Annotated in this window: 49 protein-coding genes and 4 tRNA genes (2 of these 53 cut by a window edge); 36 read left to right on the top strand and 17 right to left on the bottom strand. The window is 57.3% G+C overall.

All coding sequences use genetic code 11. The features are described from left to right. Positions 1-341: the 3' portion of a TonB family protein gene (locus tag ACYVHC_RS08535; RefSeq protein ID WP_460613273.1), read on the top strand. 1,069 nt of this gene lie to the left of the window's left edge; 341 of the gene's 1,410 nt are visible here — the last part of the coding sequence; its start codon lies off the left edge, out of view; its stop codon occupies positions 339-341. Between the two features lie 175 nt (positions 342-516). Here the strand turns inward: ACYVHC_RS08535 and ACYVHC_RS08540 are convergent, their stop codons facing one another. Beyond that, on the bottom strand, positions 517-807 hold the full coding sequence (locus ACYVHC_RS08540; RefSeq protein ID WP_460613274.1) for a hypothetical protein: 291 nt from the start codon (positions 805-807) through the stop codon (positions 517-519). A 187-nt stretch (positions 808-994) separates the two neighbouring features. Here ACYVHC_RS08540 and fumC point away from each other — a divergent pair, with 187 nt between their 5' ends. From fumC to ACYVHC_RS08570, 6 genes are all read left to right on the top strand, one after another. Beyond that, positions 995-2,401 carry a class II fumarate hydratase gene (gene fumC / locus ACYVHC_RS08545; protein WP_460613275.1) on the top strand — a complete coding sequence of 469 codons (1,407 nt, stop codon included), beginning with the start codon at positions 995-997 and terminating at the stop codon, positions 2,399-2,401. Between the two features lie 98 nt (positions 2,402-2,499). Beyond that, complete coding sequence (locus ACYVHC_RS08550) at positions 2,500-3,096, top strand: GNAT family N-acetyltransferase (protein ID WP_460613276.1); 597 nt, start codon at positions 2,500-2,502, stop codon at positions 3,094-3,096. Next, positions 3,089-3,493 carry a diacylglycerol kinase family protein gene (locus ACYVHC_RS08555; RefSeq protein WP_460613277.1) on the top strand — a complete coding sequence of 135 codons (405 nt, stop codon included), beginning with the start codon at positions 3,089-3,091 and terminating at the stop codon, positions 3,491-3,493. The genes ACYVHC_RS08550 and ACYVHC_RS08555 overlap by 8 nt, the downstream gene beginning before the upstream one ends. A gap of 110 nt (positions 3,494-3,603) precedes the next feature. Beyond that, positions 3,604-4,074, top strand: a complete 471-nt coding sequence (locus ACYVHC_RS08560; protein WP_460613278.1) for a DUF6970 domain-containing protein — start codon at positions 3,604-3,606, stop codon at positions 4,072-4,074. Positions 4,075-4,162: 88 nt separating this feature from the next. Continuing rightward, on the top strand, positions 4,163-4,666 hold the full coding sequence (locus ACYVHC_RS08565) for a DinB family protein (RefSeq protein ID WP_460613279.1): 504 nt from the start codon (positions 4,163-4,165) through the stop codon (positions 4,664-4,666). A 102-nt stretch (positions 4,667-4,768) separates the two neighbouring features. Then, a complete protein-coding gene (locus ACYVHC_RS08570) occupies positions 4,769-5,392 on the top strand; it encodes a thioredoxin family protein (RefSeq protein ID WP_460613280.1) in 624 nt (207 codons plus the stop codon). 77 nt (positions 5,393-5,469) lie between these two features. Here ACYVHC_RS08570 and ACYVHC_RS08575 read toward each other — a convergent pair whose 3' ends face one another. Further along, the gene (locus ACYVHC_RS08575; RefSeq protein WP_460613281.1) at positions 5,470-5,946 is read right to left on the bottom strand and encodes a DUF4293 domain-containing protein; all 477 of its coding nucleotides are present in this window, start codon (positions 5,944-5,946) and stop codon (positions 5,470-5,472) included. A 91-nt stretch (positions 5,947-6,037) separates the two neighbouring features. Between ACYVHC_RS08575 and ACYVHC_RS08580 the strand changes: the two genes are divergently transcribed. From ACYVHC_RS08580 to ACYVHC_RS08600, 5 genes are all read left to right on the top strand, one after another. Continuing rightward, the gene (locus tag ACYVHC_RS08580; RefSeq protein WP_460613282.1) at positions 6,038-7,237 is read left to right on the top strand and encodes a thiolase family protein; all 1,200 of its coding nucleotides are present in this window, start codon (positions 6,038-6,040) and stop codon (positions 7,235-7,237) included. Positions 7,238-7,299: 62 nt separating this feature from the next. Continuing rightward, complete coding sequence (locus ACYVHC_RS08585) at positions 7,300-7,845, top strand: GNAT family N-acetyltransferase (protein ID WP_460613283.1); 546 nt, start codon at positions 7,300-7,302, stop codon at positions 7,843-7,845. 87 nt (positions 7,846-7,932) lie between these two features. Continuing rightward, on the top strand, positions 7,933-8,724 hold the full coding sequence (gene truA, locus ACYVHC_RS08590; protein WP_460613284.1) for a tRNA pseudouridine(38-40) synthase TruA: 792 nt from the start codon (positions 7,933-7,935) through the stop codon (positions 8,722-8,724). A 129-nt stretch (positions 8,725-8,853) separates the two neighbouring features. Further along, complete coding sequence (locus ACYVHC_RS08595; RefSeq protein ID WP_460613285.1) at positions 8,854-10,626, top strand: ABC transporter ATP-binding protein; 1,773 nt, start codon at positions 8,854-8,856, stop codon at positions 10,624-10,626. A gap of 74 nt (positions 10,627-10,700) precedes the next feature. Then, positions 10,701-11,225, top strand: coding sequence for a hypothetical protein (locus ACYVHC_RS08600; protein WP_460613286.1), 525 nt, complete (start codon positions 10,701-10,703; stop codon positions 11,223-11,225). Positions 11,226-11,314: 89 nt separating this feature from the next. Here the strand turns inward: ACYVHC_RS08600 and ACYVHC_RS08605 are convergent, their stop codons facing one another. Next, entirely contained in the window at positions 11,315-12,013 is a 699-nt protein-coding gene (locus ACYVHC_RS08605; protein WP_460613287.1) for a hypothetical protein, read from the bottom strand. A gap of 391 nt (positions 12,014-12,404) precedes the next feature. On the opposite strand from ACYVHC_RS08605, the gene ACYVHC_RS08610 reads away from it, so the two are divergent. After that, positions 12,405-13,559 carry a zinc-dependent alcohol dehydrogenase gene (locus ACYVHC_RS08610; RefSeq protein WP_460613288.1) on the top strand — a complete coding sequence of 385 codons (1,155 nt, stop codon included), beginning with the start codon at positions 12,405-12,407 and terminating at the stop codon, positions 13,557-13,559. Positions 13,560-13,571: 12 nt separating this feature from the next. Beyond that, positions 13,572-14,087: a hypothetical protein gene (locus tag ACYVHC_RS08615; protein ID WP_460613289.1), complete on the top strand. Its 516-nt coding sequence runs from the start codon at positions 13,572-13,574 to the stop codon at positions 14,085-14,087. A gap of 225 nt (positions 14,088-14,312) precedes the next feature. Here the strand turns inward: ACYVHC_RS08615 and ACYVHC_RS08620 are convergent. After that, positions 14,313-14,386, bottom strand: a tRNA-Pro gene (locus ACYVHC_RS08620). Positions 14,387-14,495: 109 nt separating this feature from the next. Next, positions 14,496-14,569 (bottom strand) — tRNA-Pro (locus tag ACYVHC_RS08625). 284 nt (positions 14,570-14,853) lie between these two features. Between ACYVHC_RS08625 and ACYVHC_RS08630 the strand changes: the two genes are divergently transcribed. Continuing rightward, entirely contained in the window at positions 14,854-15,273 is a 420-nt protein-coding gene (locus ACYVHC_RS08630) for a T9SS type A sorting domain-containing protein (protein WP_460613290.1), read from the top strand. A 99-nt stretch (positions 15,274-15,372) separates the two neighbouring features. Beyond that, positions 15,373-16,506: an NAD(P)/FAD-dependent oxidoreductase gene (locus tag ACYVHC_RS08635; protein WP_460613291.1), complete on the top strand. Its 1,134-nt coding sequence runs from the start codon at positions 15,373-15,375 to the stop codon at positions 16,504-16,506. Between the two features lie 131 nt (positions 16,507-16,637). Here the strand turns inward: ACYVHC_RS08635 and ACYVHC_RS08640 are convergent, their stop codons facing one another. Then, positions 16,638-18,422, bottom strand: coding sequence for an ABC transporter ATP-binding protein (locus ACYVHC_RS08640; protein WP_460613292.1), 1,785 nt, complete (start codon positions 18,420-18,422; stop codon positions 16,638-16,640). Between the two features lie 459 nt (positions 18,423-18,881). Here ACYVHC_RS08640 and ACYVHC_RS08645 point away from each other — a divergent pair, with 459 nt between their 5' ends. The 8 genes from ACYVHC_RS08645 (at position 18,882) to coaE (ending at position 25,825) form a co-directional block, all read left to right on the top strand. Continuing rightward, on the top strand, positions 18,882-19,973 hold the full coding sequence (locus ACYVHC_RS08645) for a Glu/Leu/Phe/Val dehydrogenase dimerization domain-containing protein (protein ID WP_460613293.1): 1,092 nt from the start codon (positions 18,882-18,884) through the stop codon (positions 19,971-19,973). Between the two features lie 117 nt (positions 19,974-20,090). After that, a complete protein-coding gene (gene nusB, locus ACYVHC_RS08650; RefSeq protein WP_460613294.1) occupies positions 20,091-21,275 on the top strand; it encodes a transcription antitermination protein NusB in 1,185 nt (394 codons plus the stop codon). Between the two features lie 131 nt (positions 21,276-21,406). Then, positions 21,407-21,718 (top strand): YtxH domain-containing protein, encoded by a 312-nt coding sequence (locus ACYVHC_RS08655; protein WP_125436073.1) that lies wholly within the window; start codon positions 21,407-21,409, stop codon positions 21,716-21,718. A 260-nt stretch (positions 21,719-21,978) separates the two neighbouring features. Continuing rightward, positions 21,979-22,983 carry an isocitrate/isopropylmalate dehydrogenase family protein gene (locus ACYVHC_RS08660; protein ID WP_460613295.1) on the top strand — a complete coding sequence of 335 codons (1,005 nt, stop codon included), beginning with the start codon at positions 21,979-21,981 and terminating at the stop codon, positions 22,981-22,983. A 174-nt stretch (positions 22,984-23,157) separates the two neighbouring features. Further along, positions 23,158-23,682, top strand: coding sequence for a DUF1573 domain-containing protein (locus ACYVHC_RS08665; protein WP_460613296.1), 525 nt, complete (start codon positions 23,158-23,160; stop codon positions 23,680-23,682). A 110-nt stretch (positions 23,683-23,792) separates the two neighbouring features. Then, on the top strand, positions 23,793-24,110 hold the full coding sequence (gene yajC, locus ACYVHC_RS08670) for a preprotein translocase subunit YajC (RefSeq protein ID WP_460613297.1): 318 nt from the start codon (positions 23,793-23,795) through the stop codon (positions 24,108-24,110). Positions 24,111-24,253: 143 nt separating this feature from the next. After that, a complete protein-coding gene (locus ACYVHC_RS08675; protein WP_460613298.1) occupies positions 24,254-25,222 on the top strand; it encodes a YbbR-like domain-containing protein in 969 nt (322 codons plus the stop codon). Between the two features lie 9 nt (positions 25,223-25,231). Then, positions 25,232-25,825 carry a dephospho-CoA kinase gene (gene coaE, locus ACYVHC_RS08680; protein WP_460613299.1) on the top strand — a complete coding sequence of 198 codons (594 nt, stop codon included), beginning with the start codon at positions 25,232-25,234 and terminating at the stop codon, positions 25,823-25,825. Positions 25,826-25,840: 15 nt separating this feature from the next. Here the strand turns inward: coaE and ACYVHC_RS08685 are convergent, their stop codons facing one another. Both ACYVHC_RS08685 and ACYVHC_RS08690 read right to left on the bottom strand, forming a co-directional pair. Continuing rightward, positions 25,841-27,013 (bottom strand): GNAT family N-acetyltransferase, encoded by a 1,173-nt coding sequence (locus tag ACYVHC_RS08685; protein WP_460613300.1) that lies wholly within the window; start codon positions 27,011-27,013, stop codon positions 25,841-25,843. A gap of 51 nt (positions 27,014-27,064) precedes the next feature. Then, entirely contained in the window at positions 27,065-28,693 is a 1,629-nt protein-coding gene (locus ACYVHC_RS08690) for a hypothetical protein (protein WP_460613301.1), read from the bottom strand. Positions 28,694-28,901: 208 nt separating this feature from the next. Here ACYVHC_RS08690 and ACYVHC_RS08695 point away from each other — a divergent pair, with 208 nt between their 5' ends. Continuing rightward, entirely contained in the window at positions 28,902-30,197 is a 1,296-nt protein-coding gene (locus tag ACYVHC_RS08695) for a hypothetical protein (protein WP_460613302.1), read from the top strand. Between the two features lie 299 nt (positions 30,198-30,496). On the opposite strand, the gene ACYVHC_RS08700 is transcribed toward ACYVHC_RS08695, so the two are convergent. Together ACYVHC_RS08700 and ACYVHC_RS08705 are read right to left on the bottom strand one after the other, a co-directional pair. Then, positions 30,497-30,571, bottom strand: a tRNA-Val gene (locus tag ACYVHC_RS08700). Positions 30,572-30,595: 24 nt separating this feature from the next. Further along, a tRNA-Val gene (locus tag ACYVHC_RS08705) sits at positions 30,596-30,670 on the bottom strand. Between the two features lie 151 nt (positions 30,671-30,821). Here ACYVHC_RS08705 and ACYVHC_RS08710 point away from each other — a divergent pair. Then, a complete protein-coding gene (locus tag ACYVHC_RS08710) occupies positions 30,822-33,338 on the top strand; it encodes a hypothetical protein (RefSeq protein WP_460613303.1) in 2,517 nt (838 codons plus the stop codon). Positions 33,339-33,520: 182 nt separating this feature from the next. Next, on the top strand, positions 33,521-34,423 hold the full coding sequence (locus ACYVHC_RS08715; RefSeq protein WP_460613304.1) for a TerB family tellurite resistance protein: 903 nt from the start codon (positions 33,521-33,523) through the stop codon (positions 34,421-34,423). An 83-nt stretch (positions 34,424-34,506) separates the two neighbouring features. Here ACYVHC_RS08715 and ACYVHC_RS08720 read toward each other — a convergent pair whose 3' ends face one another. Together ACYVHC_RS08720 and ACYVHC_RS08725 are read right to left on the bottom strand one after the other, a co-directional pair. Further along, complete coding sequence (locus tag ACYVHC_RS08720; protein WP_460613305.1) at positions 34,507-35,670, bottom strand: mechanosensitive ion channel family protein; 1,164 nt, start codon at positions 35,668-35,670, stop codon at positions 34,507-34,509. A gap of 113 nt (positions 35,671-35,783) precedes the next feature. Further along, positions 35,784-37,013: a Glu/Leu/Phe/Val dehydrogenase dimerization domain-containing protein gene (locus ACYVHC_RS08725; protein ID WP_460613306.1), complete on the bottom strand. Its 1,230-nt coding sequence runs from the start codon at positions 37,011-37,013 to the stop codon at positions 35,784-35,786. A 343-nt stretch (positions 37,014-37,356) separates the two neighbouring features. Here ACYVHC_RS08725 and ACYVHC_RS08730 point away from each other — a divergent pair, with 343 nt between their 5' ends. Further along, complete coding sequence (locus tag ACYVHC_RS08730; RefSeq protein WP_044003755.1) at positions 37,357-37,665, top strand: ArsR/SmtB family transcription factor; 309 nt, start codon at positions 37,357-37,359, stop codon at positions 37,663-37,665. 131 nt (positions 37,666-37,796) lie between these two features. Here ACYVHC_RS08730 and hemA read toward each other — a convergent pair whose 3' ends face one another. Further along, complete coding sequence (gene hemA / locus ACYVHC_RS08735) at positions 37,797-39,068, bottom strand: glutamyl-tRNA reductase (RefSeq protein ID WP_460613307.1); 1,272 nt, start codon at positions 39,066-39,068, stop codon at positions 37,797-37,799. A 274-nt stretch (positions 39,069-39,342) separates the two neighbouring features. Between hemA and ACYVHC_RS08740 the strand changes: the two genes are divergently transcribed. Beyond that, positions 39,343-40,530: a sensor histidine kinase gene (locus tag ACYVHC_RS08740; protein WP_460613308.1), complete on the top strand. Its 1,188-nt coding sequence runs from the start codon at positions 39,343-39,345 to the stop codon at positions 40,528-40,530. A 3-nt stretch (positions 40,531-40,533) separates the two neighbouring features. Here ACYVHC_RS08740 and ACYVHC_RS08745 read toward each other — a convergent pair whose 3' ends face one another. Next, the gene (locus tag ACYVHC_RS08745; protein ID WP_460613309.1) at positions 40,534-41,649 is read right to left on the bottom strand and encodes a lipocalin-like domain-containing protein; all 1,116 of its coding nucleotides are present in this window, start codon (positions 41,647-41,649) and stop codon (positions 40,534-40,536) included. Between the two features lie 45 nt (positions 41,650-41,694). Continuing rightward, a complete protein-coding gene (locus ACYVHC_RS08750; protein ID WP_460613310.1) occupies positions 41,695-42,423 on the bottom strand; it encodes a carboxypeptidase-like regulatory domain-containing protein in 729 nt (242 codons plus the stop codon). A 393-nt stretch (positions 42,424-42,816) separates the two neighbouring features. Here ACYVHC_RS08750 and ACYVHC_RS08755 point away from each other — a divergent pair, with 393 nt between their 5' ends. From ACYVHC_RS08755 to ACYVHC_RS08765, 3 genes are all read left to right on the top strand, one after another. Further along, complete coding sequence (locus tag ACYVHC_RS08755; RefSeq protein WP_460613311.1) at positions 42,817-44,592, top strand: amino acid permease; 1,776 nt, start codon at positions 42,817-42,819, stop codon at positions 44,590-44,592. Positions 44,593-44,702: 110 nt separating this feature from the next. Then, positions 44,703-49,475 (top strand): DUF3320 domain-containing protein, encoded by a 4,773-nt coding sequence (locus ACYVHC_RS08760; protein ID WP_460613312.1) that lies wholly within the window; start codon positions 44,703-44,705, stop codon positions 49,473-49,475. A 202-nt stretch (positions 49,476-49,677) separates the two neighbouring features. Next, positions 49,678-50,664, top strand: a complete 987-nt coding sequence (locus ACYVHC_RS08765; RefSeq protein WP_460613313.1) for a lipid A-modifier LpxR family protein — start codon at positions 49,678-49,680, stop codon at positions 50,662-50,664. A gap of 14 nt (positions 50,665-50,678) precedes the next feature. Here the strand turns inward: ACYVHC_RS08765 and ACYVHC_RS08770 are convergent, their stop codons facing one another. Both ACYVHC_RS08770 and dusB read right to left on the bottom strand, forming a co-directional pair. Next, on the bottom strand, positions 50,679-51,638 hold the full coding sequence (locus tag ACYVHC_RS08770; protein ID WP_460613314.1) for a DMT family transporter: 960 nt from the start codon (positions 51,636-51,638) through the stop codon (positions 50,679-50,681). A 171-nt stretch (positions 51,639-51,809) separates the two neighbouring features. Continuing rightward, a complete protein-coding gene (gene dusB / locus ACYVHC_RS08775) occupies positions 51,810-52,799 on the bottom strand; it encodes a tRNA dihydrouridine synthase (RefSeq protein ID WP_460613315.1) in 990 nt (329 codons plus the stop codon). Positions 52,800-52,969: 170 nt separating this feature from the next. On the opposite strand from dusB, the gene ACYVHC_RS08780 reads away from it, so the two are divergent. The 4 genes from ACYVHC_RS08780 to ACYVHC_RS08795 all read left to right on the top strand — a co-directional run. Beyond that, positions 52,970-54,016 carry a CPBP family intramembrane glutamic endopeptidase gene (locus tag ACYVHC_RS08780; RefSeq protein ID WP_460613316.1) on the top strand — a complete coding sequence of 349 codons (1,047 nt, stop codon included), beginning with the start codon at positions 52,970-52,972 and terminating at the stop codon, positions 54,014-54,016. Between the two features lie 61 nt (positions 54,017-54,077). Continuing rightward, complete coding sequence (locus tag ACYVHC_RS08785; protein ID WP_460613317.1) at positions 54,078-55,013, top strand: phosphatidate cytidylyltransferase; 936 nt, start codon at positions 54,078-54,080, stop codon at positions 55,011-55,013. 323 nt (positions 55,014-55,336) lie between these two features. Next, positions 55,337-56,626, top strand: a complete 1,290-nt coding sequence (locus ACYVHC_RS08790) for a Glu/Leu/Phe/Val family dehydrogenase (RefSeq protein ID WP_460613318.1) — start codon at positions 55,337-55,339, stop codon at positions 56,624-56,626. 257 nt (positions 56,627-56,883) lie between these two features. Continuing rightward, a protein-coding gene (locus ACYVHC_RS08795) for a phosphatidylserine decarboxylase (RefSeq protein ID WP_460613319.1) crosses the window boundary here: on the top strand, positions 56,884-57,468 show its 5' portion. It continues 96 nt past the right edge of the window; 585 of the gene's 681 nt are visible here — the first part of the coding sequence; it begins with the start codon at positions 56,884-56,886; its stop codon lies off the right edge, out of view.

Consider the following 57,468-nt stretch of genomic DNA (forward strand, 5'->3'; position numbering starts at 1 on the left):
TAGTGGTAGTGCGGCGCGATGCGCCGCCCATGCCGGCGCCGGTGGGTGCCATGCCGGCCGGGGGCTATGCCGGCCTGAAAAAGTACCTGCGCGACAGCCTAGACTACCCCGATAAAGCCCTCGAAGCCCGCCAGGAAGGCAATGTAAAGTTGCGCTTTGTGGTGGGGGTAGATGGCAAACTCAGCGACATCAAGGTGGTAAAAAAGCTCTCCGAGGAGTGTGATGCCGAGGCTATTCGGCTGTTGCAGGAAGGTCCGGCCTGGTTCCCGGCCATCCAGAACGGCCGCCGCACGGCCCGCACCGTGGAAATTACGGTGCCCTTTAAAATAGAAGACCGGTAGCGTTGCGCCATGTAAGCAGGCCCTTTTGCTATAGTACTATCCCTTGTAACAACACAAACCCCTGTTGGCCACGTGGTCAACAGGGGTTTTTCGGCTTAACTACTAATTGGTTAGCAGTCGAACGAGGATGCTATTCTACGACTGTGTTGTCGTAGCGCATATTCATTGATGAGGTTTAGCCGCTGTAGCCGCCGCCACTTTCGGGCTCGGTAGCGCTACCGCCGGGCTCTACCTCGCGGGGCAGGTCGGGCTCGGTTTTTACTTCTACGTGGCTGTAGTCGGGGGCGCCGTTGCCGGCTACCGGCACGGGCGTTTCGTTCGCAGTAGGGCTGGTATGGTGGGCCGAGGGAGGCGTAGGAGCCGTGTTTTCCTGGGCGGGCGGGGTCACAGCGGAAGGCTGGGCGGTGGTGGGCTGATCAGGCTGGACGGACAGCGCATCGGACTCGTCTTCGAACGTCTTTTTCATAGAAAGGAAATAGCTGATGAGGTGCTTGGAGCTATCCTATACGCAACCAACGGGCCTAGGGCCGAGCTACCACCTCGCAGAATTTTGGGGTAGCCGTGGCGGGCCGTAGCCTGTTGCGTACTTTTGCGCCGTGCCGGCTAGCGGCGCGCTTTCTTGTACCCTTATTCTCTTCTCACCCACTAGAAGCATGACTCAGTTCCGCACCGAGAAAGATACCATGGGCACCGTGCAGGTTCCCGCCGACGCCTACTACGGCGCCCAAACCCAGCGCAGCATCGATAACTTCCAGATTGCCCAGGACATCAACCGGATGCCCAAGGAAATCATCCGCGCCTTCGCGTATCTCAAGAAAGCCGCCGCTCTCACCAACCGCGACGCTGGTATTCTGCCCGCCGAAAAGGCCGACCTGATTGGCCGCGTGTGCGATGAAATCCTGGAAGGCAAGCTCGATAAGGAGTTTCCGCTGGTGGTATGGCAAACGGGCTCGGGCACCCAAAGCAACATGAACGTGAACGAGGTGGTAGCCTACCGCGGCCACGTACTGCAGGGCGGTCAGCTTTCGGATGAGAAAAAAGTATTGGCCCCGAACGACGACGTAAACAAGAGCCAAAGCTCGAACGACACGTTCCCGACGGCCATGCACATTGCGGCCTACAAGATTCTGGTAGAAACCACTATTCCCGGCATCGAGAAGCTGCGCGATACGCTTAAGGCCAAGAGCGAGCAGTTCATGCACATCGTGAAAATCGGCCGTACCCACCTCATGGACGCCACGCCGCTCACGGTAGGGCAGGAGTTCAGCGGCTACGTGTCGCAGCTCGACCACGGCCTGCGCGCCATCAAGAACACGCTGGCGCATCTTTCGGAACTGGCCCTAGGGGGCACCGCCGTCGGAACCGGCATCAACACGCCCGCTGGCTACTCGGAGAACGTAGCCAAGCACATTGCCGACTTGACGGGCCTTCCGTTCATCACGGCTGAAAACAAGTTTGAAGCCCTGGCTGCCCACGATGCTATTGTGGAAGCTCATGGCGCGTTGAAGACGGTGGCCGCTTCGCTGATGAAAATAGGCAACGATATTCGCTTGCTGGCCTCGGGGCCGCGCGCGGGTATCGGCGAGCTGCATATTCCGGATAACGAGCCCGGCTCCAGCATCATGCCCGGCAAAGTAAACCCCACCCAGTGCGAGGCCATGACCATGGTAGCGGCGCAGGTGATGGGCAATGATGTAGCCATCAACATCGGCGGTATGAACGGCCACTTCGAGCTGAACGTGTTCAAGCCCGTGATGATCTACAACTTCCTGCACTCGGCCCGCCTCATCGGCGACGTGTGCGTGAGCTTCAACGATAAGTGCGCCGTGGGCATCGAGCCCCTGGAAGCCAACATCAAGAAGCACGTGGATAGCAGCCTGATGCTGGTAACGGCCCTGAATCCGCACATCGGCTACTACAAAGCCGCTGAAATTGCTCAGACCGCCCATAAAAACGGCTCAACGCTGAAGGAAACCGCGCTGCAGCTCGGCTATCTTACCGAGGAGCAGTTCAACGAGTGGTTGAAGCCCGAAGACATGGTAGGCGAAATCAAGAAGTAAGCCTCCCATCATTTTTTCAAAAGCCGCCGCTCCCTTCCGGGGCGGCGGCTTTTGCTTTTTTCGGCATCTTTACGCGGCATTCCCCCGTCTCGCTCCCGATGAATTTCTCTCGCTGCATTACCCTCGAAAACAGCCGCGTACGCCTGCGGCCTTTGGAGCTTACCGACTTCGATGACCTGAAGGAGGTAGCGTTTGATCCGGCCATTTGGCAGTATATGCTGACCCCCGCGCCCCAAAACAGCGTGGAGCTGGCGGCCTGGCTGACGGAGAGTGTGCGCGAGCGGGAAGCCGGCCGGCGCTACCCTTTTGCCATCATTGACCGGGCTAGTGGCCGGGTGGTGGGCAGCACCAGCTATGGCAACCTGGCGCTAAGTGACTGTCGGCTGGAAATTGGCTGGACGTGGCTGGGGCGTGCCTACCAGCGCACCGGCCTGAACCGCGCCGCCAAGCATCTGCTGCTAAAGTATGCTTTCGGTGAGCTAGGCTGCGAGCGGGTAGAGCTCAAAACCGACGCCCGCAACTGGCAGAGCCGCGACGCCATGCGCCGGATGGGAGCCACCGAAGAAGGCACGCTGCGCAGCCACATGAAAACCCAGGGCGGCCTGCGGCGCGACACCGTGTACTTCAGCATTCTGAAGCCTGAGTGGGACCAGCTACGCCACTCCGTATTTCAGCAGTTCGACGCCCGTGGCTGAGCCGACACCCCCGCCGCGCCGGTTTCCGGCCCTGGTGCAAAAGCGCGCCGCCAGTTTTGGCTACGCCTTTCGGGGCGTGTGGGCCGCACTGCGCACCGAGGTGCACCTGTGGTTTCATGCCGTTGCCTCGGTAGTAGCAGTTATGTTAGGCTTCTATGTAGGCCTAGCACGCTGGGAGTGGGTGGCAGTGGCCTTGTGCATTGGGGCGGTGTGGTGCGCTGAGCTGATAAATACGGCCATTGAAGCCGTCGTAAACCTGGTTTCGCCAGACCATCACCCGCTGGCCGGGCGCGCCAAAGATGTGGCGGCCGGAGCCGTGCTGGTTATGGCCCTGGCCGCGCTGGCCGTTGGATTGTTGATTTTTGGACCTCGCCTTTGGGTATTGGTTGCGCATTAGCGGGCTGCTACCTCAACTACTGGCTAGCGCCTGCGTAACCAAGCTTTGTGTGCATATTTGCCGCCCCTGCTGCCCTAGGTGCCAGGGCCGCCTCAACCCCCGCTTCGTTCATGCGCTTCTCCCTGTTCTTTCTCACCGCTTCTTTGGCCGCCCTGCTTACTGCCCCTGCCTGCCAGCGCAACGTGGCCGTAACTACCCCCACCGATGCGCCTCAAACTGGTATGGCCGGCAGCGTTTCCACACCTGCTCCTACCAGCGCCAACACCATTGAGCCCTCACCAGGCTCCGATGCGGCCTTCGATACGGCCAAGCGCCCCAAGTGGCTGGAAGACCGGATTCAGAAGCACATGAATGATAAGAAGCAGAATCCGCCCATTCATATCTACAGCTACCAGTTCGATGGGGCTACGGTGTATTATGAGACCAGCCCGTGCTGCGACCAGTACACCAACCTGTACGCCGCCGATGGCAAAATCCTCTGTCACCCCGATGGCGGACTAACCGGCCGCGGCGACGGTAACTGCCCCGATTTCGTGAAAAAGCGCACCACCGAACGGCTGGTGTGGCAAGACCCTCGCTAGGCACAAGTGAGCGGTAAACCTTTGGTATACCGCTGGCTGCTTACTTGTCTTCTGCACTCAACATCTACCTACTTCTCACTTCTATCGCATGATCAACACCATTGAAAAGCTGGGCGCTTACTCCGTATGGGCCAATGAAACCCTGTTGCGCCACCTCGATGGCCTAGTAGCCGAAGGTGCTACCATCCCGAGCGGAGCACTGCGCATCTTTAGCCACGTGCTCAATGCGCAGGCTATTTGGCTGGGTCGCATGACCAACACGCCCAGCCCCGTGAAAGTGTGGCAGGAGCATGATTTGGCTACCCTGCACCACTGGCATGAGCAAACCTCCGAGCGTTTTCACCAGTACGGTATTTCCGCCGATGACGCAGAGATGCAGCGCCTCATCACCTACACCAACTCCATTGGAGAGGGCTACACCAGCCAAATTTCAGACATCCTGACCCACGTACCGGTGCACGGCAACTACCACCGCGCCCAGGTAGCCAAAGAGCTGCGCGCTGCTGGCCTGGAACCCATCAACACCGATTTTATCACCTACTGCCGCGAGCTTTCGGCTAAGGCTGAGGCGGCCGATGTGCCGAGCTTGTAACACTAGGGCCACCTAGTGGGTTAAACCCTTTCGGGTGGTGATGCACCACCCGAAAGGGTTTTTTGTTGTTAGTTCTCCGCCGTATTCGTCTTCCCTTTTCTGATGACTTCCTCTGCTTCACTTCCGCCCGTGCTCAGCCCTGAGCGCCTGGCTGGTGCTCATACCTACGCCACGTATCGTCAGCTCATTGATGACTTGCAGGCCCAGGGCAAAACCACCGGCGAAACCCAGTCGGACATGCTTACCAACTACACCCGCCTGAACGTGCAGCGGATGGAACGGATTGACAAAAAGGTAGAGCTGCTGCCCGAAGTGCAGGCGGCCCTCGGCAACCTAGAGCATAAGTACGAGTGGCTTATTTTGACGGAAGGCTGGTGCGGCGACGCAGCCCAGATAGTGCCCATTCTGGAGAAAATGGCTCAGGCCAGCCACGGCCGCATCAGCACCCACTACCTGCTCCGTGACGAAAACCTGGACCTGATGGACCAATACCTCACGGCGGGCGGCCGCTCCATTCCCAAGCTTGTGGTATTGCACGCCGATACGCTCACGGAGGCCGCGCAGTGGGGCCCGCGGCCCGCGCCAGCGCAAGATCTGTTTCTTGAAATGAAAGCCCAGGGCACCAGCTTCGAGGAGTTTGCTGAGCACCTGCACGGCTGGTACGCCAAAGACAAAACCGCAAGCACCCAACAAGAGTTGTTGCCTATTCTGCGCGGCCTCGCCTAGGGCCGTGTTCCGGCTAAACCTCAACAAAAAAGCTCCGACCAGAAGTGGCCGGAGCTTTTTTGTTGGGAAATGAAAGACTAGCGCAGGCGGTCCATGCTCCGTACCAACTGCTCGTCGCGCCGGATAAAGCGGTTGGCCAGCAGGTTCAGCAGCAGCGCCAGGGTAGGCAGATAAAAACCGGCTTCGAACTGGCCGGGCATCTTGATATTGAGCAGCATCTCGCCGCGGCTTGAGTAATAAAAGCCCGCACCCAGAGTAGCCACAATCAACAGGAAGTTCACGAGGCCTAGCTTCAGCTGCGTGAAACGGTTGCGGTACTGGAAAATCTCGAATAGGGCTACCGCCGCCGAGGTGGCGGCCAGTGCGGCAATGGGCCACGTGCTCATTGGGGCCGACATGCCCGGATCGGCCTTTTCATAGTTCAGCTGGGTGGCCGTCAGGAGCAGGGTTTGCTGGCTAACTGGGTCGGTTTTGCTCCAGAGAGGCAGAAACAAGACACTTAGCATGGCCAGGGCCAGCAACAGCAGGAATACGCTTTGGATTCTTTGTATCATCTTTGTGTTTTGATAGTTCGGCAGACGAAGAACGGCCTATGTGGGCCGGCAAAAGTAGCCAACTACGACCGGAATAACCGCATTACATCCAATGCCTACTGCATACATCGTGGACGCTGTCCGCACTCCTATTGGTAAATTTGGCGGCGCCCTCAGCAGCATCCGCCCCGACGATATGGCCGCTCACGTGCTGCGCGAGCTGCTCCGCCGCAATCCTTCCGTTGATAAAACGGCTATTGAAGACGTAATTATTGGCGCTGCTAACCAGGCCGGCGAAGACAACCGCAACGTTGCCCGCATGGCCGCGCTGCTGGCCGGACTGCCCATTACCGTTCCGGGTGTAACCGTAAACCGCCTGTGCGCCTCGGGGCTGCAAAGCATTATGGATGCCTCGCGAGCGATTATGGCCGGTGAGGGGGACATCTATCTGGCCGGTGGGGCCGAAAGCATGACGCGCGCGCCCTTCGTGATGGCCAAATCGGCCACTGCCTTTGCCCGCGACTTCATGGCCCACGATACCACGTTGGGCTGGCGCTTCGTGAACCCCAAGCTGAGCAAAATGCACCACCCGTACGCCATGGGCGAAACAGCGGAGAACGTGGCCCGGAAGTACGGCATCACGCGTGCAGAGCAGGATGAATTTGCCTTTCATTCGCAGCGTAAATACCAGCGCGCCTTCGAAAAAGGCCGTTTCCGCCGTGAAATTGCTCCCGTATTCATCTCCCAGCCCAAAGGCGATGCAGCCACCTTCGATCAGGATGAACCGCCGCGCATTTCCAGCCTCGAAAAGCTGGCTACCCTTAAGCCGGCCTTTCAGGCCGATGGCAGTGTAACGGCCGGTAACTCAGCGGGCATCAACGATGGCGCTGCTGCCGTACTGGTGGTCAGCGAAGAAGCTCTGAAACGCTATAACCTAAAGCCGCTGGCCCGGGTAGTAGCCTCGGCCGTGGCAGGGGTTGATCCGGCGTATATGGGCTTGGGCCCGGTGCCTGCTACCCAGAAAGTGCTGAAGCGTGCCGGCCTGACCCTCAACGACATCAGCCTGATTGAACTCAACGAAGCCTTTGCTGCCCAAAGCATTGCCTGCATCCGCGACCTGGATCTGAACCCGGAGCTGATCAACGTGAATGGGGGTTCTATTGCCATTGGTCATCCGCTGGGGGCTAGTGGCTCGCGCATTACCGCTACCCTGCTGCACGAGATGAACCGCCGCGAAGGCGTGCGCTACGGCCTGGCTACCATGTGTGTGGGCGTAGGGCAAGGCGCAGCCGTGATTTACGAGAAGCTCTAAGCTGGAAACCCAATGCCCGGTGTGTTGAACGCGCAACGTGCTGGTGCATATGGAGTAGCCTTATGCCTGATTCGCTCCTGACACCTACCCTTGCATTGCCCGTAGCTGGTGCACGGCTGCGGCCCTGGCGCTTTTCTGATGCCAGGGCCCTAGCAACGCACGCCAACAACCAGCACATTGCCCAGCACCTGCGCGACACTTTTCCGCACCCGTACACGGTGCAGAATGCGGAGTTTTTCCTGAGCCTCGTAGCCGATGATACCCGCGACCTGCACCTGGCCATTGAGCTGGAAGGGGAAGCAGTAGGCAGCATTGGGGTGCATTTCAAGACGGATGTGCGCCGCCGCTCTGCCGAAATTGGCTACTGGCTGGCACAGGAGCAGTGGGGCAAAGGCTTGGCCACAGCCGCCGTGAAGGTGCTGAGCAGCTACGTGCTGGCTCACTTTGACATCTGCCGCCTGTATGCCGTGGTATTTGCCTCCAATCCGGCCTCCGGAAGAGTGCTGGAAAAGGCGGGGTATGAGCTGGAAGCCCGCCTGCGCCGTAGCGTGGTAAAAGACGGTCACACGTTGGACTCGTTGCTGTATGCGCTGGTAGTAGAAAGCTAGTGGCGTGTCTTGCAGTCTATTCGCTACCCCTGCCATCGGTTCAAACCCAACGGAGGGCTAGTCTCTTCTTTCAATCTATTTCGCTTCATGCGCTACTTTCTTCATATGGCTTACGACGGCACGCAGTACCACGGCTGGCAGATTCAGCCGCGCGCCATCTCGGTGCAGCAGGAGCTCGACCGGTGCCTGTCGCAGGTGCTGCGGCAGCCCGTGTACTGCCTCGGCAGTGGCCGCACCGACTCCGGCGTGCACGCCAGCCACCAGGTAGCGCACTTTGACGCCGAATTGCCCGAGGGACTGGACCTGGCCACCCTGCTCTACCGTCTCAACCGTGCCCTCCCGCGCGACATCCGGGGCCAGGTGCTACACCCCGTGCCCGATAAGGCGCATGCCCGCTACGACGCCACGGCCCGCACCTACGAGTACCACGTGCGCCTCACCCCCGACCCCTTCGCGCCTAACTTTAGCTTGTACCTCGACCGTGCCCCGGATCTGGCGGCCATGAATGAGGCCGCCGCTCTGCTGCTGGGTACCCACGATTTTACCAGCTTCTCGAAAGTAAAGGGCAGCGAAAAACACTACCTCTGCACTTGCTTCGAAGCCGGCTGGCACGCCGTGCCCGGCGGGCTGGTGTTTCGCATTCGGGCTAACCGCTTTGTGCGCGGTATGGTGCGGCTAGTAGTGGGTACTTTGCTGACAGTAGGCCGTGGTAAAATGAGCCCTCAGGAGTTCGGAGAAGTATTCCGCAGCCTGAACCGGGTGCATGCGAGTGGCGCTGCTTTAGCCAATGGCCTGTTTTTGTGCCGGGTAGAATATCCGGCTGCGCTGCTCGAAGGTGTGACCTTACCAACGGGTTTGCCGTACTTTTCCGGAAAGTAAGGAGGTGAGAGCCGGAAAGAGGGCTGCTTTTTCCTAGGTGCTGTAGAGGCTCCAACCCTCCTGGTTACTTATTCGCTTCTCGCCTGTTACCTCCTACCTTCACCACCCGCCCCCGACTACCCTACCCGAATGGAGCAACCTACTACCGCCACTAAGAGCGGCAACATCTTCGATTGGCAGGTGCTGAGCCGGCTGATGACGTATGTGCGGCCTTACCAGCGCGTCTTTTACTTCCTGATTTTCCTGACCATTGCCACGGCTGTGCTCGGGACGCTGCGCCCCTTCCTGATTCAGCAGATGGTAGACGTAACCATTGAGCAGGGCGACTGGGCCGGCCTGAACCGCATGTTTGGGCTGCTGCTGGTGCTGCTGGTGGGGCACGCCATTGTGAGCTACCTCCAGACCTATTTCGGCGGCTGGCTAGGCCAGTACATCGTCCGCGACATCCGGGTGGACCTCTACAAGCACATTCTGGACCTACGCCTGAAGTTCTTCGATAAAACGCCCATTGGGGTGCTCGTGACGCGCAATATTTCAGATGTAGAAACCCTTTCCGACGTGTTCAGCGAAGGCCTAGCCGCCATGATTGGCGACATTCTGCAGCTGGTCTTCATCGTCTCGTTCATGTTTTACATCGACTGGCGCCTGACCCTAGTGAGCCTTTCCGTAATTCCGCTGCTGCTGTTCAGCACCTATGTTTTCAAGGAAAAGGTGAAGAAGTCGTTCCAGGAAGTGCGCACGGCGGTGGCCAACCTCAACTCCTTTGTGCAGGAGCACCTGACGGGCATGAACGTGGTGCAGATCTTCAATAACGAAGAGCGCGAGCTACGCAAGTTCAAGGCCATCAACCAGGAGCATACCCGCGCTAACATCCGCTCGGTGCTGTATTACAGCATTTACTTTCCGGTGGCCGAGGTACTGGCCGCCGCCGGTGTGGGGCTGCTGGTGTGGTATGCTGCCCAGGGTCAGATTGAGGGCACCATTTCGAAGGGAGCCCTCATTGCCTTCATCATGTACAACGCGCTGTTCTTCCGCCCCATCCGCCAAATAGCCGACCGCTTCAACACCTTACAGTTGGGCCTAGTGAGCACGGAGCGCCTGCTGAAGCTCCTTGATAGTAAGGAGTTGATAGCCGACAATGGCACGTACATTCCTACCGACCTGCGCGGCGACGTAGATTTCGAACACGTGTGGTTTGCCTACAACGACGAAGAATGGGTGCTGCGCGACGTGAATTTCTCGGTGAAAGCCGGCCAGACCTACGCGTTTGTGGGGGCCACGGGCGCCGGCAAAACCAGCATTATCAACCTGCTCAGCCGCTTCTACGAAATCAATAAAGGCACTATCCGCATCGATGGCCACGACCTGCGCGAGTACGACCTGAAGGACTTGCGCCGCCACATAGGGGTAGTACTGCAGGATGTGTTTCTGTTTGCGGGTACCATTCGCGACAACATCACCCTCGGCAAAACCGACATTACCGACGCCCAGATTTGGGAAGCCGCCGATCTGGTAGGTGCTCGCCGCTTTATTGAGCGCCTGCCCGGTGCCCTCGATTACCAGGTGATGGAGCGCGGCGCTACCCTTTCGGTAGGCCAGCGCCAGCTCATTAGCTTCGTGCGGGCCATGGTGTACCAGCCCCGCATTATTATCCTGGATGAGGCTACTTCCTCCGTTGACAGTGAAACCGAAGAGCTGATTCAGCAAGCCATTGAAAAGCTGATGCAGGGCCGCACTTCGCTCGTAATTGCCCACCGCCTGAGCACCATCCAGAAAGCCGACCAGATTATCGTGCTCGATAAGGGCGAAATCAAGGAGTCGGGCACGCACGAAGAGCTGCTGCGCCATCAGGGTTTCTATGCCAACCTGTATCAAATGCAGTACAAAGACGTGCTTTCGTAAGAAATGAGGTGCCGCGTTGCGCGGCGGTTTACCTTTGCGGCAGGCCTAGTATTTCCCGCCTTTTTACTACCTCCATGAATAAGATTCTTCTGGCGCTGGCCTTGCTCCTCGGAGTGGGTTTCTCGGTAGCCTACTGGAAAATGGGTGGCTTCAGTGCCGCCACCATCATGCCCGAAACGACCACCCAGCCCTACTACTTGGCGGGGCGCTACTACGAGGGTCCGGCTAACGATGAAGCCTTCGGCGACCTGACCCGGCAGGCCTACGAGCTGCGCAAAAGCGGCCAACTGCGCGGCGACTTCGGCAACATCTTCTACAACAGTCCCGAGACGTCCCGCGACGCGGCCCGCGTGTTCGTGGGCGTAGTAGTGGCCGATACCACCTCGCAAAAGCTACCAGCTAACTATCAGTACCGCGTGTTCGCGGCCGGCCAAAAGGTGCTGCGCGCCCACATTGATGCCAGCTACCTAGTAGCGCCTGACAAGCTATACTCCGGCATAAAGGAGTACGCCGCCGCAAATAAGCTTACCCTCCAGGACGTGTACTTAGAGCGGTTCCCGGACAAGGGTGAGCCAGAAGTACTAGCCGTGCTTAAGTAGCAAACTGGAATACAAAAGCCGGTCCGGATAACAGCTATCCGTGCCGGCTTTTGTCTGTAGTTTATACTAGGATTGTGGTTCTACTGAACTTATCGACCAATATAATAGGAGGCCCCGAGCGCCAGATTGTTCAAGCTAAAAGTAGCCCCGAAACCCGAGTAGGTTTCTTTGCGGTCAGACTGATAGTATAGCGGATCCTTGCTTTCAGAGGTAGTACGACTGTAGCCTATATTCCCGAAAGCCAATTCTAGGCCCAGCTTCGCGGTGGGGAAGAAAACCAAGGCTGGTGTAATATTGGTGAATATAGAGTGGCCTGAGTTCTTCATAGGAGGCCGGTTGGCAGCGCTAGATTCCGATTTCCCTTGATTATAGGAAAAGCCAGCCGACAGCTGGCCATAAAGGCCGAACGTTTCCGTTGGTAGGTAGTAATAGCGCAGAAAAGGAGCCGCAATGATAGAATAACCTTTGTTTACTTGCTCGTACAAATCAGGCGCAGGCCCTTCGTAATAAGGATACGTATGTTTGCTGAAGCTAAAGCCTGCGGCATTCCCCACGGCTAGATTGTCTGCCAGGAAAACGCCAGCGTTAGGATTAATAGAAAAGCTATAGCCCTTGTTTTCCAAGTCTTGACGGCTGCTTGGGTACCGCGAATCATAGGAGGAAGATGTGCTGCTGCCGAAACTGAGGCTTCCTCCAACAAGCTTGGTTCCGGCAGCTATCTGTGCTTGGACCTGATATGTAGTGCCTAAGGCGCTAAGGGATAATAAGCTAAACAGTAGCTTCTTCATGTGATGGAATAAAGTGAGGTAGATTAGAAATTTGAACTTACCCATCAACGAGCCTCCGTAAGCCTTATTACATTATCGTTATATAAGCGAGGGTATATGTTTCAGGCAACTGAAGGACGGCTTGTCTAGTTACGGCTACCTGAATAGGCTACAGGAGTTACTAAGGAGCTACCGAGCAAAGGCTAGTTATTTATACGTAGTAATCCTAATTTTTCTCGTTATAAGTACGTAAATCCGTTTCGATGCGGGGCGTTATAGAAACCTTAGCAGTAGGGAGAAGTACAGAGGTAGCAGTGAGTTTGTCTAGTTACTAGGGACGAAAACGTTCTGAACTACCGGGCTAACGCGCTTCTAACTACGTGTCCCACCTGAACCTTAACGCCGGATTCTTATGCTAGCAATGGATTACCGGGGCCCTAAAAGGGTCCGTGCCACTGAAAAACCAATGCCCGAAATCAAGCATCCGCAGGATGCTATTGTCCGGGTAACCCGCTCCTGCATCTGCGGCTCCGACCTGCACCTATACAACGGCAACGTGCCCGATACGCGCGTAGGCTCCACCTTCGGGCACGAGTTTACGGGCATTGTGGAGGAAGTTGGTCCTGAGGTAACGAAAATTAAAGTAGGCGACCATGTATTGGTACCTTTCAATATTGCCTGTGGCGAATGCCACTTCTGCAAGCAGGGTATGTTTGGTAACTGCCACGAGGGCAATACTATGGCTTCGGGGGTAGGCTCCATCTTCGGTTATTCACACACTGCGGGTGGATATAATGGCGGACAAGCCGAATATGCCCGTGTGCCGTATGCCAACGTAGGCCCGACAGTAATACCCGAGGGGATGGACCCCGATGATGCCGTGCTGCTTACGGACGTGGTGCCAACCGGCTACCAGGCCGCCGAAATGGCTGGCATTCAGCCCGGTGACACGGTAGTAGTATTTGGCGCTGGTCCGGTTGGGATTATGGCGGCCCGCTGCTGCTGGCTATTTGGTGCCGGCCGGGTTATCATCATTGATAAAGAAGATTACCGCCTCGAATTCGCAAAAAACTACGCCAACTGCGAGGCTTACAACTTCGAGAAAGACATGGATGACCCAGTGGTTTTCATCAAGAAAATCACGGATTACATGGGGGCCGACTGTATAATTGACGCCGTAGGAGCCGAGGCAGCGGGTAACGCCATGCAAACCATCACGGGCCGCAAGCTGCTGTTGCAGGCGGGCTCGGCCACGGCGCTGCACTGGGCGGTTAACTCAGTAAAAAAAGGCGGTGTTATCTCTATTGTAGGCGTGTACGGCCCAACGGATAACCTCGTGCCAATTGGTAACGTGCTAAACAAAGGCCTCACCATCCGGGCCAACCAGGCCTCGGTGAAGCGGCTCTTGCCGCGGCTCATTGAGCACGTGCAAAATGGAGTAATCAAACCCAAAGAGCTCATAACGCACCGTATCCCACTGGAGGAAATTGCCGACGGCTACCGGATGTTCTCCGCTAAGCTCGACAATTGCATCAAACCGCTGCTGGTTTTCCCTAACTCCAAATAACGCCGACTTACGATGGAAAATACTGTGAAAGATCCGCAGAAGCTGCCTGGTTGGGGTATTGATGCGGACCCTAAGAACGACCCCACTTACCCCATGCGTACGCGCATGAACGTAGAGCAGGACCCTGATAGCAAACACCGTCCCGCCTCGTTGCAGCCCGTTGACATAGAAATACTGAAATCTATCGAGCGGCCGAATGTATCAGCGGTATTCGGCGAAGCCTCCCCTCCAAGTGGGCTTAGTGGTATGATTCGGCGTATGGCTTTCAAGTACAGCGAGTCGCATTACGGGCACTGGCTACCCTTGATTCTGGCAGATAGAATAAATGTGGTTGAAGGTGTGTTGGAGGATTTTGCGCACGGCAAAGTGCCTAACATCTTCGCCGAGAAAGGCTACAAAGTAGAGTGGCAGCATAACCGGACCAATTTCATAGCCAAAATGGCCACCATTGCTGCCGTTACCGCCGGCGCGATATTGTTGCTCTCCCGCGACAGCAAAGGCCACAAACCCAATAGAAGATATTCATAAGCAGCATAAGCTAGCACCTGAATCAACGGCGACTCGGACTCATGTCTGGGTCGCCGTTTTGCGTAATTAGGAAAGGTTGCTAAGGCCTTCTGACTAGCATGCTACTGATGTGAATTAGCTGGGGTTTGTGGCGTTGCTAGACCTAGTACTGAAACTAACTGCCAAAACATAAAAAAGCCCGCTGAACAAATGCTCAGCGGGCTTTTTAGGAAGAGAACACGAGTGTCGGGGTGGCAGGATTCGAACCTGCGGCCTCCTGCTCCCAAAGCAGGCGCGATACCGGGCTACGCTACACCCCGATGCGTTGTGGGCATGCTACCACACTGCGGACACTTTCTTCTAGTGCATTTGCCGAAAAAAGCCTCCGGGTGGGGTTCCCAGAGGCTTTTCGAACAAAAAATTCTTCGGTCGGAGTGGCAGGATTCGAACCTACGACCTCCAGCACCCCATGCTGGCGCGATACCAGGCTACGCTACACCCCGATGAATTATGGCACAAATGTACACATGCTGGCTGCTACCACGCAAGCTTTTGAAAGGTAATTTTCTGGTTAAAAACGGTTGAGACGGCTCCGGGGCCTAGTAGCAGGCTAGCTACCTGCACGTTGCTGAGAATTAAAAAGAGAGCAGCCTCAATAAAAATGTAGCTGGCGCGTTTCTTGCTCCAAAGGATTTTACTCAATAATACAAGTCGACGAAACCGGGGTGGGGGTAGAGTTACGTACCTTTATAGTCCCGTATCGTTCACTTCTAGCTTCAGAACGCGTATGAAAACTTCTACTCTTCTTGGATGCTTGGTCGCGCTGCTCTCATGGGTGCAATCGGCTCAGGCTCAAATCAAACCAGCGCCAAAGCCTGCCCCTGCGGCAGTAGCGGCTGTGGCCACGGCCACGCCTCCAGCTCTTATAACCGATAAGATGGCGGACCCCACGCCGAATAAAGATGCTCTTAAGGTGCGGGCCGAAGCCAACCCCCTTACCAAGCGTCTGACGGTGCGTTCCGACGCTACTGGCCCGACCCGGGTTGAAATTAATGCCACAGATGGCCGCCCGGTCATTACCCGCGACCTGATGTCGGGTGCGGATGCGGTGGTGCTTGATATCAGCAGCCTACCAGCCGGTTCTTACCTCGTGCAATGCTCATCTGGTGAGCGCCGCGGCGTGAAACGCGTAATGGTTGGCCAATAAGCTACCTACTCGCTAGGTAACTTTTTCTTCTAGAAAGCCTCGTACGTTGTAAGATGTGCGGGGCTTTCTGTTTTTTGTGCGGCCTAATCACTGCTCCTTATGTCTCAACTATCCTATTGGGAACACCAAGCCTTCCTGCGCGCTGCGGATGTAGTAGTGGTTGGAGGTGGCATTGTGGGCCTAACGGCGGCGCTATATACCCGGCGGTTGCGGCCTGCGGCAAGGGTAGTGGTGCTGGAGCGCGACGTACTGCCCAATGGCGCCAGCACCAAAAATGCCGGGTTTGCGTGCTTCGGTAGTATCTCGGAGCTGCTGGAGCAGGAAAAACGCGGCGGCACGGTGGCCCTGCAGCAAGTGGTGCAGTCCCGCTGGGAAGGATTACTTCGGCTACGCGAACTGCTCGGTGATGAGCAACTGCACTACCAACCGGTGGGAGGCTACGAACTGTTCCGGCCGGAGGAAGCGGAACTAGCCACTACCTGCCTGCAGCACCTGGAGTATTACAATCAGTTACTAGCCCCCATCATCGGGCAAACTACCATTTTCCGTAACGCCACGGCTCGGATTCCGGCTCTGGGCTTGGCTGGTGTAAACCTGATGCTGGAAAATAGCGCGGAAGGCGCCCTGGATACTGGCCAGATGATGCTGGGGCTGCTCCGGTTGGCCTGGCAGGAAGGGGTAGTAGTGCTGCATGGGTGCCCAGTGCATGCGCTGGAACCCGGCAATACCGCGGTGCAGGTGCGCACAGCGCTCGGCAACCTGGAGGCGGAGCAAGTGCTGCTGGCAACCAACGCCTTCAGCCGACAGTTCTTTCCGGAACTGGACCTAGTGCCCGGCCGTGGGCAAGTGCTGGTAACGAAGCCGTTGCCCGGCCTGAACCTGCCCGGTACCTTCCATTACGATAAAGGCTACTACTACTTCCGGCAAGTTGGCAGTCGGCTGCTGTTGGGCGGTGGGCGCAACCTCGACTTCGCGGCCGAAGAAACCACCGAGCCTGGCTTAACGCCGTTGGTACAGGAGCGACTGGAACAGCTCCTCCACGAGGTAATTCTGCCCGGGCAGCGTCCCCGCATCGACTTCCGCTGGAGCGGCGTGATGGGATTTGGTACTGAGTTGGAGCCGATTATCAAACCGCTGGTCCCGGGCATTTTTGGGGCGCTGCGCTGCAACGGCATGGGCGTGGCTATGGGCGCGGGCAGTGGTTGGAAAGCAGCTCAACTGATGGTGAGCTAAACGCCATCTGGTTCATCGCCTAGGGTTTGAAACAAGAATTACTACCCCTTGAAACGCAATAAACCCTTGGCTGCAGTAGTAGCGCCAAGGGTTTGCGAGTGCTAGGTCAGGTTTGTTGTGAAAGCTCAGAGTTATGCTTCCTCACTTTGCAACTGCCGCTCATAGAGGGCCCGGTACAGGCCGTTCTCGTCACGCATCAGGTCCTCGTGGGTGCCGTGCTGCACAATCTGCCCATCGTCGAGCACCAAGATTTCATCCGCTAGCTTCACCGACGATACCCGGTGCGAGATAATGAGGCTGGTCCGGTTGTGCATGATGCGCTGCAGCGCCCCCAGAATAGCATTTTCAGTGTTGGTGTCTACGGCCGATAGGGCATCGTCCAGAATCAGGATTTTGGGCTCTTTCACCAGTGCTCGGGCAATGCTCACGCGCTGCTTCTGGCCGCCCGAAAGCGTGATGCCCCGCTCGCCAACTTTGGTATCAAAGCCTTCCGGAAAGCGCAAGATGTTCTCGTACACGTTGGCATCCTTGGCCGCCTGAATCATGCGTTCCTCCGTGGGTGCATCAATACCAAAGTTGATGTTGTTGCGAATGGAATCAGAGAACAGAAAAACATCCTGGGGTACGTATCCAATCTGCCCGCGCAGGGCCCGCAAAGATAGGTCGCGCACATCCACACCATCAATCCGGATGCTACCCTCCGTTACATCGTAAAGCCTCGATAGCAAAGCGGCCACGGTGCTTTTGCCCGAGCCCGTATTGCCAATAACAGCTAGCGTCTGGCCCTGCCGGATGCGGAACGATACGTCGCGTAGCGCCTGAATACCGGTATCAGGGTAGGTGAAGGTAACGTGGTCGAATACAATGTCGCCCTGAATGTCCAGCTCCAGATTTTGGCGCGACACGATGTCGGTTTGCTGGTGCATGAACTCGTTGATGCGAGCCTGCGAGGCCTCAGCGCGCTGCACCAGGGAACTAGTCCAGCCCAAGGCCGTTACAGGCCAGGTCAGCAAGTTCACGTAAATCAGAAACTCGGCAATGCTACCCGTTGTGATGGTGCCGCGCAGTACTTCCTGCCCGCCCAGCCACACCGTAACGATGGTGCTCAGGCCAATCAGAAACAAAATCAGCGGAAAGAACAGCGAGTTCACGAAGTTGAGGCTCAGTGACTTCTGCTTATAGTGCTCCGAGGCTTCTGCAAACTGCCGGTGCGAGTCCTCCTCGCGCACAAACGACTTCAGCACCCGAATGCCCGAAAATGCTTCCTGCACAAACGTGGTCATGCTGGCCAGGGAGCGTTGAATCTCGTCGGACTTCTTCTCAATCAGGTTGTTAACATAGAAAATGCTCACACTCAGGACAGGTAGCGGCAGCAGCGTGTACAACGTCAGCTTTACGTTCACCATAAGCATGAGCGGCACGATGAGCACGAACAGAATGACCAGCTGCATGAAATACATGATGGCCGGCCCGATGTACATGCGCACCCGCCCCACATCCTCCGAAATCCGCGACATCAGGTCGCCGGTGCTGTGGCGGCGGTAGAAGCTCAGCGGCAAGGACTGATAGTGCTGATAGATTTCGTTTTTCTGGTCGTTTTCAATGTGCCGGCTCATCACGATAAGCGTCTGGCGCATGAAAAACAGGAAGATGCCGCGCAGCAACGCCATCACCAGAATCAGCACGCCGTAGAGTAGCACGTGCCGGCCAAACAGCTCGTACACCTCGCTTTGGGCTTCAGTGCCCGCATAGAGGTAGTAGAGGTCGATGCCTTCACTAACTAGGTCGAAGGCGTAGCGTACGATTTGAGCCGGGAAGATGGCTAGCAGCGTACTTAGGGCCACAAATAGCACACCGCCGAGGAAGTGCCATTTGTAGCGGAAGAGGTATTTATTGGTAGCGGAGAGGGCGCGCACAGAAGCAGGTGGGGGAGTTTAGGAGTTTGGAAGTTAGAAAGTTAAAAGAAGCGTAAACGGTTTTAGCTGAAGTTTGGGTTTGGCCGGGGCCTAGTCTCACTCAGTTTCTAACCTATTAACTCACAAACCTCTAAACTCCGGGAAAAGACTACGGCTAGGTGGCTGAAGTCGGAAAAACGAAGTACTTTTGCACCCGCATTGCGGGAGTAACACCCCAGAAAGCCAAGCGGCACGTAGCATTGAACGACGGGAGAATAGCCGCAGGGCCTTGCCATTCGTTTAACCCGTTGCGGAGCGAAACTTCTCTGGAAATGGCCTCGCAAAGGTACAACCACCCACGGTGAAATAGTGAACGGAAAGGATTTGCGGTTTTGGCCTGCCTAGCAAGAGTAGCCAACTGCCCACCCTGCCTTTTCAGTATCTCCCACCTTCTCCTTTCCACCTCACCACCCCCATCTTATGGTTGAAACGAAAGTGCTGTCGGAAACCTCGGTATTCGGTCAAATTGCCGAACACCAGCACGAGCAGGTAGTGTTCTGCCACGACTACGAAACTGGTTTGCGCGCCATCATTGGCATTCACAACACGGTACTAGGCCCAGCGTTGGGCGGAACCCGCATGTGGCACTACACCTCCGAGGCCGAAGCCCTGAACGACGTGCTCCGCCTCTCGCGCGGCATGACCTACAAGGCAGCCATTTCGGGCCTGAACCTGGGCGGTGGCAAGGCCGTCATTATTGGCGATGCCAAAACCATGAAGACGGAGGCCCTACTGCGCAAATTTGGCCGCTTCGTGCAAAACCTCAACGGCAAATACATTACGGCCGAAGATGTAAACATGACCACCAAGGACATGGAGTACATCCGGATGGAAACCAAGCACGTGTCGGGCTTGCCTGAAAGCATGGGCGGCTCCGGTGACCCCTCGCCGGTAACGGCGTACGGCACCTACATGGGCATGAAAGCGGCTGCCAAAAAAGCATTCGGCTCCGACTCCTTGGCTGGTAAGCGGATTGCCGTGCAGGGCGTCGGTCACGTGGGTACTTACCTGCTGGAATACTTGCAAAAAGAAGGTGCCAAGCTGGTGCTGACCGATTATTACGAAGACCGCGCCCTGGAAGCTGCGGCTCGCTTCGGTGCCAAAGCCGTAGGCCTCACTGAAATCTACGACCAGGACGTGGACATCTACTCGCCGTGCGCGCTGGGTGCTACCCTCAACGATGACACCCTAAGCCGCCTAAAGTGCCAGGTAGTGGCGGGCTGCGCCAACAATCAGCTGGCCGATGAGAACGTGCACGGGCCTGCTTTGGTAGAGCGGGGCATCATTTATGCTCCTGACTTTCTCATCAATGCCGGCGGCCTCATTAATGTGTGCTCCGAGGTAATGGGCGGCAACCGCGAGGCCACCATGATTCAAACGGAGAAAATCTACGACATTACTACCCAAGTGCTTACCCGAGCCGAGCAGGAAGGCAGCCACCCCCAGGCTGCTGCTACCCGCCAGGCCGAGGAGCGTATTGCCGCCATCGGCAAGGTTAAATCAACTTACTAAATGGTGAACTAGTGAAGTTGTGAAATGGTGGGTTTACTCTAATAAAATCCCTAGGGGCACATATTCGACAAACCTGCTGTTTCACAACCTCGCAACTTCACAACTTTACCAACAAGAATGCTCAACCGTCGCACGCTTCGCATCAAGGTCATGCAGTCCCTCTACGCATATCATCAGGCAGTTGGGTCCGATTTTTTATTGGCCATTGACCGGATTGCGGATGCCTTCGCGCCCGATTTGAATTCGCCCGAGCCCCAGGACCGCAAGCAGTTGCAGGGCCAGCGCAAGATGTCGGAAGTCATTTTCAAGGAGTGGCACAAAACCGGCGAAGAGTTCGAGAAGACGGACGACGCTGATGTGAACGACGCCGTGCAGGACGCCATTAAGTACTACCAGCAGGCCGTGAGCAAAGATGCTTCGTTCTATGGTGGCCAGATGGTGCACGCCGCCGAGAGCATTCACGACCAGTACATTCACTTGCTCAACATTCCGGAGGCGTTGCTGCAGGTAATTGAGGAAGAGAAAGTGCGCGACTCGCGCCGCTTCACGGCCGCCAAAGAGCCCCTGCTCGACGCTACGCGCTTGTTGGAAAACCAGGTAATCGAAAAGCTCATCAACAACCTGCAGCTCCAGGACCTGACCATTCGTCGCTCCCTGAAGTGGCACGGCGAGGAAGAGCTGGACGCGTTGCGCCAAGCCTGGCGGAGCGAGATGAAGCAAGATCCGGAGCTCTTGAGCTACCTGGCGGCCCCGGCCGGTAACTACCAGGAAGACCAGGAAATTCTCAAGCACATCTATAAAACCTACGTGTTCAAGGGCGAGAACCTGCCCGCGTACATTGAGGAAGACGACCTGAACTGGGAAGAAAACCGCGCCATCGTGAAAAACCTGGTGGTGAAAACCGTCAAGATGCTCGACGAAGCGGCGGACGAAAACCTGGTGCTCATGTCGCTTTCAGCGAACTGGCAGGAAGACAAGGAGTTTGCCGAAAGCCTGTACAAGCAGACGCTGGCCGATGATGAGAAGTACGAAAAGCTGATTGCCGAATCGGTACAGAACTGGGACGTGGAGCGCGTGGCGCTTACCGATAAAATTCTGCTGAAAATGGCCCTCTGCGAGATGCACCTGTTCCGGGCTATTCCGGTGAAAGTGACCATCAACGAGTACATCGAAATTAGCAAGATTTACAGCACGCCCAAGAGCAAGCAGTTTGTAAACGGTATTCTGGATAAATTGGCGCAGGATCTGACCGCCAGCGGGGCCATCCGGAAATCGGGCCGCGGGCTGCTGGATAATCAGTAGGTTCAACGCAGAACCGGACCTAGGCGGAAAAGCGTAATATTAGCGCAGTTCTATATCCTACGGCGCAGTTCTACGTATCTACTCATACTCCCTGTCTCACTTCTCACCCTCCGTACTCATTTCTGTTCATCATGGGTAGCAAAACCACTACCGGCATCCTTTGCTTTGCCGGCGGCGCCCTCACCGGGGCCGTTATCGGACTTCTTTACGCACCTGAAAAAGGCCGCGAAACGCGTAGCTGGCTGAGCTATCAGCTGGAAAAGTACCGCGAAACGCTGGCCGACTTGACCGAGAACCTAGTAACCAGCCGCACCGACCAGGGCCCCAGCTCCGCAAAAAGCGAAGGCCAGCGCGTGATTCAGGACGCCAAGAGCAAAGCCGAGCAGCTGCTCGGTGATGTTGATCAGCTTATCAACCAGATCAACTCCCGGAAAACGGTTTAGAAATGCGCTGAATACCCGATGTGCTGAAGTGCTGATTGGCAGATACCTGCCAGCAGCATTTCAGCACATCTTCATTTTTAGTACCCGCCAATGGTAGGTACATTTGTACAATATTATGGGGTGCCGGCGGCCATCAGGCTGGCACTCTTAACAAGGTTGTTCTGGCCGCTCCAAGTGGAATAGCAAACACTAGCGTCAGTCAGCAAACCTTCTGCAGCACCGCCTGCACCCTGAATTGCTCATTAACTCAACTCAATAGAATGCATCTCATCACTCTTATTCCCGGCGACGGCATTGGCCCCGAAATCACGAAAGCAGTAACCGATATTTTCGCGGCGGCACAGGTGCCGGTGCAATGGGAGGAGCAGAACGCAGGCCAAACCACCTTCGACCAGTCGGGCGAGCTCATTCCGCAGGCGCTGCTCACGTCGTTGGAGAAAAACCGGGTGGCACTGAAAGGTCCCATCACGACCCCGGTAGGCAAAGGCTTCCGCAGCATCAACGTAACACTGCGCCAGAAGTACGACCTCTACCAGAACGTACGCCCGGCCAAAACCACGGAAGGCATCGAGACGCGCTATTCAAATATTGACCTAGTGCTGTTCCGTGAGAATACGGAAGGCCTGTACGCCGGCCTGGAGATCTTCGACGAGCAGAACGGCATCGGCGACTCTATTGCCCGTGTAACCATTTCGGGTGCCCGTAAAATCTGCCGCGCGGCGTTTGCGTATGCTGCCAAGCATGGCCGCAAAAAGGTAACGCTGGCCCACAAAGCCAACATCCTGAAAGTGCCCGGCAAAATTATGCTGGATGCTGCCCAGGAAGCCGCTCGCGAATTTCCCCAGGTGCAGTACGAAGAAAAAATCATCGACAACATGTGCATGCAGCTGGTTACCAAGCCAGAGCAGTTCGATGTGATTGTAACCACCAACCTGTTCGGCGACATCCTGTCGGACCTGTGCGCTGGCTTGGTAGGCGGACTAGGGGTAGTAGCCGGCGCGAACATTGGCGACGATATGGCCATCTTCGAGGCCGTGCACGGCTCGGCTCCTGACATTGCCGGCCAAGGCAAAGCCAACCCAACGGCGCTGCTGCGTTCGGCCCTGATGATGCTGCACCACATTGGCGAGCACACGTACGCCGACAAAATTGAAAAAGCACTGGAGCTGACCCTGAAAGACAAAGCCAAGTGCACCGGCGACCTGGGCGGCACGGCTACCACCACCGAGTTTGCGCAGGCCATCATCAACAACCTGAGCCACTAGTAGGTTGAGAGTAGCAGAAGCTTTCCGCTAGGCCCTGGCACAAACGCACGTGCTGTTGTGTTACGGCCTGGCGGAGGGCTTCCGTAGGCAACGAATAATGCCGTACTTTCACCACGTAAATCGTTTTCAATAAGCTGCTGACATAACAAGCCGTAGCTTCTTTTTTTACTCAACATGAAACGCAATCTTTTTTCTGCTTTCCTGCTGTCGGGCGTGCTGCTGCTGGGCGCCTGCAATAACAACAAGGCTGAGGTAGGTGCCGAGGGCATGAACGCGGCCGCTGCCAACGCCAGCGAGGCGGTAGCTAACCCGGTAGTAGACAACCCGAACGTAACCGGCGAAACGGAGGCTCCGAACCCCAATGCCCCGGTGATGACCTTCGCCGTAGCCGATCACGATTTCGGCGACATCAAGCCCGGCCAGGTAGTAAAACATACGTTTGAGTTCACCAACACGGGCAAGTCGCCGCTGCTGATTGAAAACGCTACGGCTTCCTGCGGCTGCACTACCCCCAACTGGACCAAAGAGCCGATTGCGCCCGGCGCCAAAGGCACCATTGATGTGCAGTTTGACTCGCAAGGCAAAACCGGCATCCAGAACAAAGAAGTAGCCATCCAGGCCAACACGCAGCCTACTATCACGAAAGTGGTAATTAAGGCCAACATCCTGCCCGAGAGCACCAACGGTCCTACACGCTAGGGTATCTTCAGAAGCTAACTACTGAAAGTTGAGGAGTAGTACGGCCCGGGCCGGCTGCCCTTCAACTTTCTGTTTTTCAGCGCTTTTCTTTTCCGTATATTCCTCTTCCTATGCTTGCTACGCTTTTACTCCAAGCCGCTTCCGGCGCTAATGGCCTGATTTCCTACCTGCCCCTAGTTGGTATGGTCATCGTGATGTACTTCTTCATGATCCGGCCCCAGCAGCGCCGCGCCGCCGAAGCTAAGGCCTTCCGGGCATCACTGGGCAAGGGCTCGAACGTGGTTACCATGGGTGGTCTGCACGGGAAAGTAGTCGACCTGAACGAGGACACCGTTACGATTGAGGTAGATAAGGGCGTACGTCTGCGCTTCGACCGTTCGGCCATTGCCCGCGAAGTAGCCAGCAAAAATTCTGCTCCCGCTGCCTAGGTACTAGGTCTGCTGCTGGCTCAAACCGCTTGCTGATCGGGTTCCGGTTGCTACCTTGGCTAGGAGCCCGCTAGGGCCCCGGGTAAGCGCAACCTGCTGGGGGCAACTAGTGCCTTCTTTGTTCTTCTTAAGCTTTCCGCCTCGTGTCGTCTGCTCGTCCTGACCGTTTGCTGCGCTGGTTTGTCAACCCGTTTTTTGGGCAGGAGCGGAGCTATTGGCGGGCCGTAACGGCGTGCTTTCTAGCGGCCAGTACGTTCTGGCTGCTCAATGCCTTCAACAAGACGTATACCACCCGCATTGCGTACCCTATTGCGTGGCGCTACGATGAAAGCCGTTTCATTCCGGTGAAGCCGCTCCCGAAAGAAGTGCAGGTAAATGTAACGGCGCGCGGCTGGAAACTGCTGCGGCGCCAACTCATGCTGGATGTAAAGCCAGCCGAGTTGCTGCTGGGTGCGCTGCCAACCACTAGGTACGTAACCAGCCGCATGTTGCGGCCGGCCCTGCAGCAGGCCATGGATGGGCTCCAATACAATTACCTGATTGCCGATACGCTTTGGGTAGAATTTGACCGCTTGGTGAGCCGCAAGCTAGCGTTAGGGCTGAGCCCGGCCGCCGATGGGGCTGCGCTGCCCTATGCGGCTCGCTTTGAGCCAGATAGCATTGTGTTTCGGGGGCCGGCGGGCAAGGTGAACACGTTGCCCAGCCCGTATCCGGTGCACCTGCCTCAGGCCCCGGCTGGCTCCTCAACCGGCGATATACAAGTCCCTATTGGCGGCCCCGACCTCGTGCAAACCAACGTGCAAGATGTGCGTGTGCGGCTGCTGCGGCGCCCCGTCGTGACGGTACCCGTGCAGGTAGTACCGGAACTGCTTGATGCTCCGGCTGGGCATGAGTATAAGTTTTCGCCGGCCACCGTGCGGGTTCGGCTCCAGTTCTTCCCAGAGGATACCGCGGGCTTTAAACCAGAGCAGGTGCGCGTGCAGCTGCACTATGGGCAGTTCATTAACCGCGACTCCAGCCTGCGGCCTTTTCTGGCTGAAAAACCCGTGCAGGCCCGAGGCTATCTGCTGCTTACGCCCGGCGTTCGGGTAACTTCAACGGCGCAAGAATAACCTTTCGGCATGCTGAAAATAGGAATTACGGGCGGTATTGGCTCCGGCAAAAGCGTGGTATGCCGGCTGTTTCAGGTGCTGGGCGCCCCCATCTACGACTCTGATGCCCGCGCCAAATGGGTAATGGCGCACAATACCCAGCTTCGCGACGAGCTACTAGCTGCTTTCGGATCCGAAACCTTCGATATGCACGGGCAGCTTAACCGCAGCTATTTGGCGCAGAAGGTCTTTACTGATCCTCCGCAGTTGGCCCGCCTCAACAGCCTAGTACATCCCCACGTAGGCCGCGACTTTGAGGATTGGGCCGCGGCCCGGCAGGCAGAGGGCTACCCTTACTTGATGAAAGAAGCCGCCCTGCTCTACGAATCTGGCGCGTACCGACAGCTCGACCGCATCATCACGGTGTACGCGCCGCTGGAAATCCGGCAGGCCCGGGTGCTGCACCGCGACCCACACCGCACCCCCGATGACATTCAGAACATCATGGGCAAGCAGATGAGCGAGGAAGAGAAGCTGCAACGGGCCGACCACGTTATCTACAACGACGACCAGCACCTGCTTATTCCACAGGTACTTACCCTGAATGCGGAGTTCAGAGGCTGAGCAGGCCTAGTCGCCTTACCGAATAATCGGGCTTCTTTCAAAGGGCCGCGTGCGGTCAAAGAGGTAGCGGTATGTGATGTGGGTTTTATAGATGCGGGCGCCAATGGAGCGGGTCAGGGCCAACATACGCGGGTTGAAGTCGCCAATCCAGTTCATTTCGATATCGTGGTAGCCGGCGCGCATAAACTGAGCGCGGGCATGCACCATCATGGCGGACTCTATGCCTTTGCCTTGCCACTCGGGCACTACCCCGAAAATAACGCCAAACAGCTTTTTGTCAGTTCGCTGCATGTATTTACGCTTCTCCCACAGGAAGCGCAGCTTCCCTACTAGGCCAAAACTGCGGCCAATGTGCTTGAAAATCTGGTTGAGCTCGGGCAGGCTTACAAAGAAGGCAATGGGCTCGTCGTTGTGGTAGGCAAACCAGAGCAGGCGCTCATCCAGCACGGGCTTCATCTCACGCACCAGTTCCCGGGCTTTGTCCAGGGGCATGGGGTTGATGCCGCTGTGGTTGGCCCAGGCCAGGTTATACACGTGGTGAAAGTCTTGGGCTAGTTTTTCGGCCTCGCGCTTGCTAGCGTGCTCAAACCGAAACGTAGGGTACTGCTGGGCATATTTCTCCATGGCCCGCCCAAAGGTTTCGTGCAAAGGCGTGGCTACCTCCCGGTAGCAGGTATACTGCTTGAAATACACCTGAAAGCCGTAGTTCTCGAACAGCTGCTGATAATACGGGGCATGGTAGAACATGCCGTAGTTGGGCTCGGTGAAGCCCGCCGTCAGGAGGCCCCAAAACCGGTCCCGCTCCCCGAAATTGATGGGCCCATCCATAGCGGCTAGTCCGCGCTGGCTTAGCCACAAGCGGCTAGCCTCAAACAGTTCATTAGCGGCCTGCTGATCATCAATACACTCAAAAAAGCCCATTCCGCCTACCGGCAGCGTTGGGTCGGTTTGCGGGGTTTGGTGGTTGATAAAGGCAGCTACCCGCCCAATAACCTCGCCGGCAGGGCTGGTAAGTATCCAGCGGATGGCCTCGCCGTGGGCAAAGTTATGGTTGCGCTTCGGGTCGAAAACGGCTTCAATCTCGTGGTCGAGCGGACCAATCCAGTTCGGATGGTTCTGGTAAATGCGGAAGGGCAAATCCAGGAACTGACGGCGGTGCTCAGGGGTCGTGACTTCAAGTAAAGGCATACAGAAAGGAAGCAGAAAAACGCAAGCCCGGCAAAGAAAAGCAGTTGGCGCTTACGGGCGGGGTAGTCGGAAAATAGAAAGGACCTTGATGCCCTCTACCCGCAGCGTATAAATTTCAGTGCCTACAGAATCAGTGTAGGATTGCGGGTGCCAGCGGTAGGAAGTAATGAAGTAATTGGCTTGCTCCAGCGGCACGTATTGAATGCGCTGGCGCTGTTGAGCCTTTAGAATCAAGCTGTTGTTGTAAACTGGAGCTACTAATGGCAGACGGGTGCTGAACGTAATCGGTCCTTGGGGCTGGTTCTGGAGCAGCCATTCCACTCCACGTCGGTAGGCAACTCCCCAATGGTCGCGCTCAAATAAGGCCTCTACCGTAGGGGCGGGCAGGAAGCTATAGTACAGGTTCTGGAAAGGGTGCATCCGCACCATGCGTACAAAGGTATACAGGGTTTCGAAGCTGGCCAGTAGGCCCAAGCCTAGCGCCAGGTTGTGCCAGCGTTGGTGTTGCCGCGCTGCACCCGCTAAGGCCAAAAGGCCCCGCACGGCCAGCAACACCAACGCTGGGTACACAAAATACAAGTGCCGCCAGGTATCATAAAGCGACGAATGTAGCACGATTACCAGCAGAATAGGGCCTAGTAGCCAGCCAAGCAAGAGTAAGTCGAACTGCGTTTTGGCATTTCGAAGTGCCAGCCAGCCAGTTTTAATACTATGCGCAGTCACGCCTACTACCCCTACACATGCGGCCAATACGTACGAAACCGGGGTAGTGAGAATAATCCATACCGGAATGTAATGCCACGGCAACGCGTTGGCTTTGTAAGCCTGCCCGAAGTAATAGTTAGTTAGGCTCCATTTGAAGTGGCTCATGCTCCGGAAGGCGGCGGCAAAGTTTCCAACGGGGTCTTCCCAGAGATAAGGCCAGCCTACCACCGTGGTTACTACCGCAACCGCTACGCTGATACCCAGCAGGCGCGCGCGTTGCTGCCGCTCCGGAGCGGCAAGCCAGGGCCAGTCTAGCAGGAGCAGCCCAAGCGTGAACGGCCCCAACAGGCTACCTAGAATGCGAGCATCCACGGCCAGCCCAATGGCTGTACCATGCACGACGGCCCGCAAGTAAGTCGGGCGCTCTTTCAGCCTAACCAGCGTAGCCATGCCGAGGGTAAACAGGCCCAGGAACAGGATGTCTTTGCCATTGTAAAACCCTTCCGCAAAGATCCTCGGGGAGAGAACTAGGAGGAAGGCAGCGAGCAGTGCTAGGCGCCAGTCCTGGAAGCGGATACGGCCTATCTGGTAGGTGCTCCAAATGCCCAACAGGAAAGTGCCGAAGATGAGCAGGTGGCGCATGTAGTAATACGCCTGCGGATCATGATGTGTAAACAGGTAGCTGAGTACGGTAACCGGAATTTCGAAAACGACGCCATGGTCATTGTCGGGGTAGCCTTTCAGGGGCGGAATCTGGTGCACGGAAGGGTCTTGCCCTACTTTCTCCGGGAAAACCAGCTCGGCCATATACTTCACGTTCACCAGCCCATTGAGGTGGTCGGTCGGCTCATCCCAGGAAACGCCGTAGTCGCGGTGCAGCGCTACCCCCACCAACGCCAGCAACCCAAAAAACAGGCCCACCACCCAGCGTTGGCCGGCACTAGAGTTGTTGGAAAACCACGTTGATACAGGCATAAGGGTGGCTGGCGTGTTTAGTATAGAGATAGCAAAAGCGGTGCGGATATCAGACGCAGATAATCAGGGCATAGCCCGCTAGGATATCCTTGGGGCGAAAGCCTTCGGAAAAAGCAGCCATCTGCTTCAGCAGAAAGGCGGCTCTGCGGTCAAACCATAAAACACGGCTAAATTCGGCAATTCATTGCCAACTTTTGGTTTGTTTCCTGTGCTGCGTAGCATTCCCCGATACATTTGGCTGCTAGCCGCGTTTCTGCTGGTGCTGCGGCTGGCCCTGAACCTGCTCCTTAACCCAGGGCTGGAGTGGAATTATGATGAGCGCCGAAACGGCCGCATTGCCGATAACTACCTAGCCGGCCACGGCTACGTAAGCCAGGATCCGGTACGCAAAACCCTGCGACCCGATGCGTTTCACGCCACGTTTCCGGTGTTTGTGTACATCGGGTGGGCCAAGACCGGGTTGCCCCGCCACTACCTCACGTTGCTGGTGTATGCCGCTGCGGCGGGGTGTTACTTGCTCGGGGGGCTGTACGTTCAGCGCACTCTTCGGCACTTTGGCGTTTCGCCGGGCCTAGCGTGGGCCGGGGCGGGCGCGTGGGCTCTCTCACCCGGAGTGGTGTACTACGTGGGAGCTTTCTGGTGGTACGAGAACATTACGCTCCCTCTCCTGATCCTGGTAGTGTACAAGCTGCTGCGCCTTTCCAGCGGCCGCCCCCTACGCTTGCTCGATGGTCTGCTGATTACAGGGGTAGTGCTACTTTCCTGCCTGCTGCGCGGATACCTGCTGGCGGTGTACGGGGCGCTGTTTGCCGTGTTCTTGGGCCTAATGATGGGCCGACGAACTGCGCGCCGGCAGCGTACAGCCGCCTGGGCGCTAAGCCTGACGGTGTTGTTTGGTATAGGGCTGGTGCATGTGCCCATCCTGCTGAAAAACCACCGCTTGTTTGGGGCGTACGTGCTAAGTAACCAGGCGGGGTTTGAGCTGCTGCAGGGCCATAACTCCGTAACCAACGGCCGGTTTATGTTTGACTGGGATGAGCGCACCGGTCCCTTCGATCAGTATGTGCGGGCCCAGATTCCGCAGCTTGACTCCCTGACCCAGTACCAGGAAAGCCAGGCCCGCAGCCGACTAGCCCGCCACTGGATAGCAACCCATCCTGGGCAGGAAGCGCAGCTCTGGGTTCGTAAAACGCTGCTGTTCTTTTCACCTGAGAACTTCATTGCCGACGCCCCTCGTACCCCCTGGAACCCGTTTACGGCCCTAATTCACGTAGCCTTTTTCGGGGCCCTGCTCCTAACTATTTTCCACTACCGGGGGCTGCGTTTTGAAGCGCCTGATGCCCTGCTCCTGACGCCGCTCATAGCCGTGTGGGCGCTGAGCCTGGTGTTTTTTGTGGGCTTTCGGTGGCGCTTTTTTGCCGAGCCAGCCATGCTGCTGTTCCCAATTATAGTCTGGCATCGGTTGCGGCGCCCGCTCCCTGCGCCGCCAGAACAGCGCCACTAGGCATTTCCCCATCACCAACCGGCGGCTAGTGGCAACCTGCTCAAAACAGTGCTCACCTGAACTAATAGCCGCCGGGCTGTTGATGCCAAGACTACTAGGTCTACTTTCTGGAGAAGGCCAGCTTATCCTTTCTGGTCTTATCGGCTATCTTATCTCGGAGAATTTCGTAGCCTGAAGCGTGGCGCGGCTTAGCCCGGATAACATAACGGTACAGCCGCCACGAGGCTCTAGGTGCTCTACTCCGCTCAACCCCCTAGCAAAACAAAAAAGGACAGCCGTTTCCGACTGTCCTTGTAGTGTGGGAGATACTGGGTTCGAACCAGTGACCCTCTGCTTGTAAGGCAGATGCTCTGAACCAGCTGAGCTAATCTCCCGAGGGGTACGCGTACTAAATAAAGTGGGAGATACTGGGTTCGAACCAGTGACCCTCTGCTTGTAAGGCAGATGCTCTGAACCAGCTGAGCTAATCTCCCATGGGCGTGTCCCGTTTGGGATGGCAAATATGGGAGGTCATTTTCGAATACGCAACTCTTTGTGCCATCTTTGGCCAGAGAAATTTTTGGGGCCGCGCTCGGTTAGTGAGGCAACGCATTACCAATCAGAAGTTTCAGGAGTATACATGCAGTGAGTCGATTTCTGAAAATTTCTTTACTAACCCTGTTTTTACTGCTTGGCGGGCTGGTGGGTGGCGTATGGCTCGGACAAAATCGCATCATCGGGTTGTTCGTGGCCGAATTAAATCGGTACCTGCAGGTGCCGGTGCGGGCCAGCCGGCTCGAAGTATCCGTGCTCGACCAATTCCCCCGCCTGTCCGTGACGTTGCACGACGTGGTAATGGACGGCTCCCTGCCCACCGACACCGTGAAGCTAGGCCGGGCCAAGCGGCTGTATTGTGCCTTTGATGCCTGGGACCTGCTAGCCGGTAATTACCGCATTCGGGCGGTGCGGGTAGCCGATGCCGTAGTGCGCGTGCGGCGCAATGCCCAAGGCCAACCCAACTACCTCGTGCTGCGCCCCGATACGGCTGCTTCAGCCGCAGACCAACCGTTTGCAATTGAGCTGGAAGGCATTCAGCTGGAGCGTGTGCGCATCGTGTACGAAGACTCTTCGCGGCGGCAGCACTTTGCCCTCCGAACGCCCAATCTGAAAGCAGCGCTAGGTATCACCGACACGCGGGTAGAGGTAGCTGCGGAAGGCGCCGCGCTGGTAGAAACCCTGCGGCTAGGCTCTGATGACTACTTCCGGGCTAAAAACCTCACGCTAGGCACTACGCTAGTCGTTGATCGGGCCAGCCAACGCGTTACCATCCAGCCATCCAAGTTACAGGTGGGCCTAGCGGCTTACACCATCGCCGGCACCGTCGACTATCGGGCTGCCACTCAGCTAGACCTGCGGTGCGATGCAGCCGGCACCGATATTCAGTCGGTGCTGGCGTTGTTGCCGCCGCGCCTCACCAAACGGCTGGCTGGCTACCGCAGCAAGGGCGCGGTATACTTTGGCGGCACGGTGCGCGGCGAACTATCGGGCCAGAAAAACCCTAGGGTGGCGGTACAGTTTGGATGCCAGGATGCGTCCTTTTTTCACCCTGAATACCAGCAGGCCGTCGACCACGTGTACCTGACCGGCTCGTTCAATAATGGCACTGCTCACTCCGTGAAAACGGCCGTGCTAGCCCTGAAAAACGTGCGCGGACAGCTCAGCGGCCGCCCATTCAGCGGGCAGCTGCGGCTGGAAAACTTTACGGCGCCGCACCTGCAGCTCCAGCTCCGCGCCGACGTAGATGTGGCGCGGGCCATTCGGTTTTTCCCGCTTTCGGCGGTGCGCCAGGCTAGCGGCGACGCCACCCTAGCCCTGAATCTGGACGGAACCTTACAGGAGCTGCGGGCCCGGCCCACTGCCCGCCAAGCCAGCGGCGAGCTAACCCTACGCAATCTGCATTTGCAGCTACGCGCTTTCCGCCAGCCCTTCACGCGCCTGAACGGCCGGCTGCAGCTGCAGGGGGCTGATGTATCGGTGCCGGCTTTCAGCGGCCGGCTTGGCAACTCTGACTTCCAGGGCCGGGGCACGTTGCGCAATGTGGCCGGCTGGGCCTTGAAGCCCCGTCAGCCCTTGCGCCTGGAAGCTGTGATGAGCTCTAATCTGTTGGATTTCAATCAGCTATTGTACGTCTATCAGCCCGCTTCTGGTGGCAAGATAAATGGCGGGCGCCCTGGGCGCGCGGAGGGGTTGCGCGTGCCGGCCAACCTAGCGTTTAGTGTACAAGCCAGCGCCCGGCAGGTGCGCTTCCGGCGGCTGCGGGGCCGAAATCTGCAGGGCAACCTGCGCCTGCAGGGGCAAGTGTTCAGCTCCACGGGCCTGGCCTTAACAGCCGCCGGCGGCCGAACCAGTGTGCGCGGCACCGTGGATGCCCGGCAACCCCAGCTACTCAAGGCGCACACTCTCATGAGCTGCCAGCAAGTGCCGCTCGACAGCCTGTTTTACGTGTTCGAAGATTTTGGTCAGCAGTTTATCACCCAGCGTCATGTGCGGGGCTCACTCACGGCTACTGCTGAGGCCGACACGTACTTCGATGCCCACCTTTCGCCCCTCACCGACCGGCTAGAGGCAGAGGTGCATGCTACCGTGCGAAACGGCGAACTGCTGAATTTTGAGCCCATGCAGAAGCTTAGCTTGGTGGCAAATCGGGCTACGCTACGCCATTTGCGCTTTGCTGAGTTGAAAAACAGCCTCTACATTCAGAGCCGCACGGTCTATATTCCCGAAATGGACATCCGCTCCAACGTGAAAGCCGCCGCCCTGATTCGGGTAACCGGCACGCATACCTTCGACCAGCAAATGGACTACCACGTCCGGATTCCGCTGCTGCCGGGCCTGCTGCCCTGGGCCAAGGCCCGCGCCGAAGGGCCCATGCTGCGCCTCGCCATTCAAGGTTCGGAAAGCAGCTTTACCGTGCGGCCGGAACGGGCCACCCCCACCCACCCGGCCCCATCGCCAGTGCCGGTTGCGGCCCGACCTAATCCTAGTAGCCCCTTGCCTCAGGAAAGGCCTGCTGCTACCCCGGCCCCACGCCCCAACTTTGAACTGAAGAAGCCCGCCAAAAAGCCTGCTCAGCCACAAACAGGTGAATATTTTGACTTCTAAAGCGGCAGCACGGAATAGCTTGCTGCCTGTTTGTTAATCAAATTGTCTTTGAGAAACAGGTGCTTATAGAATAGGAAGTAGCTGTTTGCCTATAGATTGCCGGGGCTGCCTGCAGGCTAACCAATCCGGAACGGTTGCGTTAAGGGTATCTGGTTTATCTCCACCCTGTTTTCTTTCCAACCATGAACGATACGCAACTCTTACAGAACTACTCCGACCAGGAGAAAGCTGCCTACCTGAGTGTGATTGCCAGCCTAGCCTCTGCCGACCGTGAAGCCTCGGCGGCTGAAATAGAATTTTTGCAGCAGCTAGCGCACCAGGCTAGCCTGAGCGGCGGTGCCACGCAGCAGGTTATATCGGCGGCCAAAGACGCCAGCAACGAAAGCATCAAAACCAATCTGGACACTTTGCGCTCCAGTGAGTTGCGGTACTCTTTGGTTACTGACCTCATCAGCTTTGCCCGCGCCGATGGCGCCTACTCCAACACGGAGGAGGAAATGGTAAATAAAATTGCGGCCTATCTAGGTATCAACCAGCAGCAAACCCAGGCGCTGGAGCAGGTAGTAGACCAGGCGGCTCAAGTGCCACATGATGCCAACGACCCGGGCAAGCAAGGCTTCCTGAGCGGCATTTCCGACAAGCTCGATAATGTTGGTATTCCGAAAGGTGCGCTTATGGCTGGCCTGCTAGGGGTAGTAGCTCCTATGGTCATTTCACGCGTAGTGGGTGGCCGCAGCCAAGGCGGTATGATGGGTGGTGGCGGTGGCCTCCTCAACAGCGGTATGGGCGGCCTGCTTGGTGGCGCGGCTAGCAGTGGCATGGGCGGCTTGCTCGGTGGCCTGCTGGGTGGCGGCTTGCTCGGCGGAATGATGGGCGGTGGTCAGCAACAAGCTGGCTACGGCAACTATCCGCAGCAAGGCAGCCACGTAGGTAGCGGCGGCCTCGGCTCTCTGATGTCTATTCTTGGCGGCCTGGGTGGCCAGCCTAACTCGCAGCCCCGCAGCGCCGGCGGTGGCGGCTTGGGCGGCCTGATGGGCGGCGGCATGGGCAGCTTGCTCGGCGGCCTGCTGGGTGGCCGGCGCTAGGCGCAGCTAACGGCATAAATTAACCAAAGAGGCCCTTGTTGCAACTGCGACAAGGGCCTCTTTGGTTTGGCGCTAGGTCTCGATTACTCGGCAACCACTGCTGCCGGCAGCGCCGCCGGATTGGGGTTGCCGCCTTGGCCATCAAAGGGGCCGGCCAGCTGCACTACCGTTGTGCCCGCATTGGCAAAGGAGCCGCCATGTTTTTCTACCAGACTGATCAGTAAATAATTAAGTTCTTCTTTTACATCCAGATACTCATCGTAGTTAGTGGTGTTTACGAAGTACTGCACGGTTACCTCTTTGGCCGTAGGGGTGAGGGCCGCAAATTTCACCTGGGCATCTTCGCCTACCAGCGCATGCGCCTGGATAGTGGTGCGGGCATCGTCCACAATGGCGCGTAGCTGCTCGCTAGTGGTGCTTTGGCTAAGGGCTAGTGTGAAGCCCACGCGGCGGGCAGTACGCAGCGAAAGATTGTCTAAGGGCTTGTCAATCATGCTTTTATTCGGCACCGTGACGTAGCTTTTCTCGGCTGTGCGCAGGCGTGTGCTCCGAAACCCAACTTTCTCCACGGTTCCCGTGATACCACCCACCGTTACTAGGTCGCCCACGGCAAAAGGCCGGTCGAGGAAAATGGTAAAGGAAGCAATCAGGTTTTCTAGGCTCTCTTTGGCCGCGAAGGCCACCGCCAGGCCGCCAATACCCAGGCCGCCAATCAGGGCCGTTACGTTCACGCCAAACACGCGGCTCAGCATCACTAAAAAGGTGAGGGTGAGCACAAACACCTTTAGCAAATCCTTGGCAAACGGAATCAGCTGGTTGTTGAGGCGGGAAGGGGTAGCCTCGGCCCGGCGCTGAAACACAATGACCATGAAGTCGATAATGCGCAGCCCGATCCAGCCTAGGCCCCCGAATACCGCCAACTGAAACATACGGAACAGCGCTACCTGTGGCCAGGGCTCATTGCGGGTAAGATCAGAGCTGCGCACGGGGTAGTTGAGTACCTGAAAAGCAAAGTAGGCTGTAATCAGAAACACCACCACCGAGATGGGCTGAATCAGGAGGGCCTGAAACTGAGTTTCGCTGACTCCTTCGGTCCGCTTACGGATAAAGCGGAAAACCAGCTTCGAGAGCAGCCGCGAAAGCAGCGTTTTGAACGCGTACCCGAATAGCAATATACCCACGCACCAGAGGTACGCGGCTATGTTGTTGCCTAGAAATCGGATGTGAAGAATTTCCTGAAGGGTCATATACAGAGGTGTTGGGCTGACGCGCCTAGGCCTTAGCTAGTGGTCTGCTGATCAACGGGTTTGTAGCGAAACAGAGGCTAGGCCGCTACCTTGCTCACACGCCTGAAGCCAAGCTATACCAACTGGCGCAGCGCCATTTCAAACGACTTCTGGGCAATGCCGGTGCGGGCATCGCCTTGCTTGCGCGTGCGCTCCAAGGCCGAGCGGATAATGCGCGACGTATCCTGGAAAATGGCTTGGTCGGTGATTTCAGCGTTGGACTCCATCAGGTAGGCGAATACCCGGGCCATGCCGCAGTTGGCAATAAAGTCGGGGATAACGGAGGTGTGGTCGTCAGCAAACTCGCCGGTAGGTCCGAAGAAGATTTCGGGGTCTTGGAACGGCACGTTGGCACCGCAGGAAATAACTTCCAGTCCGCCCGCTACCAGCTGCTCTACTTGCTGACGCGTAACCAAGCGTGAGGCCGCTGCCGGAATAAATATTTCGGCTCCACTGCTCCAGATGCGCTGGTTTACCTCCTCAAACGAGAGCAGATTGCTAGCGGTCAGGGCATTGCCTTCGCGGCGCAGAAACAACTCCCGTATTTCTTCCAGCGAAAAGCCTTCTTCCTTCATCAGGCCCCCAGCTCGGTCGATGATACCGGTTACAAGGGCACCTTGGCTGGCTAGGTAATAGGCCGCTGCAGCGCCCACATTGCCCCAGCCCTGCACAATGGCGCGCTTGCCCTGCACCGAGCGGCTGCCCCACAGCTCGTAGTAATGACGAACCGCCTCGGCTACTCCATAGCCCGTGATAAGGTCGGCAACGGTGTATTTCCGGCTTAGGTCTGGCGAGAAGCTAGCGTCTTCCAGCACTTTCACTACGCCTTGGCGCAACTGGCCCAGCTTCTGAATCTTCTGGGGCTCCGTAGCGCGGTAGTGTCCGTTCACGATGCCTTCCTGCGGATGCCACAGGCCATAGTCTTCCGTAATCGGAATTACGTCGTGTATTTCATCCACATTCAGGTCGCCGCCGGTGCCATAATAGGCTTTCAGCAGCGGAATAACTGCGCGGTACCAGCGCTCCAGCACGCCGCGCTTGCGTGGGTCCTGGGGGTCGAAGTTGATACCGGACTTGGCACCGCCAATGGCCGGCCCCGACACGGTGAACTTCACTTCCATGGTTTTGGCCAGGCTTTCTACTTCACGCTTATCCAGGCCTTTGCGCATGCGGGTACCGCCGCCGGCCGCGCCGCCACGCAGGGAGTTAATTACCACCCACCCTTCTGCTTCGGTTTCGGCGTCTTTCCATTCAAATACTATTTCCGGACGTTTATTCTCAAACTTGGCCAGCAGGTCTTTCATCAGCAAGAATTCAGGGTGGGGGTGGAGATTTCTGGCGCAAAGGTAAGAATGCCCCGGCCGGCGGCCACAAGTTTGTGCCAAGCGCCACGCAGCCCGCCGGCCCCCGATATTTTGCACCGCAGTAGGAGAACTACTAGGCTATTGCAACCCGCCAAGTAGGTTTTAAGCGGTTTCGTTGACCTTTTACCCCTAGTATTCCGTAGAAGGAACACCGGTGCAATTCCCCTGAATTTGTAAATTTTTTTGGCCCCTGGTACACCGAAAAGGAACTATGCAGGTGCGGAATATCGTATTACGCATATTCCTGCATACCCTCCCCCAGTACCACCGTTGTAACGACAATATGAAACCATTGCTTTCAAGAGTAGAATCTAAAAAAGTAGACAAGGCAGCAGCCATGCTGAAAGTGCTAGCCCACCCTAAGCGGCTGGCCATCGTTGATCTGCTCGGCAAAGAGGAAAAGATGACCGTAACGGAAATCTACCGCTCCCTGGATTTGCCCCAGGCTATTGCTTCCCAGCACCTGATAACCCTCAAAGACCGTGGCATTCTGTCGTCGTTCAAAGTGGGTACCAAAATCTATTACTCCCTCTCCATTCCGAAGCTGCTGGACGTAATCGATTCGCTGGAAGACTGCTGCGACACCATGTAAGTGCTCGGCCCGCGGGTAGTACCTGGGGTTAAGAAAGGCGCCAACGGTCTGAAAATATAAAGCCCGCCTGCGTAGCAGGTGGGCTTTTTTATGGGAGTTACTAGCGTGTTGTTGGGCTCGAACCTAAGCCGTTAGGCTATGTTAGGTTGGCGCTCCAAGTCAAACAAGTCGGTCAGTACATCAATCAGCTGGTCGGCTTCACCACGCTTGCAGGCTGCTTTCAGCTGTAGTACTGGTTGCTTGAGCACCTTTTGCATCAGGGAGCGAGTGATGTCGTCCATGCGCTTGGCTTCCTCAGGGCTCATCTTCTTCTGGAAGCGGTCCATTTCTTCAAGGCGGATCTGCTCCAGTGCGTTCTTAAGTTTCTGGATGGTCGGCGACACCATCATCTCCTTAGTCCAGTCCTGCAGCCCAACCAGGCTTTCCTCAATAATGGCCCTCACCTGCGGCACGGCGGCCAAGCGGCGCTCTAGCGCAGCCGAAGCTTTGCTGTGAATAGCGTCAATATTATACACCAGCACGCCGGGTACTTGCTCCACGTCAGAAGCAATGCTGCGGGGCACTGAAAGGTCGATGAAGAACTTGTAGCTCAGCACGTCCAGGCGCTCCACCATGTCGTGGGTAAAGAACGGCTCGTCGCGGGCAATGCTGCTGATGATAACGTCGGCTTCCTTCATGCCCTGTACTAGGTCCTCAAAGTCGAGCACCTTCAGGTTGCACTCCTGCGCCAGCTCAGCCGCTTTGGAGCGGGTCCGGTTGCAGATGGTAACATCCTGAAACACCTTGCTGTCGCCGAAGTGGCGGCAAACGTCAGCGCCAATTTCACCGAGGCCTACTACCAGCACGCGGGGGTTGGCCACGTCGGCCGTCAGCTCTTCTACCAGCTCCAGTGCCGCGTAAGAGGTGGAAGCTGCGCCGTCGCGGAAGGAGGTTTCCTGCTGTACGCGCTTGTTGGTGAAGAACACCGTGTGCAGCAAGCGGTGCAGGAAAGGGCCTGCCGCATCAGCATCTGCCGACCACTGATAGGCCTGCTTTACTTGGTTGCTGATCTGTAGGTCGCCTACTACTTGTGCATCGAGGCCCATGGCTACCTCAAAGAGGTGACGCACGGCATCGGAGTGGCGGTCCAGAATATCGAAATACGGAAAGTAATCCGTTACTTCCGGCAGGTTCTTGAGCTGGCCCAACGCCTCAATGATAGCGGGGCTCTGGTCGCGCTCAGCGGAATAATAAATTTCCGTGCGGTTGCAGGTGCTCAGCACAAGCAGGTCCGTGAGGTCCAGCTCGTGGCGTAAGGTATTGAGAAAGCGGCGACAGGCGGCCTCGTCCAATGCAATCAGCTCCCGAATTTCTAGGGGAGCTTTCTTGAATGACAGACTAACGGCCTTGAATGGATGGAGCATAGCGGTTGCTAGTGCGAGAATCAGGAGGCAAAAATACAGTACAAATTGCTAGCGTGAAAACAGTTGATAAACGCGGGTGGTTCGGGATTACGCAATATTTGCGGTAGAAGGTCGATATGGGCATATTAGCCGGCCTCGGCACTCGTTAAAACTGACAAAAATCATTCGATTACTTGGCCCAAGCGGCCGGCTGTCGGCCGCCTGGCGGGCGTGCTACCGTATCTTCGCCGAGGTTGTGCCCGTATCCGGTACCTAGTCACTCGTTGTTTCGCTCGTGCTGCCCATCCCAATTTACGATCAAAAATCCCGTATTAAGCTCGTCATTGTAGCCGTGGCGCTGCTCATTGGGGCCGCCACCGTGATATACACCAACATTCTGGTGCAGCGCCTCTCGGAGCGGGAGCAGAAACAGATTGACCTCTACGCCAAAACGCAGCGCTACATCATCAACACGGAGGAGGAATCGAACCTGTCCTTTCTCTACGATGAAATCATTGATGCCAACACTACCATTCCGGTTATCGTGACGGACGGGGAAGGCAACATTGTGGACGCTCGGAATGTGAACGTGCCCAAAAACGTAGCCGAGGAGGTTTCCATTCGCTACCTCCGCCGCGAGATTGAACTCATGAAGGAGCAGCACCCGCCTATTGTGATTGAGATTGGGGCCGGCCTGCGCAACTACTTATACTATAAAGAGTCGTCGTTGCTGACGCAACTGCGCTACTACCCGTTGGTGCAGTTGGCCATCATTGGGTGCCTAGCAGTTATTGCCTATTTCGCGTTCAGCTACTCCCGGCGGGCCGAGCAAAACCGCGTGTGGGTAGGCCTGGCCAAGGAAACGGCTCATCAGCTGGGCACCCCGCTCAGCAGCCTGGTGGGCTGGCAGGAGTATCTGCGCGAGTCGGAGCGGTTTAAAGATGAGCCGATAGTGGAGGAGCTGGGCAAGGATATCCGGCGGCTGGAAATCATTACGGAGCGGTTCAGCAACATTGGCTCGGTGCCGGTGCTCAATGACGAGAACATCTTGCGGGTAACGCAGAACGCCATAAGCTACTTGCAAAGCCGGGTATCGAAAAAGGTAACGTTTGAAATCAAAACTGACTTACCCACCGACACGCCCGCGCAGGTCAACATTCCGCTCTTCGATTGGGTGATTGAGAACATCTGCAAGAATGCCGTGGATGCTATGGAAGGCCGGGGCAGCATCACCATCCATTTGCGCCGCCCGGTCCGGAACAAGTCCCAGATTGCCATCGACATTACCGATACTGGCAAAGGCATCCCGAAAAGTAAGCTGGAAAGCGTGTTCCTGCCCGGCTACACTACCAAAAAGCGCGGCTGGGGGCTGGGCCTGGCCCTGGCTAAGCGCATCATCGAGAACTACCACCGTGGCCGCCTCTTTGTGAAGTGGAGCGAGGTAGGCCGCGGCACTACCTTCCGGGTTATTTTGAATGGCTAAGCATTAGCGGCTAGCCTCTTGGGTAGCCACCGTTTCGGCCGCTTCCCGCGCTTTCTTTACTTCAGAGCGGTTCGTGATTTCCACGTAGCTGTTGCCAGTTACGGGCTTGCCGTGGTGGGTGCCTTCTACTTTGCACATTCCTTCCCAGTAGTGCATCTTGATGCCTGCAAAAAGCTTGAGGGTAAGTTCCTGGTTGGCTACCAAGGGTGTGATGGTAAGGTCATAGCCTTGGCTGGGGATGCGCAGGTGCCATTTGCTGGGGTAGCGCTGCTTGGAGGTTGGGCTAATCCAGTAGGCTAGGGGTTCCAGCTCAAAGTCCTGCTGGCTTAAGTGCGTGTTTTGAGCCTGCGTGCCGTAGTGCGAACCGCCGCCAATGCTCTGGCCTGTAGCCTTGTTGTAGAGCTGGTAGGCCATAATTTCTTCCTTGGGCTCATCCAACTGAATGCTGAACCAGTCCCAGCCAATGTCTTTGGTGGTCACGCTGTTGCAGTTCCATTGGCGGTCGTACCACAGCTCGCCTTCTACCTGGCGCACTTTGCCGTCTATTTCAATGGTGCCGGAGGTGCTCATGCGCGGGTAGCTGTAGTAGCCCGCCTGCGCGACGGGGCCATATTTCTCGTAGCCCGTGCCGCCGTGCAGCAATACCGGCTTGAGCGGAGTAGTCGTCAGGTCGATGGCGTGGCCGGTGTGCTCGGCCATGCGGGCCTGCAGGTGGTAGCGGCCCTCCTGGCCCGTGAGTGTCCAGCGCTGGGCGCGTTTCTGCGTAGCGAGGTTGATGGGCAGGGTTGGAGCCAGTAATTGGGGTAGGCGCTCTACCTTATAATCGTAGCGGAATTGCTGCTGCCCAGGGTCGGTGAGGGCAAAGTTGACCATCTGCCAGTCTTTCTTCCCCGTCAGGTTAAAGTGGAAAAACACGTATTCCACCCCAAATACCTCACCCGTGGCTTTATCGCGCAGGTGTCCCGTGAAGTACCACCACTCCAGTGAGTTCTGCTTATGCACGGCTTCCTCCTGGGGCAGTTGAGCCCGCTCGTTAAAAACATCGTGCTTATTGGTAGGCTTGAGGGCGCAGCCGGAAATAGTAACCAAGAAAAGGGCAGCTAGCAATAAATTCTTCATACCCCGGAATAAGGCAATTGGGGGCCGAAAGGTTTGACTATTGGGTTAGCGGCTGCGGAATAGTTGCGTGATGCGCCACCACAGAGTGCGAGGTGAGAACCGCCGCAAGCCAACTTCTTCAAACTGTCCTTTAACATCTCCATCGAGAGAAACCTCTATAATAGTCTCAGGAGCAGCAATTACCTCTCTGGTTATAAAGCCAATACTACTTATTAACAGCACCATAGGCTGTGTATGTCCGGCAGGTATCTGCAGTTCAAACGTGCCATCAGAAGAGGTTGAAACCCCAGTGGTTGTTCCCTTAAGCAACACCGTCGCGCCAGGTAAGCCCGCACCATTCTGTTTTTCCAGTACGCGGCCTCTGATGACCATGAAAGGAGATGTTGGCAGCGGCGGACGAGCGGATGTCGCCACCATGCCCACCGTAACAGTAGTTACTGTTTTCACATCGGAACGCGACTGGGCGGTTGCCGGCGCTGTTGTAACGCCCAGGCCCAACAATGCTGCCACGGCCAGCAGACGGTTGCGCCATCCGGCGGAGGGCTCAGAAAGGGGCACAACTAGTGGTCGGTTCAATTGCTCCTGCCGAAACCGTCCGCAGGTTCCGCCGCTCGGCTGCCCTAGGAAGGCTACCACCTCGGCATCAGTCATGCGGGTGAAATCGACTACTACCGTGCTGCAGGCGGCGCAGTGGCGGCCTTGTGCGGCGGGCGACATGGCCTGCCAGTTTTCGTGGCAGGGCTTCGGAATGGTGAGTGTAGGGCGTTGAGGCATACAGCAACTAAGTGAGGTTGCTTATTTGATGCCGCGCTAGGTCACATTCCACACGAAAGCCACCATTATTTGACTTTGCTTTCCGCTTATATTCTCATGATAGGAAGCATGTATTTAGTTATCAGCTGATTATCAGGTGAAGAAAATCCTGTTCGGTTTCGTGCTTGATTTAACCTAGTAGCCTTGGGTCGGTAGCCAAACGCATCATTCTACTAGTAGCGGTAGCTTAGTTGGCTTGGTGAGTGCGCAGTAGTGCTAGCCCTCCGGAAGTAGCCAACCGGGCCACCCTCAATCAGCGGGTTCAAGCAGGAAGAAAAGGCCGCCGCCTGTCCGGCGTGCAGCCGACCGTCATTATTCTGTATCTTTTGCCCCTCTTAACCTCTCACTACTGCTTTGTCTACGCCCCTTCCACCCTCGCGCCTCAGCGGCCTGTTTCGCCGCAAAAGCCTGACTGATATTCTGCACAACCCGCCCGCCGATGCCGAAGGCCACGGCCCCGGCGACACCGGCGGCCTGGAGCGCCACCTCACCGTCCGCGACCTGACCTCGTTGGGAATTGCCGCCGTAATTGGAGCCGGCATCTTCAGCACCATTGGCAATGCCTCCCACGACGGCGGCCCAGCCGTATCGTTGCTGTTTGTGTTTACGGCCATTGCCTGCGCTTTTTCGGCGCTGTGCTATGCGCAGTTCGCGGCCACTATTCCCGTTAGCGGCTCGGCCTATACCTATGCCTACGCTTCTTTTGGCGAGCTAGCCGCCTGGATTATCGGGTGGGCGCTGATCATGGAATATGCCGTGGGCAACATTGTGGTGGCCATTTCCTGGTCTGACTACTTTACCGGACTCATGGACGGCATCGGGGTGCACATCCCCATCTGGCTTACCATGGGCATGCAAAGCGCCCACAAGCACTACAATGAGGTGTTGGCCCTGATGCAGTCCGGCAAACCCCTCTCGGATGCTACGGCTACCCAGCTGGCAGGCTACAACGCCTGGTCGGCGGCACCGGAGCTGTTCGGCGACTTGCGCCTGGTGGTTGATCTGCCGGCCGGCCTGATTACGCTGCTGATTACGGCCATTGTGTACATCGGCATCAAGGAATCCAAGAATGCTTCCAACCTGCTGGTGCTGCTCAAGCTGATTGTGGTAGCCACCGTTATTGGGGTGGGCGTATTCTACATTCAGCCAGCCAACTGGAGCCCGTTTGCCCCGAATGGAGTAGGCGGCGTGCTGAAAGGCGTATCGGCGGTGTTTTTTGCCTACATCGGCTTCGATGCCATCAGCACCACCGCCGAGGAGTGCAAAAACCCCCAGCGCGACTTGCCCCGGGCCATGATTTATGCCCTCATCATCTGCACCATCTTGTATGTGGTTATCACGCTGGTTCTCACCGGTATGGTGTCGTACAAAGAGCTTGGCGTGGGCGACCCGCTGGCGTTTGTGTTTCAGAAAGTTGGCCTTGACTGGCTGGCGGGGGTAGTAGCGGTGTCGGCTATTTTTGCCATGGCCTCGGTGCTGCTCGTGTTCCAGATTGGCCAGCCGCGCATCTGGATGACCATGAGCCGCGACGGGCTGCTGCCTCCGGTATTTGCCCGGGTGCACCCCCGGTTCCGCACTCCTTCGTTCAGCACCATCGTGACCGGGTTCTTTGTGGGCGTGCCGGCCTTGCTGCTCAACATGGACCTAGTAATCGACCTGACTTCTATCGGGACGCTGTTTGCCTTTGCGTTGGTGTGCGGCGGTATTTTGGTGATTGACCCGCACGGCCAGAGTGAAGCCCGCTTTAAAGTGCCCTACATCAACGGGCAGTTTCTGGTGCCGCTTATCATGCTGATTGGGCTGGGGCTGCTGTTCATGTACAACCAAGAGGGCCTGACGGAGTTCTGGAGTGCCGTGCGCGGCGACGGGGGCTACGAGGAGTTCCGCCACTACATCCCGATGCTGGTGTTCATCCTGTCGTGCATCATTCTGGCGTGGCTTTCGTTCCGCAAGCGCCTTTCCTTGCTGCCTACCCTCGGCTTGCTCACCAACCTCTACCTCATGACGCAGCTGGGCATCAACAACTGGCTGCTGTTCTTTGGCTGGCTGATTATCGGGCTGGCGTTGTACTTCAACTACGGCTTCAAGCACAGCAAGCTGGGCCTGAAAAAAGTAGCGGCGGCCCGGTAAGCCACCCCTTACTTTCAGTAGCTTCACAAACCCGTTGGCCGCAGTAGCCAGCGGGTTTGTTTTGTATGATGGCGACCCTAGTGGCCGCCGGTTTTTGCCTTTTCCGCCTTATGTCGGCTGCTACCCTTTCTTCTCTGGCCTCCCGTCTGGAAGCCTCCCGCCAAGAGCTGCTTGATTTAGGCCTGCGCAATCCGCTGCTTAACTTCCGGCTCTCAAAAGCGCAGGGCGTTGGGGTATTAGGCGAAGATGCCGCGACGGTGTATGAGGTGCTGGTGCGGCAAGGCAAAATCATGTATTTCCAGGCTGCACCCGAGCCAGCCTCGCAAGTGAATTCACCGCAGGTGCAAGATAGTGAGGGATTTGGCTCATTGCTGGGGCTAGTAAAACCCGCCGAAGTGCCAGCCGCTGAGGCACTTTCAGAAGCTGCGCGCCAAGCGGTACTAGCCGATAACAAGCTGCAAACTGCCGAGCCCCTGGCCAAGCTAGAAAGCCGGCTTCTGAACACCTACTACACTGCTCGTACCAGCCTCGAAGAGCAGGGCGTAAACATCCTGTATCTGGCCCTGGGCATGCTCACCTGGTATGAGGCTGCCAGCAGCGAAGAGCCGCGCCACGCGCCGCTGGTGCTGGTGCCGGTGCTGCTGGAGCGTGGCACCGCCGCCGAGCGGTTTAAGCTGCGCTACACCGGCGCCGAGGTAGAAGGCAACCTGTCCTTGCAGGCCAAGCTCAAAGCCAGCTTTGGGCTGCAGCTTCCCTTGCCGGAGCCAGAGGAAGAAATCAACGTAGCCCTCTACCTGGCTGCGGTAGCTGAGGCCGTGCGGGGCCTGCCTCGCTGGCAAGTCGAGCCGAACAGTATTGCGCTAGGTTTCTTCTCTTTCGGGAAGTTTATGCTGTACCGCGACCTAGACCCCGCCAACTGGCCTGCGGAAGCTTCTATCTTACATCATGCCGCCATAAAAGCTTTGCTGGGCACCGAAACCGGGTTTCAGGATGCCCCGCCTACACTCTCCGATACGGCTTTCTTGGACACGGAAAGCGCAGCCCACGAGTTGCACCAGGTGCTGGACGCCGACAGCTCGCAGCTGCTGGCCTTACTGGCCGTGCAGGAAGGCCGTAACCTGGTAGTGCAGGGCCCGCCCGGCACGGGCAAGTCGCAGACCATTGCCAACCTGCTGGCCGAGGCCATTGGAGCCGGCAAGAAAGTGCTGTTTGTAGCCGAGAAAATGGCCGCCCTGGAAGTAGTAAAGCGCCGCCTCGATAGCCTGGGCCTGGGCGCTGCCTGCCTGGAACTACATAGCCACAAAGCCAACAAAAAAGCCCTTCACGACGAGCTGAAAGCCACCCTCAGCCTCGGTCGTCCCGCCACCGCCACGTTGGTAGAAGACCAGATGGCCCAGCTCCCGCGCTACCGCACGGCCCTGAATGAGTATGCCTTGGCGGTGAATGCACCCTTGGGCCGCAGCCGCCGCACCGCCCAGCAAGTGGCCGGCGAGCTGCTACGCCTGCGCGACGAAACTGGTGCCCTGGAGCTGCCCCGCATTCCGTTCCAAAACCTGCCTGCTTGGACCGATGCTGATGCCGCCCACGCCGAAACCCTGGCCGCGCGGCTCCAGGCGGTGTTGCAGAAAGTAGGGGTGCCGCATAAACTGTTGTTCTGGGGAAGCGAGCGAACTGTTTTTCTTCCCGCTGAGCAGGCCGCCCTAGCCCATCAACTAACCGAAGCCCAGGCGGCCGTTGTCGGGTTACGGGAGGCCGCCTGCACACTGGCGCAGCACCTTGGCCTACCCCTCCCAACGGAGCGAACCGGCGCCGAACAATTGTTGCCCTCGGCCCGACATCTGCAGCTAGCCCCGCCGCTGGCCGAAACTGCTGTGGCAGAGGTTGCGTGGCTTCAGCAGGCTAGTAAAATTCAGGAGATGCTGCAGGCGGGGCAGGCCTATACTGCACTCCGGCTGCAACACGAGGCCACTTTATTGCCCGAAGCCTGGAACCAGCAACTGCTCCCGGAACGGGCCGCCCTGCTCACCTACGCCAACAAGTGGTGGAACTTCCTGAACGGCGATTATCGGCGGGCCCGCAAGCGTCTGCAAAGCCTGTGGCGCGGCGTATTGCCCAAAGAATCAGCGGGTATAGTGGACTGTATCGATGCCATTCAGGAAGCAGCCCGCCACGCCAAAACGCTCACGGAAGCAGCTGCCCTAGGGCAGCATCTTTTCGGAACTGCCTGGCAAGGCACCCGCTCCAACTGGCCGGCGCTGCAGCAAGTGCAAGCCTATATAACCCTAACGCACCAGCGAATTAAGCGCGGAGAGCTGCCGCTAGCCCTGCTGGAGTATCTAACCCAATCGCGCCGCCCTACTGAGGCAGCCCAGCCGCTAGCCGCCCTGGAGGCCGCTTTGGTGCGGCAGCGCACGGCGGTGCAAGCCGTGGTCGATGGGTTGCAGCTGAACGAGGTGCGTCGGTTCGGCCCGCAAGGGCGGTTGCAGTTTCAAGAGTTTGAAGCGCAACAAGCGACTCTGGCTGCCTGGGCCATTGACATACCCGCCCTGCTTCCGCTCACGGAGTGGAACAACGTTGCAGCGAGCGTACAAGCAGACGGCTTCCCGGAATTGCTGCTGTTGGCCGAGCGCTGGGAACTAGCGGCGCAGCACCTGGTAGCTGCCGTACGCCTGACGTGGCTGGAATATTTACAGAAGCTGGCCTCCGAGCAGCCCGCCCTGCGCCAATTCGAGCGCACCAGCCACGAAGAAACCGCCGCCCGATTTCGCCAAGCCGACCGCGACGCGCTGTATCACCACCGCGTACGGGCCCTGCGCCAACACTTTGAGCAGCTCCCACATCCGCAGGCTGGCGGACAAATGCTGCTGCTACGCAATGAATTTGCCAAGAAAACGCGCCATTTGCCGCTGCGTAAGCTGATGCAACAGGCCGGCCGCGCGGTGCAGGCCATCAAGCCCATTTTCATGATGTCGCCGCTTTCGGTGGCTAGTTTCCTGCCACCCGGCGCCGTAGAGTTCGACTTGGTGGTGTTCGATGAAGCCAGCCAAGTGAAGCCCGTGGATGCGCTGGGCGCCATTGCCCGCGGCAAGCAGCTAGTCGTAGTCGGCGACTCGAAGCAGCTGCCGCCCACTTCTTTTTTTGATTCCCTGACGGGCAGCGGGGAAGAGGCTGACGAGGAGAATGTGACGTCCGACATCCAAAGCATTCTGGAGCTGTGCAAGGCCCGCCAAATGCCTGAGCGGATGCTGCGCTGGCACTACCGCAGCCGGCATGAAAGCCTGATTGCAGCCTCCAATCATCTGTTTTACGACGATAAGCTGGTCATTTTTCCTAGCCCTGGCGGGCAAGGCAACCTGGGCCTTCTGTATCATCATCTGCCCCACACCCACTACGAGCGTGGCACCACGCGTACGAACCCACTAGAGGCGCAGGCTGTGGCCGAGGCCGTGTTGCACCACGCCCGCACCACCCCGGGCCTCACGTTAGGGGTAGTAGCTTTTAGCACGGCGCAGCGCCAGGCCATTCAGGATGTGCTGGAAAAGCGCCGCCGCCAACACCCCGAAACCGAGGAGTTTTTCAACCAGCACCCACACGAGCCGTTTTTCGTCAAGAACCTCGAAAATGTGCAGGGCGATGAGCGCGACGTGATTCTGATTAGTGTGGGCTACGGCCGCACCAAGGAAGGATACCTGGCCATGAGCTTCGGACCACTAAACGGCGAGGGCGGCGAGCGACGCCTGAACGTGCTTATTACTAGGGCCAAGCAGCGTTGCGAAGTGTTCACGAACCTTACCGCCGATGACCTAGACCTGAGTCGTACGCAGGCTAAAGGCGTAGCCGCCCTGAAAACCTTTCTAGCCTTTGCTCAGCACGGCCGCTTAAACCAGAACGAGGAAACCGGGCGCCCTATGGAGTCGCCGTTTGAGGCGGCGGTGCACCGTGCCCTTACGGCCCGCGGCTACCTCGTGCGGCCCCAAATCGGGAGCCAGGGCTTTTATATTGATCTGGCAGTGGTCGACCCCGACCAGCCGGGCCGCTACGTGCTGGGCATTGAGTGCGACGGCGCTATGTACCACAACGCCCGCTCGGCCCGCGACCGGGATCGGCTGCGCCAGCAAGTGCTGGAAGGCGTGGGCTGGCGTTTGCACCGCATCTGGAGCACCGACTGGCTTCGGGACCCGCAGCGCGCAACCGAACGCGCCATCCAGGCTATTGAAAATGCCCGCCACCGTCCTGCTCTTCAGGACCCAGCAAATCCGGAGCGCCCTGAAATACTAGCCCCCGTTCCTGCTTTAACCGGCATCGAGCGCGAGGCGGCCGCTAGCCCCGCCATGTTGGCCGAGCCGTATCAGCTAGCGCAACTGCCCGCCGCAGTAGCTCATCGGGAGTTGCACCAGCATAGCTTGGGCCAACTTTCTACTTGGCTGGCCTCTATTGTGCGCATTGAAAGTCCGGTTCACATTGAGGAGGCCACGCGCCGCCTGGCCCTGGCTAGCGGCGCCAGCCAAGTAGGGGCTCGCATCCGGAAAGCCGGTCAAGATGCTGCATTACTGGCCCAGAACCTGCGCCACTTACGCCGACAGGGCAACTTCCTGTGGGAAAACACCATGCAGCACCCGCCCCTACGCGACCGAAGCCAGCTGCCCGCCATTTCGCGTAAGCTCAGCTTTGTGGCTCCTGAGGAGCTGGCTCGGGCGCTGCGTACTGTGGTGGAGCACAGCTTTGCGCTCCCGCGAGAGGCTGTGTATCTGCCTGCCGTGCGCCTGCTTGGCTTCAGCCGCCTCACTCCCGACATGCGCCTGCTGCTGGAGCCCGCATTAGCCGGCTTACTGGAGCGCGGCGAGGTAGAGGAGGTAAACGGCGTGTTGAAGCCACTGGGGTAAAGATTCTGGTATGCTCAGTGTCGTCTGCGGGAAACCGTAGAAGAACACTGGGCGCCTATTACCCTGTGTCGTGGGCACTAGGGTGCCCACGCGCCCAAAGCAGCCAGAACGCTTGTAGCAGAACAGCAGATAATCCGGCGTGGTGGGCAACCCGTTCGGGGCAGAGGCTGCGTAGGTAGTTGCGTTCTTGCACCTTGCACCCATGGCCCGTTTGCTCCTGCTTTTTTCATTGCTCTTGCTGTGCCACCGCCCTGCCTCGGCGCAAACACAGCCTGCTGAAAGTGCGGCCTACACGAGTGCAGATCGAATGGTGGTGTATACGTTCGCCAACGACGCCTTTTTCCGCACCGACTACTATTTCACACAGGGTATGTCGTTGCTGGTAGTGCTACATTCTCTGCGCCACTCGCCCGTTAACAAGCTGCTAGGGCCTGTAATGACTGGAAGCGTGTTGCACCACGGCATTCAGCTGCACTATGATGGCTTTACGCCGCTGCGGATTCAGGACCCGTTTATCCGCCGCCAAGACCGACCCTACGCATCCTATATATACGCCGACTTGCTGCGTGTAGCCACGGTTCCTGCGCGTCAGTTGCGCCTTACTTCGGGGCTTCAAGTAGGCATTATGGGGCCGGCCGCTGGTGCCAAAGGTTTCCAGACTACGCTGCATGAGTGGCTAGGCGCCCCCACGCCTCGAGGTTGGGACTACCAAATTCGCAATGATGTGGTGCTGGGCTACGAAGTGAAGCTAGAAAAGCAGTTGGCTGCCGTGGGGCGCGGTGTAGAGCTAATTGGAAGTGGCGCTGCGGCCCTCAGCACACTCTATACCTATGCAGGTGCTGGTGCAAGGCTGCGTGTAGGAATTCTGAATCCTTATTTCAGCCAATGGAACGTGGCCTCTCGCAGTAGTAACAGCGGCCGGCGGCGCCTGCAGCTTTACACGGAAGGCCAGCTTACCGGGCGCCTTGTGGGCTACAACGCCACGCTGCAAGGCGGCCTACTGCGCTCTGATAACCCGTATACACTGCCGGCTCGCGCCATCAATCGGGCTGTGGGCCAGGCTACAGGCACTGTAGGGCTGGGCATGGAGGGAGTGCGGCTGGAAGCCTCCGCCGTCTGGATTTCTCCGGAATTTCGGGGTGCTCGGCAGCACCGTTGGGTGCAGTTTGGGGTAGCGGTAGCGTTCTAAGTAACTCAGCTAGCCTACTTTGCCCGATGAATAATGGCGACGCTGATCAGGATGATAACCATGCCTAGCAAGTGCCAGAGGTTAAACTGTTCCCCATCGAGCAAGCCCCAGCCTAGGGCCATAATAGGCACCAAGTACGTGTTGGAGGCGGCAAATAATGCCGTTGAGCTTTGAATAAGCTTGTTGAAAAGCACCATGGCCACGGCTGTGCTCATGGTAGCCAGCAACGCAATGTAGCCGAAGGCCGTCCAGGCGCCAGGTACGGTAGCGAGTTTGTGCAGGAACTGCGTGCCTACCAGCAAGTAAGCCAGAGCCGGCCCGCCAATGAACAGGAGCAACAACCCCGTAACCGCTAGGGCCGGAATGCCATGAAAGTGATGCTTAATGATGTTGACGCTAAAGCCGTAGCCCAGCGTAGCCAGCACAATATACAGGCCGTACCAAGCATTGCTTTCCCCAGTAGGGGTAGCATCGCCGCCGCTGCCACCCAGCAGCATCAACACCACCGTGCCTGCTAGCCCCAGTCCGATGCCCAACACGCGTAAGCCGGTTAGTTTCTGCCCAAAAAACGCGGCCCCCACTACTAGGGTAAACACGGCAGTAAGGGCATTCAGTACGCCCGCCAGCCCAGATGCCATCTTGGTTTCAGCATACGCAAACAGAAAGGCCGGAATCAGGGTGCCTACCACGCCGCTCAGCACCAACCACTTAAAGCGGCTCCGTTCCACCTTGCCAATGTGTTTAAGCGCAAACGGCAACAGCAGCAGCGCCGCCACACTTACCCGTGCCGCGCCTAGCTCCAGCGCCGAAAATACCACCAGTCCTTTCTTCATTAGAATAAAAGACGTGCCCCAAATAGTAGCCAGTACCAGCAGCAACACCCAGGCCGAGGCCGGTGTGCGGTGGGGTGGGGGCGAGGCCACGGCGGCCGGGCTAGGAGCCGAAGAAACAACCGGGGCGGGGGCAGTAGGCATGAGGGGTGCGGGTGATAATAGAGCGAAGGGGAGAAGAGCAAAAAAGAAAAAGTGCCGAAAAAAGCCGTCATGTTGAGCTTGTCGAAGCATCGCTACCGCTTAGTCCTCACGATTGAGTTAGCTAGCGGTAGCGATGCTTCGACAAGCTCAACATGACGGCCTAAATAAAGTCTAGGCTACCAGCATCGGCTCAGCAGCAATAATTTCATCCATGATGGCGTGGATTTCGGCGGGGTCGTTGCTGTCTACGAGGCGGGTGCGCCACTGGCGGGCACCTTCCAAGCCCCGGAAGTACTGGGCATAGTGGCGGCGCATCTCAAACACACCGGCTCGTGGGCCTTTCCATTCCAGGCTCTTTTCAAAGTGCATGCGGCAGGCTTGCACGCGCTCCTCTACGGTAGGGGGCGGCAGCAGCTGGCCAGTAGCTGCATAGTGCTTCACTTCCCGGAAAATCCAGGGGTAGCCGATGGCAGCGCGGCCAATCATCACGCCATCAACGCCGTAGCGGTTTTTGTATTCCACGGCTTTTTGGGGCGAGTCGATGTCGCCGTTGCCGAAGATGGGAATTTTGATGCGCGGGTTGTTTTTGATGCGGCCAATCAGGTCCCAGTCGGCGTCGCCCTTGTACATCTGCACGCGGGTGCGGCCGTGTACGGTAAGCGCTTCAATACCAATGTCCTGCAGGCGCTCAGCTACGTCTTCTACGTTTTTGGTGGAGTCGTCCCAACCCAGGCGGGTTTTTACCGTCACGGGCAAGTGGGTGGCGCGCACGACGGCTGAGGTCATTTCTACCATCTTCGGAATGTCGCGGAGCAGGGCTGCACCGGCGCCCCGGCAGGCCACTTGCTTTACCGGGCAACCGTAGTTGATGTCGATAAGGTCGGGGCCGGCTTCGGTGCTGATGCGGGCGCATTCGCCCATCGTTTCCACATCGGACCCGAACAGCTGAATGCCAATAGGCCGCTCGTAGTCAAACACATCGAGCTTCTGACGACTTTTGGCCGCGGCCCGGATCAGGCCTTCCGAGGAAATAAACTCGGTGTACATCAAATCAGCCCCTCCTTCTTTGCACACGGCCCGGAATGGCGGGTCTGAAACGTCCTCCATGGGCGCGAGCAATAAGGGGAAATCGGGCAGGGCAATGTTGCGGATGTGTACCACGGCAGGCTATTCTAGTATTTTGCGCAAATTTACGACTATATCGGGGTCTTAGAGACCGGAGTGCGGAAGGACTAGGCTGCGAAGCCGCTCAAAGTCCTGCTCGTGTACCGGTTTATCGTTCTCAGGCACCTAGCGTTTCACGTTCTAAGCTCCCAAGACCCCAAACGGTTATGAAAGGTTTCGTCTCCAGCCGGTTGCACCCTTTGGCTAACCTAGCGCTGCTGCTGGTGTTGCTGGTGGCCACGTTTTGCGTAACCAGCCTGCTCATTGCGGTATGCAGCAACCTCATTTTTGGGGTTGGCTTATTTGAAATGGGCAACGTAACGCAACGGCCTGCCGACTACCCTAATGGGTGGGGCGTATCCATGCTGAGCCAGGGCTTGCTACTGCTTGGAGGTTTTGGTGGGGCTGCGTTGGCGTTGGCGTCTTTGACGGGCTTCCGGTGGTTGGATTATTTCACGCCGCGGCGGCCCGTGCCCTGGCAGTGGCTAGTGCTGGCCATGCTGCTGATTATTGCCAGCTTGCCCGCTATGTCGGTGTTGGTGGAATGGAACGCCAAGGCGCATTTTCCGGCGTTTCTGAGCGACTGGGAAAAGGCGGCGCGGGAGCTAGAAGACCGAGGCCAGCAAATTACCCGCTACCTCACCCGTTTCTCGTCGCCGCTGCGGTTTGTGGTGGCCGTGCTGGTTATTGCGGTGGTGCCGGCCGTAAGTGAGGAGCTGTTTTTTCGGGGCGTCATTCAGCGCAACCTTGTGCAATGGACGTCGCGGCACGTGGGCATTTGGCTGGCGGCGGCCCTGTTTAGCGCCATTCACTTTCAGTTCTTCGGGTTTGTACCCCGGTTTGTGCTAGGGCTGGTGCTCGGCTACTTATATGAGTGGAGCGGCAATATTCTGGTGCCCATGGCGGCGCACTTCGCCCAGAACGGCTTTCAGCTAATCTTGCTCTATAACGCCCAGCAGCAATGGGCCGCTTCTGATTTCGACCCTGACTCTACGGAAAGCCTGCCGTGGTATTTGGTGCTGTTCTCCCTAGGTGCCTGCGCCGCTTTGCTGTGGTACTTGCGCCGCCAAATGCAGCAGCCCCGCGCCGACCGGCTGCCTTCTGAGATGCACACCCTCGGCAGCCACGGCGTGGCCGTTCGGCAGGCAACCGCCACGCCGCCCGCCGCCCGCACCCTCAGCCACGACGGGGTAGATACTACCCGGTTTGAGTAGCGCCCCGGCCTAGTACTTATTGGCTTGCTGAATACTTCTGTTCCTACTATCACTCTCCCTCTTGGCCTCTTCTCCCGCTCCTGCCCCGCCCTCCACTACCGAGCCGCCGGCTGGCAAACCGCCCATGTCTAACCTGTCCCAGCGTATTCTCTTCGGGGTTATCGGGGCCGTGCTGCTGCTTGGCAGTGTGTGGTACAGCGCCTGGACCTTTGCCCTGTTTTTTGGGGTAGTACAGATGCGGATGCTATGGGAGTTTTACCGCATGATGCGCCATGCTGGCTACAAACCGGCGGCCCTCTTCGGCGGCTCACTGAGCCTAGTATTATTTGCTGGTATTCTGCTGGTTAGCCGGGTTCTTGATCTGCCTCCAGAAGGCCGCTACCTGGTTGATAACTACGCCAGCCATGCCGGATATGTGCTGGTAGGCATTATTACGCTGCTCCCCACCGTCCTGATTCTGCGAGAAATGTACGAGTGGCCGCGTGAAAATCAGTCGTTTACGCCCTTTGCTAATGTGGGTGTTGCCTTACTGGGGTTGCTCTATGTGAGCCTGCCGATGAGCCTGCTGAGTGTGGTGGCTTTCGATGCCCAGGGCTACGACTACCGCCGCGTGTTTGCGCTGCTGCTGCTGGTGTGGTCGTCGGATATTGGGGCGTACGCCGCCGGCAAAACCTTGGGCAAGCACAAGTTGGCGCCTAAAATTTCGCCCGGCAAAACCTGGGAAGGGGCCGTTGGGGGTTTCTTACTGACGTTGGTCATGGGGTGGGCCCTAGGATATCTGCTACCTGAACTTTCACTAAGCTACCGCCTGCTGGTAGCGGGCGTAGTGGCCCTGTTTGGCCCGCTCGGCGACCTAGCCGAATCCATGCTCAAGCGCAGCGTAGATGTGAAAGATTCCGGCCGCATTATGCCCGGGCACGGCGGTCTCCTCGACCGGTTCGATGCCTTCCTGTTCATTCTGCCTGTGCTGGCTTTCCTGCAATTGCTGTTCGGGTAAGTGTTGTTTTGAGAAGCGCTACTAAAAAAGCCAATCAGCCTAAATTCAGCTGATTGGCTTTTTTGTGAAAAACAGGAACTGTTTTTGCTAAGATGCCTGACTTTTAGGGCGGAAACCGGTAAAACGTATTGCCATACTTAGCCTAGGGTTAAAACCTAGCTAAACCGTAAGGTAAACGCGGCACATGACCGGCTCCAGTCGGTCTGCGTATGGCATAAACCTACTACCTTTGACCACCCAAATTACCCTGTGCGCGGCTGCGGCTCCCACCGCTTAGGTCGCCAGTTTTCTTTATTCTCACCCACCCAACCCCCCAACCCCGTATGGCTGCCACCACGGTGTACAAAGAGCCGGCTCCTCGCGTTGATGCCGAAAACCCCCTGGAATCCATGATGTCGCGTTTCAACGTGGCCACTGAAATTCTAGGACTTGACGATGAAACCTATAACGTACTGAAGGCCCCCGACAAGCAGGTGATTGTACATATCCCTGTGACGATGGACAACGGCAAAGTACGGGTGTTTGAAGGCTACCGCGTGGTGCACAACACCATCCTAGGCCCTTCAAAAGGCGGTATCCGCTACGACAACAACGTGCACCTGGACGAGGTGAAGGCCCTAGCAGCTTGGATGACGTGGAAGTGCGCCGTGGTTGATATTCCGTACGGCGGTGCCAAAGGCGGCATCATCTGCGACCCCACCACCATGAGCGCCGGCGAAATTGAGCGCCTGACTCGTGGTTACACGCTTTCGATGAAAGACGTGTTCGGCCCCGACCGCGACATTCCGGCTCCTGACATGGGTACCGGCCCGCGCGAAATGGCCTGGCTCATGGACGAGTTTAGCAAAACAGTAGGCGCTACCTCGCCAGCTGTGGTAACTGGTAAGCCCCTGGTAATGGGTGGCTCACTGGGCCGTACCGAGGCTACTGGCCGCGGCGTAATGGTATCAACGCTAGCTGCTATGAAGAAGCTGGGCATGGTGCCTACGCAGGCATCGGCGGTGGTACAGGGCTTCGGCAACGTGGGCACCTGGGCCGCCAAGCTGCTGAGCGAGAAAGGCGTGAAAATTAAAGGCATTTCCGATATCAGCGGCGCCTACTGGAATGAAAACGGCATCAACATCGACGAAGCCGTAGCGTACAAAAACGCGCACAAAGGTCGCCTCGATGGGTTCACGGGCGCTACCCTCATGGACGACGCCAACGACCTGCTGCTAGCTGACGTGGATGTGCTGGTGCCTGCTGCCGTGGAAGATGTTATCACGGAGCACAACGCCCACGACATCCGGGCCAAGCTGATTGTAGAGGGCGCGAACGGCCCTACGTCGGCTTCCGCTGACCCTATCATCAACGAGAAAGGTATAATGGTGGTGCCCGATATCTTGGCCAACTCGGGTGGGGTAACGGTTTCTTACTTCGAGTGGGTGCAGAATCGCCAGGGCTTTAAGTGGACCGAGGAAATGGTAACTGAGCGCGCCGACCGCATCATGAACGATGCCTTCGAGAAAGTGTACGCTACCTCCCAGAAGTATAACATTCCGATGCGCATTGCCGCTTATGTAGTGGCCATCGATAAAGTAGCTCAGACCTACAAGTTCCGCGGCGGCTTCTAAGAAGTTGCGACACGGCCGGCAAGTAAGCGGTTTAAGTCTGTTGGAGGGCTAGTAAATCGCCTACGGCTGAGCTGCCGGCTCATGTCTCGGAACTAGCTATATTTGCTCTCGGATAGCCCGGGCCTGCTGGCTCGGGCTATCTTTGTGCAAGCCCGCTGCCTGTTTCTGGAAAGAAATAGCAGGGCGGTACATTACCTGTTTCTGAAAAAAGCGTCTGAATTAGCATAATCTGCGTATTCAGCGCAAATCAGCGATTTATGAAGATCCACAAAGAAGGACGACGTATTCTGTTCTTTACGCTACTGGCCCTGCTGGCTGCGAACTTGCTGCTGTTCCGCTACAATGCTGAAAACGATGGCGTAAACAAGGTATTCGCCGTGATTTCGGTGATAGTATTCCTGACGCTGCTCCAGTTTTTCCGTAGCCCCGCCCGGCGCTTGTTCACCCACGAAGACCTAGTCATTGCGCCTGCCGACGGCAAGGTGGTCGTGATTGAGAACGTGCACGAGCCGGAATACTTTGATGATCAGCGCAAGCAGATCAGCATCTTCATGTCGCCGATTAACGTGCACATCACCCGGAACCCTATTTCGGGCATTGTGCGCTACTTCAAGTATCACCCCGGCAACTATCTGGTGGCCTGGCACCCCAAAAGCAGCACCAAAAACGAGCGCACCACGGTAGTAGTGGAGTCGGAAGCTGGTCCGTTTGTGCTGTTCCGCCAGATTGCCGGCGCTATGGCCCGCCGAATTGTGTGGTACGTAAACGAAGGCGACGAAGTAAGCCAGGGCGAAGAGTTTGGCTTCATCAAATTCGGCTCCCGCGTGGACATTTTCGTGCCC

Source organism: Hymenobacter seoulensis, assembly GCF_054780535.1.

What these genes read in the sequence shown, in the direction of transcription:
- truA (WP_460613284.1), top strand. Translation starts at nt 7,933, where the DNA reads ATGCGCTACTTTCTTCATATGGCTTACGACGGCACGCAGTACCACGGC.
- fumC (WP_460613275.1), top strand. Translation starts at nt 995, where the DNA reads ATGACTCAGTTCCGCACCGAGAAAGATACCATGGGCACCGTGCAGGTT.
- ACYVHC_RS08610 (WP_460613288.1), top strand. Translation starts at nt 12,405, where the DNA reads ATGCTAGCAATGGATTACCGGGGCCCTAAAAGGGTCCGTGCCACTGAA.
- ACYVHC_RS08575 (WP_460613281.1), bottom strand. Translation starts at nt 5,946, where the DNA reads ATGATACAAAGAATCCAAAGCGTATTCCTGCTGTTGCTGGCCCTGGCC.
- ACYVHC_RS08770 (WP_460613314.1), bottom strand. Translation starts at nt 51,638, where the DNA reads ATGCCTACTGCCCCCGCCCCGGTTGTTTCTTCGGCTCCTAGCCCGGCC.
- ACYVHC_RS08720 (WP_460613305.1), bottom strand. Translation starts at nt 35,670, where the DNA reads ATGACCCTTCAGGAAATTCTTCACATCCGATTTCTAGGCAACAACATA.
- nusB (WP_460613294.1), top strand. Translation starts at nt 20,091, where the DNA reads ATGCTCAACCGTCGCACGCTTCGCATCAAGGTCATGCAGTCCCTCTAC.
- ACYVHC_RS08550 (WP_460613276.1), top strand. Translation starts at nt 2,500, where the DNA reads ATGAATTTCTCTCGCTGCATTACCCTCGAAAACAGCCGCGTACGCCTG.
- ACYVHC_RS08580 (WP_460613282.1), top strand. Translation starts at nt 6,038, where the DNA reads ATGCCTACTGCATACATCGTGGACGCTGTCCGCACTCCTATTGGTAAA.
- ACYVHC_RS08635 (WP_460613291.1), top strand. Translation starts at nt 15,373, where the DNA reads ATGTCTCAACTATCCTATTGGGAACACCAAGCCTTCCTGCGCGCTGCG.
- ACYVHC_RS08570 (WP_460613280.1), top strand. Translation starts at nt 4,769, where the DNA reads ATGACTTCCTCTGCTTCACTTCCGCCCGTGCTCAGCCCTGAGCGCCTG.
- ACYVHC_RS08665 (WP_460613296.1), top strand. Translation starts at nt 23,158, where the DNA reads ATGAAACGCAATCTTTTTTCTGCTTTCCTGCTGTCGGGCGTGCTGCTG.
- ACYVHC_RS08725 (WP_460613306.1), bottom strand. Translation starts at nt 37,013, where the DNA reads ATGAAAGACCTGCTGGCCAAGTTTGAGAATAAACGTCCGGAAATAGTA.
- ACYVHC_RS08585 (WP_460613283.1), top strand. Translation starts at nt 7,300, where the DNA reads ATGCCTGATTCGCTCCTGACACCTACCCTTGCATTGCCCGTAGCTGGT.
- ACYVHC_RS08780 (WP_460613316.1), top strand. Translation starts at nt 52,970, where the DNA reads ATGAAAGGTTTCGTCTCCAGCCGGTTGCACCCTTTGGCTAACCTAGCG.
- yajC (WP_460613297.1), top strand. Translation starts at nt 23,793, where the DNA reads ATGCTTGCTACGCTTTTACTCCAAGCCGCTTCCGGCGCTAATGGCCTG.
- ACYVHC_RS08685 (WP_460613300.1), bottom strand. Translation starts at nt 27,013, where the DNA reads ATGCCTTTACTTGAAGTCACGACCCCTGAGCACCGCCGTCAGTTCCTG.
- hemA (WP_460613307.1), bottom strand. Translation starts at nt 39,068, where the DNA reads ATGCTCCATCCATTCAAGGCCGTTAGTCTGTCATTCAAGAAAGCTCCC.
- ACYVHC_RS08605 (WP_460613287.1), bottom strand. Translation starts at nt 12,013, where the DNA reads ATGAAGAAGCTACTGTTTAGCTTATTATCCCTTAGCGCCTTAGGCACT.
- ACYVHC_RS08690 (WP_460613301.1), bottom strand. Translation starts at nt 28,693, where the DNA reads ATGCCTGTATCAACGTGGTTTTCCAACAACTCTAGTGCCGGCCAACGC.
- ACYVHC_RS08595 (WP_460613285.1), top strand. Translation starts at nt 8,854, where the DNA reads ATGGAGCAACCTACTACCGCCACTAAGAGCGGCAACATCTTCGATTGG.
- ACYVHC_RS08660 (WP_460613295.1), top strand. Translation starts at nt 21,979, where the DNA reads ATGCATCTCATCACTCTTATTCCCGGCGACGGCATTGGCCCCGAAATC.
- ACYVHC_RS08790 (WP_460613318.1), top strand. Translation starts at nt 55,337, where the DNA reads ATGGCTGCCACCACGGTGTACAAAGAGCCGGCTCCTCGCGTTGATGCC.
- ACYVHC_RS08750 (WP_460613310.1), bottom strand. Translation starts at nt 42,423, where the DNA reads ATGCCTCAACGCCCTACACTCACCATTCCGAAGCCCTGCCACGAAAAC.
- coaE (WP_460613299.1), top strand. Translation starts at nt 25,232, where the DNA reads ATGCTGAAAATAGGAATTACGGGCGGTATTGGCTCCGGCAAAAGCGTG.
- ACYVHC_RS08655 (WP_125436073.1), top strand. Translation starts at nt 21,407, where the DNA reads ATGGGTAGCAAAACCACTACCGGCATCCTTTGCTTTGCCGGCGGCGCC.
- ACYVHC_RS08560 (WP_460613278.1), top strand. Translation starts at nt 3,604, where the DNA reads ATGCGCTTCTCCCTGTTCTTTCTCACCGCTTCTTTGGCCGCCCTGCTT.
- ACYVHC_RS08715 (WP_460613304.1), top strand. Translation starts at nt 33,521, where the DNA reads ATGAACGATACGCAACTCTTACAGAACTACTCCGACCAGGAGAAAGCT.
- ACYVHC_RS08615 (WP_460613289.1), top strand. Translation starts at nt 13,572, where the DNA reads ATGGAAAATACTGTGAAAGATCCGCAGAAGCTGCCTGGTTGGGGTATT.
- ACYVHC_RS08730 (WP_044003755.1), top strand. Translation starts at nt 37,357, where the DNA reads ATGAAACCATTGCTTTCAAGAGTAGAATCTAAAAAAGTAGACAAGGCA.
- ACYVHC_RS08745 (WP_460613309.1), bottom strand. Translation starts at nt 41,649, where the DNA reads ATGAAGAATTTATTGCTAGCTGCCCTTTTCTTGGTTACTATTTCCGGC.
- ACYVHC_RS08565 (WP_460613279.1), top strand. Translation starts at nt 4,163, where the DNA reads ATGATCAACACCATTGAAAAGCTGGGCGCTTACTCCGTATGGGCCAAT.
- ACYVHC_RS08645 (WP_460613293.1), top strand. Translation starts at nt 18,882, where the DNA reads ATGGTTGAAACGAAAGTGCTGTCGGAAACCTCGGTATTCGGTCAAATT.
- ACYVHC_RS08630 (WP_460613290.1), top strand. Translation starts at nt 14,854, where the DNA reads ATGAAAACTTCTACTCTTCTTGGATGCTTGGTCGCGCTGCTCTCATGG.
- ACYVHC_RS08600 (WP_460613286.1), top strand. Translation starts at nt 10,701, where the DNA reads ATGAATAAGATTCTTCTGGCGCTGGCCTTGCTCCTCGGAGTGGGTTTC.
- ACYVHC_RS08765 (WP_460613313.1), top strand. Translation starts at nt 49,678, where the DNA reads ATGGCCCGTTTGCTCCTGCTTTTTTCATTGCTCTTGCTGTGCCACCGC.
- ACYVHC_RS08760 (WP_460613312.1), top strand. Translation starts at nt 44,703, where the DNA reads ATGTCGGCTGCTACCCTTTCTTCTCTGGCCTCCCGTCTGGAAGCCTCC.
- ACYVHC_RS08540 (WP_460613274.1), bottom strand. Translation starts at nt 807, where the DNA reads ATGAAAAAGACGTTCGAAGACGAGTCCGATGCGCTGTCCGTCCAGCCT.